Annotated in this window: 56 protein-coding genes (2 of these 56 cut by a window edge); 28 read left to right on the top strand and 28 right to left on the bottom strand. The window is 70.3% G+C overall.

Going from position 1 to position 56,367, the window contains the following annotated elements; translation table 11 throughout:
* Window positions 1-378 carry the 3' end of a class II fructose-bisphosphate aldolase gene (gene fbaA / locus V6V89_RS05675; protein ID WP_334617859.1) on the top strand. It extends 648 nt beyond the left edge of the window, so the window shows 378 of its 1,026 coding nt (coding positions 649-1,026); the start codon falls outside the window, past its left edge; it ends in the stop codon at window positions 376-378.
* A 115-nt stretch (window positions 379-493) separates the two neighbouring features.
* A complete protein-coding gene (locus V6V89_RS05670; protein ID WP_334617858.1) occupies window positions 494-1,012 on the top strand; it encodes a hypothetical protein in 519 nt (172 codons plus the stop codon).
* Between the two features lies 1 nt (window position 1,013).
* Here V6V89_RS05670 and V6V89_RS05665 read toward each other — a convergent pair whose 3' ends face one another.
* On the bottom strand, window positions 1,014-2,195 hold the full coding sequence (locus tag V6V89_RS05665; protein WP_334617857.1) for an LOG family protein: 1,182 nt from the start codon (window positions 2,193-2,195) through the stop codon (window positions 1,014-1,016).
* A 223-nt stretch (window positions 2,196-2,418) separates the two neighbouring features.
* Between V6V89_RS05665 and V6V89_RS05660 the strand changes: the two genes are divergently transcribed.
* A complete protein-coding gene (locus tag V6V89_RS05660) occupies window positions 2,419-2,847 on the top strand; it encodes a DUF3151 domain-containing protein (RefSeq protein WP_334617856.1) in 429 nt (142 codons plus the stop codon).
* 54 nt (window positions 2,848-2,901) lie between these two features.
* Here V6V89_RS05660 and V6V89_RS05655 read toward each other — a convergent pair whose 3' ends face one another.
* Both V6V89_RS05655 and V6V89_RS05645 read right to left on the bottom strand, forming a co-directional pair.
* Window positions 2,902-4,791 carry a chromosome partitioning protein gene (locus V6V89_RS05655; protein WP_442935075.1) on the bottom strand — a complete coding sequence of 630 codons (1,890 nt, stop codon included), beginning with the start codon at window positions 4,789-4,791 and terminating at the stop codon, window positions 2,902-2,904.
* Between the two features lie 489 nt (window positions 4,792-5,280).
* Complete coding sequence (locus tag V6V89_RS05645; protein WP_334617949.1) at window positions 5,281-6,114, bottom strand: hypothetical protein; 834 nt, start codon at window positions 6,112-6,114, stop codon at window positions 5,281-5,283.
* A gap of 126 nt (window positions 6,115-6,240) precedes the next feature.
* Between V6V89_RS05645 and V6V89_RS05640 the strand changes: the two genes are divergently transcribed.
* Entirely contained in the window at window positions 6,241-7,530 is a 1,290-nt protein-coding gene (locus tag V6V89_RS05640; RefSeq protein WP_334617855.1) for an adenylosuccinate synthase, read from the top strand.
* Here V6V89_RS05640 and V6V89_RS05635 read toward each other — a convergent pair.
* The gene (locus V6V89_RS05635; protein WP_334617854.1) at window positions 7,527-8,174 is read right to left on the bottom strand and encodes a hypothetical protein; all 648 of its coding nucleotides are present in this window, start codon (window positions 8,172-8,174) and stop codon (window positions 7,527-7,529) included. The genes V6V89_RS05640 and V6V89_RS05635 overlap by 4 nt on opposite strands.
* 24 nt (window positions 8,175-8,198) lie before the next feature.
* Complete coding sequence (locus V6V89_RS05630) at window positions 8,199-8,750, bottom strand: TetR/AcrR family transcriptional regulator (protein ID WP_334617853.1); 552 nt, start codon at window positions 8,748-8,750, stop codon at window positions 8,199-8,201.
* Window positions 8,751-8,814: 64 nt separating this feature from the next.
* Here V6V89_RS05630 and V6V89_RS05625 point away from each other — a divergent pair, with 64 nt between their 5' ends.
* Window positions 8,815-10,086 (top strand): YibE/F family protein, encoded by a 1,272-nt coding sequence (locus tag V6V89_RS05625; RefSeq protein ID WP_334617852.1) that lies wholly within the window; start codon window positions 8,815-8,817, stop codon window positions 10,084-10,086.
* Here V6V89_RS05625 and V6V89_RS05620 read toward each other — a convergent pair.
* Window positions 10,083-11,063, bottom strand: a complete 981-nt coding sequence (locus V6V89_RS05620) for a cellulose binding domain-containing protein (RefSeq protein WP_334617851.1) — start codon at window positions 11,061-11,063, stop codon at window positions 10,083-10,085. The genes V6V89_RS05625 and V6V89_RS05620 overlap by 4 nt on opposite strands.
* 42 nt (window positions 11,064-11,105) lie before the next feature.
* Here V6V89_RS05620 and V6V89_RS05615 point away from each other — a divergent pair, with 42 nt between their 5' ends.
* Window positions 11,106-11,435 (top strand): ArsR/SmtB family transcription factor, encoded by a 330-nt coding sequence (locus V6V89_RS05615; protein WP_334617850.1) that lies wholly within the window; start codon window positions 11,106-11,108, stop codon window positions 11,433-11,435.
* On the opposite strand, the gene ligD is transcribed toward V6V89_RS05615, so the two are convergent.
* A complete protein-coding gene (gene ligD / locus V6V89_RS05610; RefSeq protein WP_334617849.1) occupies window positions 11,408-12,607 on the bottom strand; it encodes a non-homologous end-joining DNA ligase in 1,200 nt (399 codons plus the stop codon). The genes V6V89_RS05615 and ligD overlap by 28 nt on opposite strands.
* A 92-nt stretch (window positions 12,608-12,699) precedes the next feature.
* Here ligD and V6V89_RS05605 point away from each other — a divergent pair, with 92 nt between their 5' ends.
* Window positions 12,700-13,281, top strand: a complete 582-nt coding sequence (locus V6V89_RS05605; RefSeq protein ID WP_334617848.1) for a hypothetical protein — start codon at window positions 12,700-12,702, stop codon at window positions 13,279-13,281.
* Here the strand turns inward: V6V89_RS05605 and V6V89_RS05600 are convergent.
* The gene (locus V6V89_RS05600) at window positions 13,278-13,922 is read right to left on the bottom strand and encodes a hypothetical protein (protein ID WP_334617847.1); all 645 of its coding nucleotides are present in this window, start codon (window positions 13,920-13,922) and stop codon (window positions 13,278-13,280) included. The two genes, V6V89_RS05605 and V6V89_RS05600, sit on opposite strands and share 4 nt — an antisense overlap.
* Before the next feature lie 17 nt (window positions 13,923-13,939).
* On the opposite strand from V6V89_RS05600, the gene V6V89_RS05595 reads away from it, so the two are divergent.
* A complete protein-coding gene (locus V6V89_RS05595) occupies window positions 13,940-14,095 on the top strand; it encodes a hypothetical protein (RefSeq protein WP_334617846.1) in 156 nt (51 codons plus the stop codon).
* Here the strand turns inward: V6V89_RS05595 and V6V89_RS05590 are convergent.
* Window positions 14,060-14,338, bottom strand: a complete 279-nt coding sequence (locus tag V6V89_RS05590; protein WP_334617845.1) for a hypothetical protein — start codon at window positions 14,336-14,338, stop codon at window positions 14,060-14,062. The two genes, V6V89_RS05595 and V6V89_RS05590, sit on opposite strands and share 36 nt — an antisense overlap.
* A 284-nt stretch (window positions 14,339-14,622) precedes the next feature.
* Between V6V89_RS05590 and V6V89_RS05585 the strand changes: the two genes are divergently transcribed.
* Window positions 14,623-17,355 (top strand): cellulose binding domain-containing protein, encoded by a 2,733-nt coding sequence (locus tag V6V89_RS05585; protein WP_334617844.1) that lies wholly within the window; start codon window positions 14,623-14,625, stop codon window positions 17,353-17,355.
* A gap of 50 nt (window positions 17,356-17,405) precedes the next feature.
* Here the strand turns inward: V6V89_RS05585 and V6V89_RS05580 are convergent, their stop codons facing one another.
* Window positions 17,406-18,203 carry an RNA polymerase sigma factor SigF gene (locus tag V6V89_RS05580; protein ID WP_334617843.1) on the bottom strand — a complete coding sequence of 266 codons (798 nt, stop codon included), beginning with the start codon at window positions 18,201-18,203 and terminating at the stop codon, window positions 17,406-17,408.
* Window positions 18,204-18,370: 167 nt separating this feature from the next.
* On the opposite strand from V6V89_RS05580, the gene V6V89_RS05575 reads away from it, so the two are divergent.
* Window positions 18,371-19,750 (top strand): hypothetical protein, encoded by a 1,380-nt coding sequence (locus tag V6V89_RS05575; RefSeq protein WP_334617842.1) that lies wholly within the window; start codon window positions 18,371-18,373, stop codon window positions 19,748-19,750.
* On the opposite strand, the gene V6V89_RS05570 is transcribed toward V6V89_RS05575, so the two are convergent.
* From V6V89_RS05570 to V6V89_RS05555, 4 genes are all read right to left on the bottom strand, one after another.
* Window positions 19,726-21,039, bottom strand: coding sequence for a hypothetical protein (locus tag V6V89_RS05570; protein ID WP_334617841.1), 1,314 nt, complete (start codon window positions 21,037-21,039; stop codon window positions 19,726-19,728). The two genes, V6V89_RS05575 and V6V89_RS05570, sit on opposite strands and share 25 nt — an antisense overlap.
* Window positions 21,036-21,698: a hypothetical protein gene (locus V6V89_RS05565; protein ID WP_334617840.1), complete on the bottom strand. Its 663-nt coding sequence runs from the start codon at window positions 21,696-21,698 to the stop codon at window positions 21,036-21,038. Before V6V89_RS05565 ends, V6V89_RS05570 begins: the two co-directional genes overlap by 4 nt.
* Before the next feature lie 25 nt (window positions 21,699-21,723).
* Complete coding sequence (locus V6V89_RS05560; protein WP_334617839.1) at window positions 21,724-22,236, bottom strand: hypothetical protein; 513 nt, start codon at window positions 22,234-22,236, stop codon at window positions 21,724-21,726.
* 805 nt (window positions 22,237-23,041) lie between these two features.
* Complete coding sequence (locus V6V89_RS05555) at window positions 23,042-23,761, bottom strand: DUF3152 domain-containing protein (RefSeq protein WP_334617838.1); 720 nt, start codon at window positions 23,759-23,761, stop codon at window positions 23,042-23,044.
* A 236-nt stretch (window positions 23,762-23,997) separates the two neighbouring features.
* On the opposite strand from V6V89_RS05555, the gene V6V89_RS05550 reads away from it, so the two are divergent.
* Together V6V89_RS05550 and V6V89_RS05545 are read left to right on the top strand one after the other, a co-directional pair.
* Window positions 23,998-24,684: a response regulator transcription factor gene (locus V6V89_RS05550; protein ID WP_334617837.1), complete on the top strand. Its 687-nt coding sequence runs from the start codon at window positions 23,998-24,000 to the stop codon at window positions 24,682-24,684.
* A complete protein-coding gene (locus tag V6V89_RS05545) occupies window positions 24,681-26,408 on the top strand; it encodes a sensor histidine kinase (protein WP_334617836.1) in 1,728 nt (575 codons plus the stop codon). The genes V6V89_RS05550 and V6V89_RS05545 overlap by 4 nt, the downstream gene beginning before the upstream one ends.
* Here V6V89_RS05545 and V6V89_RS05540 read toward each other — a convergent pair.
* The 6 genes from V6V89_RS05540 to V6V89_RS05515 are packed head-to-tail and all read right to left on the bottom strand — an operon-like array spanning window position 26,326 to window position 29,534.
* On the bottom strand, window positions 26,326-27,012 hold the full coding sequence (locus V6V89_RS05540; protein WP_334617835.1) for a hypothetical protein: 687 nt from the start codon (window positions 27,010-27,012) through the stop codon (window positions 26,326-26,328). The genes V6V89_RS05545 and V6V89_RS05540 overlap by 83 nt on opposite strands.
* A complete protein-coding gene (locus V6V89_RS05535) occupies window positions 27,009-27,839 on the bottom strand; it encodes an ATP-binding cassette domain-containing protein (RefSeq protein ID WP_334617834.1) in 831 nt (276 codons plus the stop codon). The genes V6V89_RS05540 and V6V89_RS05535 overlap by 4 nt, the downstream gene beginning before the upstream one ends.
* A 2-nt stretch (window positions 27,840-27,841) precedes the next feature.
* Window positions 27,842-28,168: a PadR family transcriptional regulator gene (locus V6V89_RS05530; RefSeq protein ID WP_334617833.1), complete on the bottom strand. Its 327-nt coding sequence runs from the start codon at window positions 28,166-28,168 to the stop codon at window positions 27,842-27,844.
* Between the two features lie 23 nt (window positions 28,169-28,191).
* The gene (locus tag V6V89_RS05525) at window positions 28,192-28,419 is read right to left on the bottom strand and encodes a hypothetical protein (protein ID WP_334617832.1); all 228 of its coding nucleotides are present in this window, start codon (window positions 28,417-28,419) and stop codon (window positions 28,192-28,194) included.
* Between the two features lie 28 nt (window positions 28,420-28,447).
* Entirely contained in the window at window positions 28,448-28,861 is a 414-nt protein-coding gene (gene mscL, locus V6V89_RS05520) for a large conductance mechanosensitive channel protein MscL (protein WP_334617831.1), read from the bottom strand.
* A gap of 25 nt (window positions 28,862-28,886) precedes the next feature.
* The gene (locus V6V89_RS05515) at window positions 28,887-29,534 is read right to left on the bottom strand and encodes a FadR/GntR family transcriptional regulator (protein ID WP_334617830.1); all 648 of its coding nucleotides are present in this window, start codon (window positions 29,532-29,534) and stop codon (window positions 28,887-28,889) included.
* A gap of 52 nt (window positions 29,535-29,586) precedes the next feature.
* On the opposite strand from V6V89_RS05515, the gene V6V89_RS05510 reads away from it, so the two are divergent.
* From V6V89_RS05510 to glpK, 7 genes are all read left to right on the top strand, one after another.
* Complete coding sequence (locus tag V6V89_RS05510) at window positions 29,587-30,789, top strand: CynX/NimT family MFS transporter (RefSeq protein ID WP_334617829.1); 1,203 nt, start codon at window positions 29,587-29,589, stop codon at window positions 30,787-30,789.
* Between the two features lie 255 nt (window positions 30,790-31,044).
* Window positions 31,045-31,761 carry a response regulator transcription factor gene (locus tag V6V89_RS05505; protein WP_334617828.1) on the top strand — a complete coding sequence of 239 codons (717 nt, stop codon included), beginning with the start codon at window positions 31,045-31,047 and terminating at the stop codon, window positions 31,759-31,761.
* Window positions 31,758-33,260 carry a sensor histidine kinase gene (locus V6V89_RS05500; protein ID WP_334617827.1) on the top strand — a complete coding sequence of 501 codons (1,503 nt, stop codon included), beginning with the start codon at window positions 31,758-31,760 and terminating at the stop codon, window positions 33,258-33,260. The genes V6V89_RS05505 and V6V89_RS05500 overlap by 4 nt, the downstream gene beginning before the upstream one ends.
* 8 nt (window positions 33,261-33,268) lie before the next feature.
* Window positions 33,269-33,565, top strand: coding sequence for a hypothetical protein (locus V6V89_RS05495; RefSeq protein WP_334617826.1), 297 nt, complete (start codon window positions 33,269-33,271; stop codon window positions 33,563-33,565).
* A gap of 127 nt (window positions 33,566-33,692) precedes the next feature.
* Entirely contained in the window at window positions 33,693-35,528 is a 1,836-nt protein-coding gene (locus V6V89_RS05490) for a hypothetical protein (RefSeq protein WP_334617825.1), read from the top strand.
* A complete protein-coding gene (locus V6V89_RS05485) occupies window positions 35,506-36,255 on the top strand; it encodes a hypothetical protein (RefSeq protein WP_334617824.1) in 750 nt (249 codons plus the stop codon). The genes V6V89_RS05490 and V6V89_RS05485 overlap by 23 nt, the downstream gene beginning before the upstream one ends.
* 144 nt (window positions 36,256-36,399) lie before the next feature.
* Window positions 36,400-37,917 (top strand): glycerol kinase GlpK, encoded by a 1,518-nt coding sequence (gene glpK, locus V6V89_RS05480; RefSeq protein WP_334617823.1) that lies wholly within the window; start codon window positions 36,400-36,402, stop codon window positions 37,915-37,917.
* A gap of 155 nt (window positions 37,918-38,072) precedes the next feature.
* Here glpK and V6V89_RS05475 read toward each other — a convergent pair whose 3' ends face one another.
* The gene (locus V6V89_RS05475) at window positions 38,073-38,423 is read right to left on the bottom strand and encodes an STAS domain-containing protein (protein WP_334617822.1); all 351 of its coding nucleotides are present in this window, start codon (window positions 38,421-38,423) and stop codon (window positions 38,073-38,075) included.
* A gap of 85 nt (window positions 38,424-38,508) precedes the next feature.
* Here V6V89_RS05475 and V6V89_RS05470 point away from each other — a divergent pair, with 85 nt between their 5' ends.
* From V6V89_RS05470 to V6V89_RS05455, 4 genes are read left to right on the top strand one after another with little or no spacing between them, the layout of a single operon-like run.
* Complete coding sequence (locus V6V89_RS05470) at window positions 38,509-40,038, top strand: fused response regulator/phosphatase (protein ID WP_334617821.1); 1,530 nt, start codon at window positions 38,509-38,511, stop codon at window positions 40,036-40,038.
* Window positions 40,039-40,084: 46 nt separating this feature from the next.
* A complete protein-coding gene (locus V6V89_RS05465) occupies window positions 40,085-40,624 on the top strand; it encodes a PadR family transcriptional regulator (RefSeq protein ID WP_334617820.1) in 540 nt (179 codons plus the stop codon).
* Window positions 40,621-41,310 (top strand): ABC transporter ATP-binding protein, encoded by a 690-nt coding sequence (locus V6V89_RS05460; protein ID WP_334617819.1) that lies wholly within the window; start codon window positions 40,621-40,623, stop codon window positions 41,308-41,310. Before V6V89_RS05465 ends, V6V89_RS05460 begins: the two co-directional genes overlap by 4 nt.
* Window positions 41,307-42,743, top strand: a complete 1,437-nt coding sequence (locus V6V89_RS05455; protein WP_334617818.1) for an FtsX-like permease family protein — start codon at window positions 41,307-41,309, stop codon at window positions 42,741-42,743. The genes V6V89_RS05460 and V6V89_RS05455 overlap by 4 nt, the downstream gene beginning before the upstream one ends.
* On the opposite strand, the gene V6V89_RS05450 is transcribed toward V6V89_RS05455, so the two are convergent.
* Window positions 42,733-43,269 (bottom strand): DUF4352 domain-containing protein, encoded by a 537-nt coding sequence (locus tag V6V89_RS05450; RefSeq protein WP_334617817.1) that lies wholly within the window; start codon window positions 43,267-43,269, stop codon window positions 42,733-42,735. The two genes, V6V89_RS05455 and V6V89_RS05450, sit on opposite strands and share 11 nt — an antisense overlap.
* Window positions 43,270-43,335: 66 nt before the next feature.
* Between V6V89_RS05450 and V6V89_RS05445 the strand changes: the two genes are divergently transcribed.
* Complete coding sequence (locus tag V6V89_RS05445) at window positions 43,336-44,274, top strand: threonine ammonia-lyase (protein WP_334617816.1); 939 nt, start codon at window positions 43,336-43,338, stop codon at window positions 44,272-44,274.
* A 4-nt stretch (window positions 44,275-44,278) separates the two neighbouring features.
* Here V6V89_RS05445 and V6V89_RS05440 read toward each other — a convergent pair whose 3' ends face one another.
* Window positions 44,279-46,366: a S9 family peptidase gene (locus tag V6V89_RS05440; protein WP_334617815.1), complete on the bottom strand. Its 2,088-nt coding sequence runs from the start codon at window positions 46,364-46,366 to the stop codon at window positions 44,279-44,281.
* 131 nt (window positions 46,367-46,497) lie between these two features.
* On the opposite strand from V6V89_RS05440, the gene V6V89_RS05435 reads away from it, so the two are divergent.
* Window positions 46,498-47,727, top strand: a complete 1,230-nt coding sequence (locus V6V89_RS05435; RefSeq protein ID WP_334617814.1) for an FAD-binding oxidoreductase — start codon at window positions 46,498-46,500, stop codon at window positions 47,725-47,727.
* A gap of 51 nt (window positions 47,728-47,778) precedes the next feature.
* On the opposite strand, the gene V6V89_RS05430 is transcribed toward V6V89_RS05435, so the two are convergent.
* Together V6V89_RS05430 and V6V89_RS05425 are read right to left on the bottom strand one after the other, a co-directional pair.
* Window positions 47,779-48,846, bottom strand: a complete 1,068-nt coding sequence (locus V6V89_RS05430) for a S1 family peptidase (protein ID WP_334617813.1) — start codon at window positions 48,844-48,846, stop codon at window positions 47,779-47,781.
* 131 nt (window positions 48,847-48,977) lie between these two features.
* Window positions 48,978-50,147: a winged helix DNA-binding domain-containing protein gene (locus V6V89_RS05425; RefSeq protein WP_334617812.1), complete on the bottom strand. Its 1,170-nt coding sequence runs from the start codon at window positions 50,145-50,147 to the stop codon at window positions 48,978-48,980.
* A 173-nt stretch (window positions 50,148-50,320) separates the two neighbouring features.
* On the opposite strand from V6V89_RS05425, the gene V6V89_RS05420 reads away from it, so the two are divergent.
* On the top strand, window positions 50,321-51,823 hold the full coding sequence (locus tag V6V89_RS05420; RefSeq protein WP_334617811.1) for a serine/threonine-protein kinase: 1,503 nt from the start codon (window positions 50,321-50,323) through the stop codon (window positions 51,821-51,823).
* A gap of 3 nt (window positions 51,824-51,826) precedes the next feature.
* Here the strand turns inward: V6V89_RS05420 and V6V89_RS05415 are convergent, their stop codons facing one another.
* The 3 genes from V6V89_RS05415 to V6V89_RS05405 are packed head-to-tail and all read right to left on the bottom strand — an operon-like array spanning window position 51,827 to window position 53,843.
* Complete coding sequence (locus V6V89_RS05415) at window positions 51,827-52,363, bottom strand: carboxymuconolactone decarboxylase family protein (protein ID WP_334617810.1); 537 nt, start codon at window positions 52,361-52,363, stop codon at window positions 51,827-51,829.
* Between the two features lie 10 nt (window positions 52,364-52,373).
* Window positions 52,374-53,180, bottom strand: coding sequence for an SAM-dependent methyltransferase (locus V6V89_RS05410; protein ID WP_334617809.1), 807 nt, complete (start codon window positions 53,178-53,180; stop codon window positions 52,374-52,376).
* Between the two features lie 21 nt (window positions 53,181-53,201).
* Window positions 53,202-53,843 (bottom strand): adenylate kinase family protein, encoded by a 642-nt coding sequence (locus tag V6V89_RS05405; protein ID WP_334617808.1) that lies wholly within the window; start codon window positions 53,841-53,843, stop codon window positions 53,202-53,204.
* Window positions 53,844-53,894: 51 nt separating this feature from the next.
* Between V6V89_RS05405 and V6V89_RS05400 the strand changes: the two genes are divergently transcribed.
* On the top strand, window positions 53,895-54,875 hold the full coding sequence (locus V6V89_RS05400) for a Kelch repeat-containing protein (protein ID WP_334617807.1): 981 nt from the start codon (window positions 53,895-53,897) through the stop codon (window positions 54,873-54,875).
* A gap of 40 nt (window positions 54,876-54,915) precedes the next feature.
* Window positions 54,916-56,367, top strand: the 5' portion of a protein-coding gene (locus tag V6V89_RS05395; protein WP_334617806.1) for an Nramp family divalent metal transporter. Its footprint extends 48 nt past the window's final position; the window shows 1,452 of its 1,500 coding nt (coding positions 1-1,452); it begins with the start codon at window positions 54,916-54,918; its stop codon lies off the right edge, out of view.

Raw genomic sequence — 56,367 nt, 5'->3', positions numbered from 1 at the left:
CCTGGCAACGTCAAGCTGCGCCCCGAGATCCTCAAGGAGATCCAGGACGCGGTTGGCGCCAAGTACGGCAAGGAGAAGCCGCTCGACCTGGTCTTCCACGGTGGTTCTGGGTCGCTGCTGGAGGAGATCCGGGCGGCGCTCGACTACGGCGTGGTCAAGATGAACATCGACACCGACACGCAGTACGCGTTCACCCGTCCGGTCGTGAGCCACATGTTCAGCCAGTACGACGGCGTGCTCAAGATCGACGGCGAGGTCGGCAACAAGAAGGCCTACGACCCGCGGGCCTGGGGCAAGGCCGCCGAAGAGGGCATGGCCAAGCGCGTCGTCGAGGCGTGCGAGCACCTGCGTTCGGTCGGCACCTCGCTGTCGAAGTAGATCAAGGCGGCATCCGCGGCCGGTCCCTCTTGCGAGGGGCCGGCCGCGTGCCGTACCGGGTAGGGGACGGCTTTTCGGTACGATCGTCCGATCTGATGCGCTCTGGAGGTCGGTCGTGCTCGGCATCGAGGGGTACGAGCCGCAGTGGTGCCACAGCGCCAAGACGCTCGCGGCCGCCCATCGCTCACGCTTCAGCCGGATCGTCGGGCGGCACCTGGACGGCGCCTGGCTCATGTGGGACCTGGATCGCCGCCGCTGGTTCGCCGACGGCCCGGTGATCCTCGGCTTCGGCGACGTAAACGTGGAGGTCACGCACCGCAAGTTCGACGAGTGCGCGATCACCTGGAACCACGTCGACATGTCCATGCCACTCGACTGGCCCGGGCTGGCGCTCGACTGGCGAGCCGACGCGCACGACGCGCTCCGGTCGGTTCAGGGGCGGCGGCTCCGCGAGGTCAACGTGATCGAGCGGATCATGCCCTCGCACTGGCGGCCCCGGGTCCTGCACGCGATCGAGTTCCTCTTCGACGGCGCCCGGCTGGCGATCTACAACGCGCTCGACGAGAACGGCCTCACCGACTCGGAGGAGATCGATCTCGCGGTGGGCTTCTGGTGCCGCGTGCCGATCGCCTGACCTACGAGGTCAGCACCCGGACAGCCTCGTCGACGTCGTCGGTCACGTGGATCGACGTGGACAGGTCGCCCTGCGGAGACAGGGCGAGCAACGGGCGCAACAGGGCCTCGATCGGCAGCGTCTCGGTCCAGAACGCGCTATCCAGGAACACGTACGCGCCGCTCGCGCCGTCGGTGCCGTAGAACGTCTTCGTCGCGGCCTGGAACACCTCCTGCACCGTGCCGGCCCGGCCGGCGGCGAACACGATGCCGCCCCGTGCCAGCCGCAGGATCGTGTCTTCCCGGATCGCGTTCGAGAAGTACTTCGCGATGCGGCCCGCGAAGAGGTTCGCCGGCTCGTGGCCGTACAGCCAGGTCGGGATCGCCAGGCCGCCACAGCGCGGCCACGGCAGCGACGCCTCGGGCCCGAACGCCGCCCGGACCCGCAGCGCGGCCGCCGTGTACCGATCGTGGTCGAGGTAGTCGGGCGCCGGCGCCAGCATGTCGATCGCGGCGGCCAGTTCCTCCTGTGTACGGGTCGACAGGTATGCGCCGAGGTTGGCGGCCTCCATGACGCCCGGGCCACCACCGGTCACCACAAGCCGCCCCGCACGTGCCAGCTGCCAACCGATGGTCGCGGCCAGCCGGTACGTGGACGTGCCGCGCGGCACCGCGTGACCGCCCATCACACCGACGACAGAGTTGGCGCCGTGCCGCGCCAGCCACGCCCGTGTGTCGTCGGCCAGCGCGTTGTCGATGCCGTGGTCGTGCAGCCGCTGGGCCAGCGCCTCTCGCACCTCGGGCAGCGCGCCGCCGTGCGCCCGGAAATGCTCGTACACCACCGTGTCGTACATGCCGGCGAAGCCCGCGGTGTCGAACCCGGCCGCCAGGTCTTCCGGCGTGTAGAGCACGCACGGGTGCGTCGGGTACGGCAGGTCGCGCATCGGCGGTACCACGTGCGCGCCGCGGCGGACGAGGTCGGCTTCGACATCGGCCGACGCAAAGGCACAACCGATGAAGAACGTGTCGCGCAGGTCGACGGCGGACAGGTCCGGTATCGGGTCGACGTCCAGCCTCAACCCCTGCACGGTTAAGCCGGCGAGGCTGCCATTGTGCAGATGAAGGTCGAGCTCCGTGCGGGACTCGATCTCGGTCGGTGTGGTGTCGTGGGGCTCGAGAACGTCGGCAGGCGGTGGGGATGACACACCACCATCTTCTCGCAACGCACCAAACTGCGTGATGGCACAGTCAACCGGACAAGAGAGAGCCCGGTGGCACAAGGCCACCGGGCTCCCGTTACCGGGTCCTGGGGAGGCTCCGGACTTTTATTGTTAGCCCAGTACGGGGTCTCGCGCACCGGCCGCTCGCGTGACGAATCCCTCAGCCTTTCAGGCACAGTACGGGGGTGGTTGCGGGTTGAATGTGCCCATGCAGAACCTGATGCCCGAACCGCCCGCCACCTTGCTGCCCGCGGACGACAAGGCGGTCGCCGCCCTGGCCGATGCGGAGCGGGTGGGCACAGCCGAGGCTTACGAGGCGGTCGCCGCCCGGTATCCGACCTACAGCGCCGCTTGGGCGGTTCTCGCCAGTCGGGCGCTCGCCGAGGGCAAGGCCGTCACCGCGTACGCGTACGCGCGCACCGGATACCACCGGGGCCTGGACCAGCTCCGCAAGAGCGGCTGGCGCGGGCACGGCCCGGTGCCGTGGTCACACGAGCCGAACCGCGGGTTCCTCCGGTCGCTGCACGCGCTCTCCCGGTCCGCCGACGAGATCGGTGAGGCAGAAGAGGCCGCCCGCTGCGCTCAGTTCCTGCGCGACTGCGACCCGGCGGCCGGCGACGCCATGTCCAACGTCTAGCTTCCCCGCTCCGGCCACGCGGGCGTGTGCGGCGGCGGGCCCTTCGGAGGTCGGCTAGAGGCCTTCGGAGACTGCTGCCGCCACTCTTAGCCAGGCGTCGAGGGTGGCGCTGGAGAGTTGGCCGTATCGGAGCGGCTCGCCGGTGTCGATCAGCCGGTCGTAGGGCGCGACTAGTACCGCCCGGGTGCGGGCGGCGAAGTGGCGCTGGATCGGCGGCAGGTCGATGTCGCGGGCGCGCGGCGGCATCGACACCACGGTCACAGCCTGCCGTACCAGTCGGGTGCGTCCAGTCTGCTCCAGGTGGTCGAGCATCCGGGCAGCGGTCTCGGCGGAGTCGTTACGGGCCGACATCGTCACCACGAGCTGGTCGGTGGCGTCGATGGCGGCCTGCCAGTTCTGCGCCCGCACGTTGTTTCCGGTGTCCACCACGATCAGCTTGTAGAACCGGCTGACGACCTCGCGGATCTCGCCGAACGCGTGCGCGGTCAGCATCTCACCGGCTGTGGCCGACTCATCCGACGCCAGTACGTCGAACATGCCCTCACCCTGCGCCCGCACGTACTGCGAAAGGTCTCCGACCCGGCCCCGGGCGCCCTGGAAGTTCGAGAGATCGCGCAGCATGTCGCGCACCGTGCGGCTGTGGAAGTCCTGCTGCGCCCGCATGCCGAGCGTGCCCTGGGTCTCGTTGTTGTCCCAGGCCAGCACGTAACCGCCGCGCTTCTGACCGAACGTCATCGCCAGCAACAGCACAGCGACCGTCTTGCCGGCGCCGCCCTTCGGGTTGACCACGGTGACCTGGCGAAGCCCACCGAAGTTGCGCCGCACCTTCTCGATGTCCTGCCGGAACTCCATCTCGTCCCGGCCGGGCGCCAGCTTCACCAGACCCAGCGTGCTCTTGTTGACGGCCGCCCGTACGCCGGTGCGCGCGACCGGGTCAGCAGGCTTCGCGGCGCGACGGCGGGCGAACTCTTCCGCCGTCGGCGCTCCAGCCTCCGGCGCCCAGGTGTGCTCGGTGTACGCCTGCGACGGAGGCGGTGTCGGGACCGGGGCGGGCGATGGTGCTTGCTGGGGTGGTGGCTGCTGGTGGGTGGTCGGTGGTGTGGCCCATGGCGAAGCTGGCGAGTGGCTGATCGGCGCCGTCGTCGCCCATGGGTCGGACGGCGGCTGCAACCCCTGCCCGTGCTCGACTGGCTGGGCGGCGTGGTGCGGTGCCAGCGGCCCCGGCGCGTGCGGGGTCGCGGGATGGTGCGACACCGGCGGGCTCTGGAGATGTGCCTGCGGAGGCGGGGGCGCCGAGTGCCCGGACGCGTGGGCCGGCTGCGCGGGCACGCCAAACGGGGGCGCCTGCAACGACGGCTGCCCAGCGGCCTCTGCGAAAGGCGGCCCAGACGCCGGTGGCGCCGACGAGGGCTGCACAGCCGGACCCGGGTAGGGCGGAGGAGCGGACGGCGGAGGGCCGTAGGCGGGTGGCACGGACGCTGGAGGCCCCGCATAGGGCGGGCCGGACGAAGGCGGCGCCGACGATGGCGCGGCAAGCGGCGGGCCTGCGTAGGGCGGGCCGGACGACGGCGACGCGGTAGACGGCGGGCCTGCGTAGGGCGGGGGTGCGGGTGGCGCCGACGACGGCGCGGTAGACGGCGAGCCATCGTGGGGAGGCGCGGAACCTGGCGCGGCGAACGGTCCGGCACCTGCCAGCGGGCCGGAGACCGGGATGCCGGCCGGCGGCGTGGTGACGATCGGCTGGCCCGCGTGGATGGGCGTCGGCGGCTCCAGATCGGTGCTGCCGGTCAGCGGCCACACCCCCGGCGGCAGCTTGTCGCCCGACCCGGCCCAGTCGGCGGGCGGCGGCAGCTGCGCAAACTCGCCCGCAGGCGGCGGACCCACGGCCGGCGAGCCGGCGGACTGCTCCGGCCACGTCCGGCCAACGGCCGCCGGCGGACCCATGGCGGGCGGCCCCATGACCGGCGGACCCATGGCCGGAGGGCCGGACGGCGGCGCGTGGACCGGCGATACGGCCGGCGGCGCGGGCGGCACCGCGTCGGAAGGCGAGGCGGCCGGAGGCCCGGGCGGCGACATGGGTGGCGGCGGGACGGCGGCTAGTGACCCGAACGGCGGGAGCTCGCGATCGGGCGGATACGAACCGGCGACCATGTGCTGCGGCTCGGCCGAGAAGGAAGCGGCGACCGTGCCTGACCCACCATGCGGGATCGGAGGTAGCTCGACCGCCGGCGGCAATACGGGTGAGAGGTCGGCCGGCGGGGCTGGGGGCGGGGCCGGTGCGGCGGGAGGCGCGGCTGGCACGTCCTCCGGGACGTAGTCATCGGTTGGCCAGAGCGGCTTCACACCTCGGTTCGGCCCGACTGGCACCTGGCGGGGCCCCCGGTTGTCCTCCACCGTTTCTACCTCCTCTCGCCCCGCAGCCTCGCACAGAGGTCAGCGGACGTACACCGCCCAAGCACCCGGCTCGACCCACCACGAACGTTTGTGGCTCAACGTGGCTTCGACACCGTCGTCGATGTACCCGATCTCCTCATCGCGCGGCGTGATGGCCACGGCGCGACCGCGCGCCCGGCGGACCTCCAGCCGCAGGCGCGGCTGGCGCAGCAGGCGGCGCGTGACCACCGGGACGGCGACCGCGACCTCGACGACGCCGTCGGCCGGGTCGGGCCCGGTGAGCAGGGGAAAGCCGTCAAACTGCGTATATCCGGTGGAGTTGCCGACCGCGCACGCGAGGATCGGGTCTTGTCCGTCGCTGAGCACAGCGTCGTCGACCTCCACCCGTCCGCGCCAAGAGGACGGCCCGGTGCCGCCCACCAGTGCGCCGTCCAGCGTCACCGAGCCACCATCGTTGCGGAGCAGGTCAAATCGGCGCACCTTTTCGCCGAGCACCGCGGCGGCGACGTCTGCGGGATCGCGGGGCAGGCCGAGCCGAGCCGCCAGGTCGTCGCCTACCGGGTCCATGGGCAGGACGCCGATGGCCGGCAGGTCGGGGATGGTGCGGTTCGGCGGCAGGTCGGCGGGGCGCTTGCTGGGCGCTGGCGCGTACCGCCGCACGAGTCGGCGCACGACGGCCCGCAGCTGGCCGTCGGCGGCGGTGGCGACGATCACGCGGCGCCCGTCGAGCACGGCGTCGATCTCGGCGTCGGAGTCGGCGGTGACGGTTTCGACCTTCGCGCCGCCGGCGCTCAGCGCGTCGGCGCAGGACAGCACGGGTACCCGTGGGGAGCCGCAGCCGGCACCGAGGGTGAGCAACACCACGTCGTACACCGCCGGTGACCCCCTGCTGATCTCCGTGGCCAGCTCTGACCTGGCCGTCACTTCTTGTTAGCCTGACACCTCGGGCTCGCCACGCGGTCGCCACCTGGCACCCGAGCCCCTGGAGGCGGGAAAAAGATGCCAGCGATCGTGCTCATCGGCGCGCAGTGGGGCGACGAGGGCAAAGGCAAGGTTACCGACCTGCTGGGCGAGCGGGTCCACTACGTGGTCCGTTACTCGGGCGGTAACAACGCCGGCCACACTGTGATCACTCCGGACGGTCAGAAGTACGCACTACACCTGATGCCGTCCGGCGCATTGTCACCCAACGCGATGATTGTGATCGGCAACGGGGTCGTGGTGGACCCGAAGGTGCTGATCGCGGAGATCGACGGCCTTGCGGAGCGTGGCGTCGACGTCTCGCGGCTCCGCATTTCGGGCGACGCCCACTTGATCATGCCGCATCACCGGGCACTCGACCGGGTGGTGGAGCGCTACCTGGGTTCGTCGCGGATCGGCACGACGGGGCGCGGGATCGGTCCGGCGTACGGCGACAAGGTGGCGCGGATCGGGATCCGCGTGCAGGACCTGCTGGACCCGGGCATCCTCCGCAAGAAGCTCGAGCTGGTGCTTCGCGAGAAGAACCAGATCATGTTCAAGGTGTACAACCGCAAGGCGCTGGATCCGGCGGCTGTCGTCGAGGAGTACCTGGCGTACGCGGAGCGGCTGCGGCCGTACATCGCGGAGACCCGCACGATCCTGTGGGACGCGCTGGACCGCGGCGACACGGTGCTGCTGGAGGGCGCTCAGGCCACCATGCTCGACATGGACCACGGCACGTACCCGTTCGTGACCTCGTCCAACCCGTCGGCGGGTGGGGCGTGCGTCGGTGCGGGCATCCCGCCGACCGCCATCTCCAAGGTCATCGGCGTTACCAAGGCGTACACGACCCGGGTGGGGTCGGGGCCGTTCCCGACGGAGTTGTTCGACGACAACGGCGCCCACCTTCGCAAGATCGGTGCCGAGTACGGCACGACTACCGGCCGGGAGCGCCGATGCGGCTGGTTCGACGCGGTGGTGGCGCGATACGCGACCCGCCTCAACGGCATCACCGACCTGGTGGTGACGAAGCTCGACGTGCTGACTGGCCTGGAAAGGGTGCCGATCTGCGTGGGCTACGAGATCGACGGCGAGCGGGTCGACACGATGCCGATGACGCAGACCGCGTTTCACCACGCCCGCCCGGTGTACGAGGAGCACCCGGGCTGGTGGGAGGACATCACCAAGGCTCGCGTCTTCAGCGATCTTCCCCCGGCCGCCCGCGCGTACGTGGAGCGCATCGAGGAGCTGGTCGACACCCGGGTCTCGATCGTGGGCGTCGGCCCCGGCCGCGAGGAGAACGTGGTCCGCCACGACCTCCTCGGCTAATTCTGTGGTGACGCCGCCTTCCGGATCTCCCACGCCAGCCAGGCACAGCCCGCGCCGACCAGCGCGCCGTGGGCGATCCGGACGGCGGCCGGCGCGTAGAACTGCGGGATGAACAGCGCGAATCCGACCGCGAAGGGGATGCCGCTGTAGCGGGCCAGCACACCCGAGCGCCAGACGGCCACGGCTGCCATGACCGCACCGGCACCCAGTGCCAGCAGGCCGATGGCGAACGTCGTGGTGGCGACCGGGTTCATGCGTACCGCCTCCGCCACGGCGAGCAGGTCGATGCGGTCGACGTCAGCCGAAGACGCGATCTCGTGCAGGCCGAAGTCTTCGGCGCCGTAGTACGGCAGGGTCAGGCCGGCGCCGATCCACGCGGTGATCGCCCCGGTTAAGGCGAGCCGCTCCGATCGGGTGGCGGCGAGCACGCCTCGCAGTGCCAGCAGCGCGAGCGGCACCAGGATGAAGCCGATCATCGCGAACAGGTGTGACGCGACCCAGGCTCCCGAGCTCATCGACGCGATGGCGCCGTCGACTGTGGACTCGTCGTGCCAGGGGCGGACGGCGGGGTACAGGATGAAAAGGGCCCCGGCGAGGGCGATTGCGAGCGCGCCGAGGCGCGTGCGGGTGAGGGATGGCGACACGGGAAGTCTCCTGGAAGAGCAGGGTCAGACGCTGGCGATGTACATCTGGATCAGCTGCTCGTAGGTCTCGTCGAGGTCTTCGGGCAGGCCGAAGCCGCCGCTCGCTTCGATCGACGCGAAGCCGTGCGTGATCGCGCGGGCGCACCTCGTGGCGTGTATCGCCTCGGGGCCTTCGATGCCGTGCCCGCGCAGCACGGCCAGGAATACGTTGAGCAGCTTGGTGCCGGCGGCGGCCAGTGCCGGGTCGTTCAGGGGGTCGGCGGGCATCGCGGCGTAGCGCGCGGGGTGTTCGACGACGAATGCCCTGTACTCCCGCATCAGGATGGCTAGGGCCTCGACGCCGCTGCGGCCGACGACCGCGGTCGTGAAGCGCTCCGTCATCTCCTCCAACAGGCGCAGGCCGACCAGCGTGCGTAGCTCGCCCAGGCTGCCGACGTGCTTGTAGAGGGACGGGGCGGCTACGCCGGTGCGGCTGGCGACGGCTGCGAGCGTGAGCGCGTCGAGGCCGTTCTCATCGATCACTTCGACGGCGGCGTCGACGACTGCGGTGGTGGAGAGACCGACCCTACGAGACATAGCTAGAAAGCTAATGCCGTTAGCTTGCGTTGTCAATTACCGGGCGGGGTAGCCTGGCCGGGTCATGGGCAGCGACCACGTGCACACCCCGGCCGACAGCCCCTCACCGGCGCCGCCGCGGGTCCGCAAGATCCTTGCCGCCACCGTGATCCCGCTCTTCGCGGTCACGGTGGTGGCCACGGCCATCCTGTGGCCGCGCGACACCCCGCCGGCCGCGCAGGCCGACGACGAGGTCGCGCGCCACCATGGCACGGTCACGCAGGTGGTCGAGCAGACCTGCCCGCCCGCGTCCGAGGTGCCGTCCAGCGTGCCCCAGGGGCCGTGCGGGACGGTGACGGTCAAGGTCGACGACGGGCCCGACAAGGGCAAAGAGGTCACGGCGCCCATCCCGGCCGGGCCCGGCGCGCCCGAGGTGGGCGTGGGCGACGATGTGGTCCTCGTCGTGCTAAGCGATCCTGACGATCCGACCATCAGCACGTACAACATCGCGGATCACCAGCGCGGCCAGCCGCTGGTCTGGCTGGTGGTGCTCTTCGCCGCCGCCATCGTCGGCTTCGGCCGCTGGCGCGGCCTTGCCGCGCTCGGCGGTTTGGCGGCCAGCTTCGCGATCCTGCTGATCTTCGTGCTGCCAGCGATCAGGGCCGGTGAGCCGCCGCTGCTGGTCGCGGTCGTCGGGGCCGCGTTGATCATGTTCGTGGTGCTCTACCTGACCCACGGCGTCAACGCCCAGACGTCCGTCGCGGTGCTCGGCACGCTCGCCAGCCTGGTGCTGACAGGTGTACTGGGTGCCGTCGCGACCTCGGTCACCCATCTGACCGGGTACGGGGACGAAAACGCCACCACCCTGTCGTTCATCCAGTCCGGGGTCGACCTGCACGGTCTGCTGCTGGCCGGCATCATCATCGGCTCGCTCGGCGTACTGGACGACGTCACCGTGACTCAATCGGCGACGGTGACCGAGCTCGCCCGGGCCAATCCGTCACTGGGCCGCCTGGAGCTCTACCGCGCCGCGACCCGCGTCGGCCGCGCGCACATCGCCTCGACCGTCAACACGATCGTGCTCGCGTACGCCGGTGCGTCCCTGCCGGTGCTGCTGCTGATCGTGGCGGCCGGCCGGGCGGTCACCGACACCTTGACCAGCGAGTTCCTCGCGCAGGAGATCGTGCGCAGCGTGGTGGCGACGATGGGGCTGATCGCGGCGGTGCCGATCACCACCGCCCTCGCCGCGGTGGTGACCGCGACGGGCAAGCGCCGCAGTCGCCACGCCTCCCGGCCGCGCACCGACTCCGACGCGCCGCTGGCCGCGCTCAGCCAGCGCCGCGACGACTGGGCCTAGCCACCTACCGTCGGAGTTGGGGTCGGCGGCGGCGGGTCGATCGCGATCCCGAACGCGAGCGGTGTGGAGTAGTTGCCCGACGGGTCGAACGCCCGCACCGTCACCCAGTACGTGCCGTAGCCCGTGTAGGGGACGTAGCTTGTAGTGCCGCCGACCGAGCGGATCACCCGGCCGTTCAGCGTGACCTCGTATCCGAGGACGAAGACGTTGTCGCGCGAGGCTTCCCACGCCACGCCGAGCTGGCCCTGCGCGGTGTGCAAGCTGCTGACGCGCCCGTTCGTCGGAGTGGTGGGCGGCGTGGTGTCGGTCAGCTGTCCGAAGTGGACCGGCGCGGTTACGGAGGCGTTGCCGGCCGCGTCGACCGCGCGGATGCCGTACGTCAGGATCGCTGGTGGCGGTATTGGCATCGAGTGGGTGGTGCTGGTCGAGGAGCTGACGCGCCCGGTCGAGCTCCAGAACTCGTACGCGACCACGCCGGTGTCGTCTGTGGACGGATCCCAGGAGATCGTGACGGTGCTCCCGTTGGTGGTGCTGCGTACGTTCGCGGGCGTGGTAGGCGGCTCGACGTCGAGCCGGCCCGGGTTGGGTGTGCCGGTGCACGGCCCCGAGTTGGCGGTGCAGTTCGTGGGCGTGCCGGTGCCGCTTGCCACCCAGCCGAAGTGGGTCGAGGCGTTGGCGGCGAGCGTGCCGTTCCAGGGCAGGTTGGTGAAGGCGTACCGGTTGCCGGTGCGCACGAGCGTGGCGCCCCAGTGGTTTGTGATGGTGGTGCTGGCGGGGAGGTCGAACTCCACCCGCCAGGATGTGATGGTGGACGTCGCGTCGTTGAGCACGGTCATCTTGCCGACGTACCCGGATGACCACTGGCTCTCTCTGGTGAACGTCGCCGTGGCCGCGTGGGCGGGCGTGGGGAGGACGGTGATGGCGGCGACGCAACCGACCAGCGCGGCGGCTGCCCGGGCGAATGTAGATCGGCGCATATCTATAGACGTTACTAGGCTTGACTAGAGGACTGGTCGAACTTGACCTGTGACTATTGGGTCACCTATTTTGAGATGGTGGTCGACGACGACCGGGTTTTCAAGGCGCTGGCCGATCCGACCCGGCGATACCTGCTCGACCTGCTGTTCGCTCGCGACGGCCGCACGCTCACCGAGCTTGAGTCCGAGCTTGCGATGACCCGCTTCGGAGTGATGAAGCACCTGCGCGTGCTCGAAGATGCGGGACTGGTCGCGACCCGCCGCTCTGGCCGGGAGAAGCTGCACTTCCTCGACCCGGTGCCGATCCAGCTGATCCACGACCGGTGGATCGGCAAGTACACGACCTACTCGTCGCGCACCCAGGGGTTGTAGTCGACCTCCAGCGGCTCCTGCTCGGGTCGCTCGGCCTCCGGCACGTGCTGCAGGTTGACCCGGATCCGATACCAGATCGAGCTGCGGCCGCGCATCCCGTCGACCAGGGTGTCGGCGGCCTCCAGGTGCCGCACGACCGACGGGTGCCGCTCCTTCCAGCGCGCAAGCCCCGCCATCGCCTCGTCCTTCGTCTTGGCGCGGGCGATCTCGATCAGCGGCATCGTCGACTGCCGGCGTCCGGTGCCCTTAGGCGGCTTCTCGGCCGGGCCGAGCCGCTTTGCCAGGTCGAGCAGGGCCTCCAGCGACCCGGCCGTGTCCTCGATGCCTTTCCACGGGTCGCCGCTCGCCGCGTGTCGCTCCAGCACGGCCGGCAGCGTGAACTCATCCGGCCGGCAGGCGGGCACCTCCGCCCAAGCCAGCGTGGTCGAGACTCGGGCGTCCGGGGTTGGCCTGACCGAGTACGCCGAGGCGACCGTGCGGTCCTTGGCGTTCTGGTTGAAGTCGACGAAGACGCCCTGCCGCTCCTCCTTCCACCACTTGCTGGTGGCGAGCTCGGGAGCACGGTTTTCCACCTCGCGCGCCACCGTCTCGGCGGCCAGCCGCACGTCCCGGTACGACCAGTGCGGGTGGATGCGCGTGTAGATGTGAAAGCCTCGCGACCCGGACGTCTTCGGCCACGCGGTCAGGCCGTGGTCCTCCAGTACCTCCTTTGCCACGACGGCGACGTCGAGGATCTGCCGCCAGTCCACGCCCGGCACTGGGTCGAGGTCGATGCGTAGCTCGTCGGGGTGATCGAGATCCTCCGCGCGCACCGGGTGCGGGTTGAGGTCGACACAGCCCAGGTTGATCACCCACGCCAGACCTGCTGCGTCTCGTACGACGATCTCGTCGGCCGAGCGCCCGGACGCGTAGTTCAGCTCCGCGACCTCCAGCCACTCCGGACGGTTCGACGGGGCGCGCTTCTGGAAGAACGCCTCCTCGCCGATGCCCTTCACGAACCGCTTGAGGATCATCGGGCGACCGGACACGCCGCGCAGCGCGCCGTCAGCCACCGCCAGGTAGTAGTTGACCAGATCCAGCTTGGTGTGGCCCTCGGACGGGAAGAGCAGCTTGTCCGGGTTGGTGATCGTCACCTCGCGACCGGCGGCCTCCACGACCTGCGACTTCGCCATGTCCTCACCATAGGTCGCGCACGGCTTGCCCGGGGGTTGTCGAGCTGTGGCAGACTGCGCCCCGATCAATTCAACAGGGGAGGAAACACCACATGGATCTGCAGCAGCTTCAAGCGCAGCAGCAGCTCGTCGTGCGGCAGCGCATCCGCATGATGGTCAACCAGTACGAGGTGCACGCCGCCGGGCCGGATGGTTCCGAGGCGGGGCTGCTCGCGTTCGCGCAGCAGAAGCGGCTGGCCTTCAAGGAGCAGGTCACGCTGTACACCGACGACACCAAGCAGTACCCGGTGCTCGCCTTCAAGGCCCGCCAGGTGATGGACCTAGGCGCCACCTACGACGTGACCGACTCGGCGGGTACGTCGGTGGGCCTGTTCCGCAAGGACTTCAAGCGGTCGCTGCTGCGCTCGACGTGGATCGTGGAGCAGCCCGGGCTGGCGCCGGCGACCGGTCAGGAGCGCAGCATGCCGGTGGCGATCCTGCGCCGGTTCGTCGACTCCCTGTCGTGGCTGCCCTACCACTTCGACTTCGTCTACGAGGGCGGCCAGCCGGCGTTCTCGGTGGTGAAGAAGTGGGGCCTGCGCGACAAGTACGTGGTCTCGATCGACGACCCGCGCCTCGACCGGCGCCTGGTCATCGCGATGGCGGTCGGCCTCGACGCGCTCCAGTCGCGCTAAGCCGGCGGTATGTCTACGGCGATCTCGGAGCCGAGCCGGTATCCGCCGGTGAGGCCCAGGTCGTCGCCGCTCCAGAACCGCCCGGGGTCGTACCAGTTGGAGTCGCGCCCCTCGGGGAGCAACCCCATCGACTCGTACGTGATCCCGACGACCTCCGCGCAGTACGCGCTCTCCAGAGCCGCGCTGCTGGCCTTTCGCGGGTGGGTGCCGACCGGTGCCCGCCCGCGCAGCCAGCGCCAGGCGAGCTGGGTGGTCGACGGAAACGGCGTGCCGTCGAGCCGCGCGATCGTACGCAGCACCGCGGTTTCCTCCTCGACGCTGGGCGGCGGCTCGAGCTGACGCAGCCAGGCGCGCTGGCCGTACCGCCGGGCCCACACCAGCACCGCCGAGCGCAGGTCGTGGAGCTGGACGCCGCGGTGGTGGTTGCCCGACCAGAGGTCGGGCAGCGCCCGGCCCAGCTCGGCGTGCCACATCATCGGCGGCAGGTCTTCGAGGACCACGGCCATCCCGACGTGGTTGACCGGGCTGTTGGTGGTGAACTGGATGGCCCGATCGGGACCCGAGCGGCCACGAAACAGCCACAGGTCGCCCATACGGGTCAGATTGACGGCCTCGTCCAGGCTGATCGCGGTGCCGGCCATCCGACTACCCTATGTGGATGCGCTGGTGGAAGGTACTTGGGTTGGCGGCCTTCGTCGGAGTGGCCGCCACCGGAGCGGTCATCGTCCGGGCGGAGCGCCGCCGCCGCGCGTACACCCCTGAGGAGATCCGCACCCGCCTACAGCAGCGGTTGCAGGCAGCCGGCGAGGAGTAGCCCGGCGACGAACGCGTCGCCGAGGCCGATCGTGGCGGCCGGCCGGGCAAGGTACGGCGTGGGCGCGCACTCGACGTGCCAGCCGTCGCTCAACGGCCCGCTCGGCGGTAGGTCGTCCGTGAAGGTCGCGTCCGGACTGACGGCCAGGTCCGCCGCGGGCGAGCCGCGCCGCGCCCGCGCGGCCGCGAGCAGGTTGCCGATGCGGATCGCCGCGGCGGCGGTCTCCGGATAGCCGCGGTGCACCTGGTCGACACAGGCGTTGAAGCCGGCGTACAGCGGCCGAGCGCCGGGCGCGCCGGCCGTGATCCGCTCGGCGAGGGCCGTATCCGCTCACCACCGTCGGTAGTTAGTTGGCATGCCCAACGATTGACACGACTTAGCTACATGTGTGAATCTCTGCCACGGAGCCGGAGTGGAAGCATTGGGCAGCTTCCGACAGTCAGACCCGCGCAGGCGATCCCTCATTGATCCTCGCTGTGCGCTGCGGTCGCCGTCTAGGTAAGCGCTTGCTCACTCTAGGAGCCATAATGCGAAGAACTCTTGTCGGCGCGCTCGCGGCGGTCGTGGCCGCCGGCGTGACGGCTGTCGCGGCGCAGGTAGTCCTCAGCCCGTCGTCGCCAGCGTCGGCCGCCGCCTCCGACCCGTACAACTGGAAGAACGTCCGGATCGACGGCGGCGGGTTCGTACCCGGGATCATCTTCAACCCGACCGAACGCAACCTGATCTACGCGCGCACCGACATCGGCGGCGCCTACCGGTGGGACCAGGCGGGCCAGTCCTGGACACCACTGCTCGACTGGGTGGGCTGGGACCGGTGGGGCTACAACGGCGTGGTCAGCATGGCCACCGACCCGGTGCAGACCAACCGGGTGTACGTCGCCGCGGGCATGTACACCAACGACTGGGACCCCAACAACGGCGCCATCCTGCGCTCGACCGACAAGGGCAAGACCTGGCAGACCACCGCGCTGCCGTTCAAGCTCGGCGGCAACATGCCGGGCCGCGGCATGGGCGAGCGGCTGGCGGTCGACCCCAACCGCAACAGCGTCCTGTACCTGGGCGCACCCAGCGGAAACGGCCTGTGGCGCAGCACCGACTACGGCGCGACCTGGGCGAAGGTCACCAACTTCCCCAACGCGGGCAACTACGTGGCGGTGCCCGGCGACGTGTACCAGGGCGACAACCAGGGCATCGTCTGGGTGACCTTCGACAAGCGCAGCGGTACCTCCGGAAACGCCACGCAGACCATCTACGTGGGCGTAGCGGATAAGGAGAACACCGTCTACCGCACCACGAACGGCGGCACCACCTGGGAGCGGGTAGCCGGCCAGCCGACCGGGTACATCGCCCACAAGGGAGTGTTGGACACCGCCGGCGGCTTCCTCTACATCGCCACCAGCGACACCGGCGGCCCGTACGACGGTGCCAAGGGCGACGTGTGGAAGTACAACACCGCAACCGGCGCGTGGACGCAGATCAGCCCGATCCCGTCGAGCAGCGCTGACGACTACTTCGGCTACAGCGGCCTGACGATCGACCGCACCGCGCCCAACACCATCATGGTCGCCACCCAGATCTCGTGGTGGCCGGACGCGATCTTCTTCCGCAGCACCGACGGCGGCGCGACGTGGACCCGCATCTGGGACTGGGCCGGATACCCCAGCCGCACCAAGCGCTACACGATGGACATCTCGTCGGTGCCATGGCTGTCACTCGGAGCCAACCCCCAACCGCCCGAGGAGGCGCCGAAGCTCGGCTGGATGAACGAATCCCTCGAGATCGACCCGTTCGACGGCAACCGCTTCATGTACGGCACGGGCGCCACGATCTACGGCGCCACCAACCTCAAGAACTGGGACACCGGCGGCACCGTCACCATCCGGCCCATGGTCAAGGGGCTGGAGGAAACGGCCGTACTCGACCTGATCAGCCCGCCGTCCGGCGCCTCGCTGATCAGCGGCCTCGGTGACATCGGCGGTTTCCGGCACACCAACCTCGACGCCGTACCGTCGATGATGTTCCAGCAGCCGTACTTCACCAGCACCACCAGTCTCGACTACGCCGAACTGAACCCGAGCGTGATGGTGCGATCCGGCAACTTCGCCGACGCCGACCGGCCGAACGACAGCCACGCCGCGTTCTCCACCGACGGCGGGGCCAACTGGTTCCAGGGCAGCGAACCCGGTGGCATCAACTCCGGCGGCACCATCGCCGCGGCGGCCGACGGCAGCCGGTTCGTGTGGGCGCCGGGCGACTCCGGCATCCAGGTGCACTACTCGGTGGGCTTCGGCAACAGCTGGCAGCAATCGCAGGGCGTACCGGCCAACGCGGTCATCGAGTCTGACCGGGTCAACCCGCAGAAGTTCTACGGCGTCAGCAACGGCACCTTCTACGTCAGCACCAACGGCGGCCAGACGTTCACAGCTGCGGCCGCCGGGCTGCCGACCACCGGCGTGAAGTTCAAGGCCGTGCCGGGACGCGAAGGCGACATCTGGCTGGCCGGCAGCAGCGGGCTGTTCCACTCCACCAACTCCGGTGCGAGCTTCACCAAATTGTCGAACGTCACCGAGGCCGTCAACGTCGCATTTGGACGCGCGGCGCCCGGCCAGTCGTACCAGGCGATCTTCCTGGTCGGCACGGTCGACGGCGTCAAGGGCGTGTACCGCTCGGACAACAGCGGTACGACGTGGCTGCGCATCAACGACGACGCTCACCAGTACGGCAACATGGGTGAGGCGCTCGCCGGCGATCCCCGCATCTACGGCCGGGTCTACCTCGGCACCAACGGGCGGGGTGTGCTGTACGCGGACCGGACCGGCGGCACTCCGACGACGCCGCCGACGACACCGCCCACCACGCCACCGACGACGCCACCCACCACCCCTCCGACCACCCCGCCCACGACGCCACCCACCACACCGCCGACCTCGAACCCGACGGGCGGGTGTGCGGTGACGTACTCGGTGGCCGGCCAGTGGACCGGCGGCTTCCAGGGTGAGGTGCGCGTCCAGAACACCAGCGGCTCGGCCGTCAATGGCTGGACGCTGGTGTGGTCGTTCGCGAACGGGCAGCAGATCTCGCAGATCTGGGGCGCCACGCAGACTCAGAGCGGTGCCACCGTCACCGCCCGGAACGTCAGCTACACCAGCACGATCTCCCCGAACGGATCGGTGACGTTCGGGTTCCTCGGCAGTTGGACTGGGACGAACGCCAAGCCGACCGCGTTCACGTTGAACGGGTCGGCCTGCTCGGTCGCCTAGCCTGACGCGCCAGTGGTGGTGGGGGCGGCGTCGCCGCCCCCACCACACTCTCAGAAGTCAGTGAGCTCGCCGCGGAGCTTGTTGAGAGCGCGTGCAAGCAGCCGCGACACGTGCATCTGCGACACGCCGATCTGCTCGGCGATCTGGGTCTGCGTCATGTTGCCGTAGAAGCGCAGCGTAAGAATGCGCTGCTCACGCTCGTCGAGGGCGGCGAGCGCGGGTCCAAGAGCCACGCGCAGCTCGGCAAGCTCGAACTCGGGGTCCTCCCCGCCGAGCAGATCTCCGAGCGGCACCGCGCTCTCGCCGTCGCCAGCGGGGATCGAGAGCGACACCGCGTTGTACGCGCGAGCGCCCTCCAGGCCCTCCAGCACGTCCTCCTCGGAGACCTTCAGGTGTGCCGCGATGTCGGCCACCGTCGGCGAACGGCCCAGCGACTGGTTGAGCACGCTGCTCGCCTCGGCGATGCTCATCCGCAACTCCTGGAGGCGCCGCGGCACCCGCACGTCCCAGGTCCGGTCGCGGAAGTGGCGCTTGAGCTCGCCGACGATGGTGGGGATCGCGTACCCGGTGAAGTCGACGCCGCGATCGGGATCGAACTTGTCGACGGCCTTGATGAGGCCGACGGTGGCGGTCTGCACCAGGTCGTCCATCGGCTCGGCACGGCCGGCGAAGCGCTGCGCGAGGTGGCGCGCCAGCGGCAGCCACGCCTCGATGGCCCGGTCGCGAAGCGCCATGCGAGTGGGGTGCCCGGCCGGCAGCGCGGCCATAGCGGCGAGCACGTCGCTGGCGCTCTCGGAGAGCGTTCGATCGTCGACGTCGGCCCACGCGGGGGCGTATGTGGCGGTCATGGTGGTCCTCCCTGCACCTGCACCTTGTCCGCGCCTTATACCCAACAGGTGGACTCACTGTAACCCGAACAGCCGGAAAAAAGTCAACCGAAAGTATGAGGTTGCCCAGCTAACTGGCCGTGAACAGGGGGTTTGCCGAGCAGTGCGACTGCGTTAGCCTGTGCCGCGTGACTGCCACGGGGGGAGTGACGGCGCCACCACGGCCACCGCGTGCGCGCCGGCGTAGGACGCTAGCCAGCGCGCTCGCCGACACCGGTGCCGTGCTCGGTACCTCGGCCAAGCTCCTCTGGCGGCACTGGCCGGTGCTCTTCGCGCTCTACTTCGCCGGCGCCGCGGTACGCGAGTTCGCCTTCATCAGCGCCGTACAGGCCAGCAAGCTGAACGACGTACTCGGCATGCTGATCCTGATCATCGGACCGGTCGCCACCCTCGCCGCCCTGGTGCTGATGTTGCGGACGGTGCTGCCGTCCCTGCCGTGGCTGGCCGCCGTGACCCGGACGCCCTCGTCGGAGCCCGCCGAGGGACAGCGCCGGCCGAAGACGCTGCTCGACTACCTGGCGAGCGCGATGGTGCCCTTCCTCGCCGTGTACGCCTCATGGGGCTACCTACAGGCGGACGTCTCGAACTACTTCTACGAGGTCTTCGAAGACGCCGCCTTCAACGACGCGGCGATCTTCAGCAACCCCGGCGAGCTCAGCAAGAACCTGGAGGACCGCCTGCCCTTCGACGTCACCCTGACCCTCGCCATCGTCGTCGGGTTCGCGATCCTGCTGCGCTGGCTGCTCAACTGGTGGCAGGGCGGCCGCCGCTGGCCGGCACTGGCCATCCTCGGCGCCTACGTCGAGGTCATCTGGATCCTCATCACGGTCGTCGCGCTCAACTCCGCGCGCGACCCGGTCACCGAATGGGTACGCGGCCGCAAGGTCGTCCAGTGGCTGCTCGACGCCTGGGAAGGCTTTGTGTCGTCGCTCGGCCCGCTCACCAACGTGACGCGCAGCGCCGGCGAGTGGCTGGTGAGCGCGATCTCATCCGCCGACGCCGTTCTCGTCGTGCCGCTCGCGTGGCTGGCCGTGGGCGCGGTTGTGTACGGCCACAAGCTGGTCGAACCCGGTCCGCCCGCCTCCGAGTTGCTCCAGCGGGCAAACTCGTGGTGGCAGGGGCTGCCGAAGCCGGTACGCGTCGTCGGCACCAACCTCACCACCGACGTACGCGACCGCTTCGCGCCCCTCGTGCAGAGCCTGCGGCTGATGTTGCGTGCCGGTCTGGCGCCGATGCTGCTGTTCTGCCTGTCCTTCCTGATCGCGCAGACCGCGCAGCAGTGGATGTGGGAGCTGGAACGGCTCCTCATCGGACCCCGCGAGCTGGGCAGCGTCTGGTGGCCGCTGTCCGGGCCGCTCTCCGTGGTCAACGACGCGGTCGGCGTCGTACTGCTCGCCTGCCTACTCGGTGCGGCGGTCGACCGGGTGCTGCGCCTCCAGCCGCCGGCCGAGCCGGAGCCCGCCGAGACGACGAGCGAGGAGCCTCAGCCGACCGGGAACCTGGCGTAGCGCGGCGTCTCGCTCGACCGCGTGATGTGCACCGCCGCCGGGGCGGCGGACTCGGGCATGACGAAGTAGTTCACCACCTGGAACGGCGGCGGTGCCTTGTCGTCTTCCGGCATACAGCCTGGGTACGGCAGGCGGGCGCCGTCCACCTCGCTGGGGTCGCTGCCGAAGAGCCGGCCTGCCTTGTCTTCGAGCTTGACGGCGCAGCCGGCGAGCGCGTTGGTGCTGGGCGCCTCGATCGTGATCGTGACCCGCCACAGGGTGAGACCGTCGGGTAGCACGAACGGGTCGCCGCCAAAGGTCTTGGCATCGGTGGTCGGTGACACCTCCACCAGCTTGATCCGCACGCCGGAGAAGTCCACCCAGCCGTCCGCGCCGGTTGTGATCGGTCGGTAGTGCTCGATCCTGTTGAAGCGGTCGAATCCATCCTTGGCAGACGGGCCGATGGCGAGGGCGAATAGCGGCACCACCGCGAGCAGGCCCCACAGGTTGCGCCGCCACCACCCACGCGGTGCGAGCGCCTCCGGCACCTCTCCCGGAGGCGGCGCCTGCCCAGGCGGCGCTTGCTCGGATGCCTGCCCCGGCTGAGGTGCCTGCCCGAGCGATGCGTGCGAAGGCTGCATGCCCGGCGGCGCGGCGGCGCCCGAAGGGGCAGCGCCCATGGCCGGCTGGGCCCACCCGGGCGGCGGCGTCGCGTGTGGCGGCGCGGTGAATGGCGGCGCGGTGAATGGCGGCGCGGTGAATGGCGATGCGTGTGGCGGCGCGGTGAGTGGCGGCGCGCCGGGCGGCGAGGCCCAGCCGGGCGGTGGTGCGGCCGGTATGGGGCCGGGGGGCGTCGGCGTGGGCGGTGGTGGCGCGGCCGGCACGGACGCGGCGAAGGGTGCGGGTTGCGCCACCAGGGGCGGCGCGGCGGGCGGCGCCCACATGGATGGCCCACCGGGAACGGGCGGCGATGCGACGGGCGCTGCGGCCGGTGGAGGTGAGTAAGGGTGTGGGGCTGGCCACGCCGGCGGCATCACGTGCGGCGCCCCGGGTGGCGGCGGTGCCTGTTGTGCCACGCCAGGAGGCGGTGGCGCGGTGGGCCGGGGCGGTGGCGGAGCCACCTGCGGCAGCGCGGCGGTGTCTGGATCCAGCCGCTGGAAGACGGCCGTGTCCGCCTCGTCGGACAGCGTCTTGGGCTCAGCTGGCGGCGCGGTGCCATCTGGACTGGGCAGCACGACGGTGGCGTCGGAAGGCGGCGTCCACGCCTGCTCCGCCGGTGGCGGCGGCGCCCACGGCGATGGCTGGCTCATGGGACGGCCTCAGGCTCGACGATCGTGACGGGATCTGGCGTGGCGGCCCACTTGTCGATCGTCGGGCTGTCGTACGCGGACAGCTCGATCTCGGCCATCGCGTCCATCCGGTGGTCAATCGACTGCCTGGCGAGCAGCAGGGTGAGGTTGGTCGCCGCGTCACGCGGTACTTCGAACACAAACTCGCCCTCGACCGGGATGCCGGGCTGGAAAGAGCGACCGCCGGTCATCTCCTGCTGGATCCGGGTGGACGCGAGGAAAACCCGGTCGCGGGCGTCCCGGAGTGCGGCGTACCCCACCGTGGTCTCCTCGTCGGTGGCCGTGATCCGGGTACGGACCAGGATCCACACGCCGCCAGTATCGATCGCCCCGCCTCTGAGCCTGACCTTCCCCGCACCGCGGACGCTGACCACCTTCGCGTCGAAGACGCGGACCGACACCGTTTCTCCCACCTGTCCCGCCCGGACGAACGGCCGCTCACGTTCGTCGGTGCTGCCACCGCCCAGCGGACGCCAGCTCGCGATGAGCCCGCCGATGGCCAGTGCGGCGATGAGCAGGGTGCCCACGCTCGCCTTGGTGCTGGCGCGCTGCACGGGACCGGGTGGCGCCCGGTGGCTGCGTATCTCTTCCGGCACGGGCTGCTGCGGCGGCGTGGTCATGCGCCGCCGCCCGCAGCTAGCTTCGTCATGACGCCCGCTTGTCTTCGACGGGCACTTCCAGCTGGGCTCGAGGCTCATGGTCGAGCCATTCCATGTGGTCGGTGAGCGTGCTGGCCCGGTAGGTCTTCTCGTAGATCGTGATGGTCACCTTGGTCGGTAACGGTGCGTTGCCCGACTGCTCCCAGACAAAGCCGATTCTTTCCGGCATGTTCGGATTGAGGTACTGCACCCGGCTGGCGTCGCGGACCGCCACGATGTGCTGGGGCGCCTCGTCGAGCAGCCCCTCCACCCCGGAGATGCTGAGGACGTCGCCGACATCGTTGCGGCTCTCGGGGGCCGTCACCTCGACCTCAGCCACGATCGCGAACCAGCGGTCGCCTTCTTTTTGCAGCCTGAGGTCGCCCAGCTCGTTCAACAGGCGGGCGCGGACCACGGTCACGTTCCACGGCTGGCCATGGTTGACCTCGTTTATCACCGCCGGTGGCACCGCCGGCTTTTCGACGACGTCCAGCCCACCGAAAAGCCCGGAAGCACCCAACGCAACAGCTCCGGTGCTGACCCCCAGCCACCGGAGCGGTATCGCAACCAACCGAGCGCCCAGCCCTCGTGGGCCAGCGCCCGACCCCCCGCCGTCGCTCGACACGTTTCAGGAGCATAGAGCCCCACAGCTACCCCGGCTAGTCGCTCTCGCACCCTCCCGCTCCGCCCACCACGACCCCCCTACCCCGCCGATCAAGGGCAAATGCACGTGCTTTGACCTCAAATCCACGTGCATTTGCCCTTGATCGACGCGAATGCCCTTGATCGTTGCGAGGCCGATCGCAGCCCGCCGGCAGATTGCGGGCGATCGAAGTGAGTGCCGAGATGCGCACGGCTGGGAGCGACGCGCAAACCCCGGCCTCCGGGACCGTCGCCCTGTGACGGCGCTCTGTGACGGCGCTCTGTGACGGCGCTCTGTGACGGCGCTCTGTGACGGCGCTCTGGCGGCGGCGCTCTGGCGGCGGCGCTCTGGCGACGCTCTCGCGGCGGCGGCGATCCAAGGTCCGCCTGCGTCGCGGCCCCGCGACGGCTTGGTCGGGGGAGTCGACGTCGGGCTATGTCGGATAGATCCGCACACAAGTACGCTCCACCAAGCTGTGCGTGCACCCCGACGCCGGCCCGTTGACACGGCCGCGAACGGCGCAGCGTCTGCCGCGCCACAGGCCGCGCCCTGCGTATCCCGCCGCGCGGGACCCGCGCTCGGCCCCGCGATCAAGGGCAATCGCACGGATCAAGGGCAAATGCACGCGGATTTGAGATCAAAGCACGTGCATTTGCCCTTGATCGACGGCGCGTCGTGCGGGCTAGTGGAGGTCGGGGTAGGGCCAGCCGTTAGGGACGCAGCCGTTCATGCCGTATATCTGGGTCTGCATGACGGGGGCGGGTTTGCCCTTTCCCGGGCAGTCCACGTGCTTGTGACCTAAAAAATGGCCTACCTCGTGGTTGACGACCAAGTGGCGGTACGTATCGGTATCGCCGTTGTAGGACGGGATAGCCAACTGCCATCGCTTCAGGTTGATCATCACGTTGGGGCCGCCCCGGCAGGACACTTCGCCGCCCGTGTCCAAGCCGTAACTGCCGCACACCTTGTCGACGGTGTCCGGGGTGGCGAGCCGCACCACGAAGTCGACCGATCCGGCGCGGGGGCGTTGGAACGCCCATCGGTTGCGCGCCGTCCAGCCACCAGGGTCGGCCAGGATCTTGTCGACCCACTCGGCGAACTTCGCCGGGTCCTCGTCGATCCCCCGTTCGACCTCTACCTGGTACCGCAGGACCTTGCCGGTGCCGACGCGCGGCGCGCTGCCGCCCGCTCGCTGGTACGTGCCCTCGCCGCTCTGCGGGATCCGGGGCGGCGTCGAAGGCCCGGAAGGTGCCGGCGATCCTGAGCGGGCCGCGGAGGGCGTGACTGACTGCGTGGGCGGCAAGGCTGCCTGCGTACCCGAATTGTCGCGAATCGCGAAGCCGGCGGCTCCGAACAGCAGTCCGCCCACGACGGCGGCTGTGGCAGCCAGTGCGCTACGCACTGGCCTCCCCCGCCGGAGCCGACGCGTCCCGGAAGGCGCGTCGCATGGCCAGCGTTTCGCGGATGCGGCGCCGTGCCGCGCGGCGCCAGCGCTCCTGCTGATCCCGTCTCATGCCCGGAAGGTAAGTACGGGGCTATGAAGAATCTATGAAGTTGCTGTCAGCCGGCCGACCCGATAGCTACCGAACGATTTCTTCATAGGATCTTCATCATGGCGCCGGGCACTATAGGAGTCCTATGAGCGCGCGCATCCTGGTCGCTGAAGACGACCCTAAGCAGGCAAACCTTGTCCGGGTGTACTTGGAGCGCGACGGGCACAGCGTGTTACTGGTCGGCGACGGCCGGGCGGCACTGGAGCAGGCCCGGTCGCGCCGCCCCGACCTGGTGGTGCTCGACGTGATGATGCCCGTCGTCGACGGCATGGACGTTTGCCGCATCCTGCGGTCGGAGTCCAAGGTCCCGATCCTGCTGCTGACCGCCCGTTCGACGGAAGACGACCTGCTGCTCGGCCTCGACGTCGGCGCCGACGACTACATCACCAAGCCCTACAGCCCGCGTGAGCTGACCGCGCGCGTCCGGGCGCTGCTGCGCCGAGCGGGCACCGTCACCGCGGGCACCCAGGCGGTCCTGCGCGTCGGCGAGCTGGAGATCGACACCGGTCGGTTCGAGGTACGGGTGGCGGGGCGGCCGATCGTGCTGACGGCGAAGGAGTTCGGGATCCTGGAGGTCCTGGCGGCGGAGCCGGGGCGGGTGTTCACCCGGGCACAGATCATCGACCGTGCGTTCGGGTTCGACCACTATGTGCTTGAGCGCACGGTGGACGCGCACGTCATGAATCTCCGGCGCAAGATCGAGGCGGACGCCGCCGAGCCGCGCTACGTGCAGACGGTCTACGGCCGCGGATACCGGCTGGCGGAGTCTTGAGCTTTCGCCTGCGCGTACTCGGGCTCGTCATGCTGGTGGCGCTCACCGCGATCGGGGCGACCGCATGGCTGACCCTGCGCCAGGCGTCCGAGCAGATCACCGAGTCGGCCACCGCCGACCAGGAGGTCACCGACCGGGTGCACGAAGAGTTGCTCAACTACGCGCGGACGCACGGCACCTGGGAGGCCGTGCCGTCGCTGCTGTCGAAGCTTGGCCAGCAGACCGGCCAGCGCCTGCACCTGGCGACCGAGTTCGGCGAGGTGGTGGCCGACACCGACCAGCTCAATGGCCGTACTCCCCGCGTGCTCGGTACCACTGTCACCCTCGTCGACCCGCGTCCGGTGCTGACGTTTCCGGAGGGTGAGGACCCGAAGAGCGCGATGATCGTCACGATCAAGCTGATCAGCAATTACCGCTTCGGGGTGCGGCTCGCGGCCTGCCAGACCCGCAACAACGCACCGATCGACATGAACCTCGACGTGTACGGAGTGCCGTACTACCGAAGCAGCGAGATGCTTCCGCAGTGCAGCGACTTCGCCACGGAGTCCCGGCGAGACACGGAACAGGATGAGCAGCGGGTCAACCGTTGCCTGCAGTCAGCGGACGGCGCACCGCCGGCGGTCTCGGCGAATCCCACGCCGGTCGTGACGCCGGGCGAGGAGGCGTTCACCTCGTGCCTGGCCAGGGTTTTCACCGAGCAGGTCAGCGACGTGTCAGCGGTGCCGTTGCGGGTCACGCTCGGGGTGGGCGGCGAGCCGTCCCGCCCACTCTCGGCCGGGCCGATGCTCTTCGCCGCGGCGGGCGTGGCCATTCTCGCGATCGCTGGCACCGCGCTGCTGAGCCGGCGGGTGCTGCGACCGATCGCGCGGCTCACCGAGGCTGCCGGCCGGCTCGGCCGCGGTGACCTGGCGAGCCGGGTTTCCGTGTCCGGCGGCGACGAGGTGGCCGAGCTGGGCCGATCGTTCAACCGGATGGCCGACTCGCTCCAGCGGGCCGAGGAGCGGCAGCGCCGGCTGGTCGCTGACGTGGCGCACGAACTGCGAACGCCGCTGGCCAACCTGCGTGGCTACCTGGAGGCGCTCAAGGACGGCGTGATAGCGCCCGATCCCGAGCTCTTCGCGTCGCTGCACGAGGAGGCGGTGCTCCAGCAGCGCATCGTCAACGACTTGCAGGACCTGGCGCTCGCCGAGGCGGGCACGCTGGCGTACCACCGGGTGGTCATCGACCTCGCCGAGCTGCTGGAGACGGCCCGGATGGCGCACCTCGCGGTCGCGGAGACGGCTGGGGTGCGGCTGGCGGTGGCGGTGCACGAGTCGGTGCTGGTCAACGTCGACCCGGACCGTATGCGGCAGGTCTTCGGCAACCTCATCTCCAACGCCGTCCGGGCCACCGCGGAGGGCGGCAGCGTGACGCTGACCGCTGGCTACATGGGTGGTTCGGTGGTGGTACGCGTGGCGGACACCGGCTCCGGCATCCCCGCCGAGGCGCTGCCGTATGTGTTCGACCGGTTCTGGCGGGGTGACCAGGCACGTGGCCGGCGCACCGGTGGCAGCGGGCTGGGGCTGGCGATCGTCCGCCAGATCGTGACCGACCACCACGGCACGATCGTCGTCGCCAGCCAGGTGGGCGTCGGCACCACGTTTACGCTGACGTTGCCGCCCGCAACCGCACCCGCAGACGCGCAGTGGAGAGCAGCGCCACCAGAGCCGTCGCGAGGATGGTGAAGACCAGGCCGTGCACCAGACCCCTGGTGAGGTACTCGCCGCCGGTGTGGTCGACGGCGTAGGTGCCGATCTCGCGGCTGGACCAGAACGGCGTGACCCGAGTGATCGAGTCGGCTGGGTCGATCATCATCTGGAGGCCCACCACCACCAGCAGGACCAGCGTGCCTTCCAGCTCACGCGGCACGAGGGCCCCGATGAGCAGCCCGAAGGGCGCGGCCACCGTTACCGAGAAGACCATGGCCAGCGCCACCGCGCCGATTCGCACCTGGTCGCCATGGTCGATCGCGACGAGCGCGAAGAACGGCGCCGCGACGACGAGGCCAAGCAGCCACATCGCGGCGAGCCGGCCGAGGTACAGGTGGTGGCTCGCGTATCCGGACAGCCGCAACCGCGGCTCGACCGGCCGGCTGGAGCCGCTGGCGAACAGCGACGCCGTGCTGACCGCCCAGGCGATGCCCAGGAGCAGGAACCGGATCGACTGGCCCACGTGGTCGCCGCGGCGCACCAGGTAGAACGCCAGCGGCATGGCGAGAAGCAGGGCGAGCACCGCCCGGCGGCGTAGCATCTCGCGCACCGCCATCTCGGCCACGGTCAGGATCTTCATGCCGCCGCTCCTTCGGTCGCGGGGGTCAGGTCGAGCACCTGGTCGACCTGGTCGAGCTGGCTCAGCAGGTGGGTCACCACGACGACAGCCCGGCCCTCGTCGCGCCAACGCCACACGTGCTGCCAGAAGTCGAGGTATGTGCCGCGGTCGAAGCCCTGGTACGGCTCGTCGAGCAGCAGCACGTCGGGCTCGCCCATGGACGCCATGACGAGGTTGAGCTTCTGCCGGGTGCCCCCGGACAGGTGGCGCGTCTGGACTCCGGCGGCCGGCCGCCACTGGAGCGCGGCGGCGCCGGCCCGGCCGATCTGCTTGGAGCGCTCGCGGTCGAGCCCGCGACCCGCCCCGATCAGCACGAACTGCTCGTCGGGCAGGAGGAAGTCGTAGGTGCCGGCGTCCTGTGGGCAGTATCCGAGGCGGCCGTCGAGCGTGACCTCACCGGCGTCCGGCGCGAGCAGCCCGGCGCAGATGCGCAGAAACGTGCTCTTGCCCGCGCCGTTCGCGCCGACCACGGCGGCCACCTCGCCGGCCCGTACGGTCAGGTCCACCGAGCGCAGGATGGTGCGCCGGCGGTACCGCTTGGTGATGCCGCGGGCCGACAGGCGTACCCGGCCGGGCGCTGGACGGGCCGGCCGCCCGTACCGTGCCGCGAGGCTCTCCGCGACCGCGGCCGCGTACCCCTCCGGCGTCCCGAACGCCCGCAGTGCCGGCTGCCCGCTGTCGCGCAGGTGTGCCGCCGCCTCGGCGACGACGTGCCGGACCGCGTCCGGCGTCAGCTGGTGCCGGGCCATTTCCTGCCCGAGCGCCCACAACCATCTGTCGTTGTCCATGGTCACCTCCGGATTACCGCGTCGACGTGGCCAGCGAACACGGACCAGTCGGCGGACAGCCGCTGAAGGGCCTCCACGCCGGCCTCCGTGAGCCGGTAGTACTTGCGAGCGGGGCCCGAGGCGCCCTCACGCCACTCGGCCGTAATCAGGCCGGTGCGCTGGAGGCGCAGCAGTACGGGGTAGAGGGTGCCGCCCTGAATCTGGCCGAACCCGGCCTCGTCGAGCGCCTGCGCCAGCTCGTATCCGTAGGACTCCCGCCGACCCAGCAGGGCCAGCACGCAGACGTCGAGGACGCCGCGCAGCCACTGACCCCGCCGTTCTTGATCCACGCGGAAGAAGGTAGCACAGCTATCTAGGTAGCGCTGCCATCTAGTTGTCGCCAGTTGTCCGGGCCGTCCAGCATCGACCGGACGGCCTCGTACGCTTCGTCTTCGCTGTCGAACTCGTAGAAGCGGGACACGCCCTCGGCCCCGCCGGCACGTTGCTCGACGAACCACTGGTCGGCGTCCGCGCGCAGGTACACATCCCGGCGCGCGAGCCGCCCCCATTTGCCGTTCCACCAGTGCTTTCGCTGCTCCATGGCAGCACTGTATAGAACAGATGTTCGACTATCTGCGGGGGTCCGCCTGCTCGGGGACGCCCCGGCGCGCCACGAGCGCGTCGCGGATCTCGGTCAACAGCTTGACCTCCTCGCTCGGCGCGGCCGGCGGGGGCTCCTCGCCGCGGCGGCGCCGCTCGGCGAGCTTGTTCATCGGGAGCACGACGAGGAAGTAGAGGGCGGCGGCGGTGAGGAGGAAGGCGATGACGGCGTTGATGAACGCGGGTACGTCGAAGTAGACCTTGCGAATGTGGAATCCGCCGGCTTTGACGCCCTCTCCGCCTGAAATGACCCGGATCAGCGGCTCCAGGAACGACTTGGTCAAATTAGTGACGACCGTGGTGAACGCCGCGCCGATGACGATGCCGACCGCGAGGTCGACCACGTTGCCGCGCATGATGAAGTCTTTGAAACCCTTGAGCATGCCCAGCACCGTATGCCCTATTCGGCTAGACCTCTAGGAACGCACCCGCCTCAGTAGCCGCAAGCTCCGCGTCGCCGGCCCGGATCGCCGCCACCAGCCGGCCGTGGTCCACGTATCTGTCGTGGTGCAACTCGCCGCCGACCCCTTCGGCGATCGTCGCGCGCGTCGCGGCGCCGAACGACGCGTACAGCTCCGCCAGCATTTCGTTGTGCGCGGCGGCCACGATCGCGGCGTGGAGCACCGCGTCGGCCTCGACGAAGTCGGCGACGCGGCCCGATCGCCACGCGGCCTCGCGGTCGGCGAGCGCGCCGTCGAGCGCCGCCATGTCTTGCTGTGTACGCCGTTGCGCGGCGAGCCGTGCCGCCTCAACTTCGAACGCCCGGCGCACCTCGACCGCCTCGGCCACCCGCGCGCTGGCGAGCCGGCGCGAGACCGCCCCGGATAGCTCGTCGGTGGAGACGACGTAGGTGCCGGAGCCCTGCCGGCACTCCAGCACCCCGGCGTGCACCAGCGCCCGCACCGCCTCGCGGACGGTGTTGCGCCCCACGCCGAGCGCCTCGACGAGCTGCGGCTCGGTCGGGATGCGGCCGCCCACCGGCCAGGCACCGGTGGTGACCTGCTCGCGGAGCTCGTCGATCACCTGGCGCACGAGCGTCGGCCCGCCCCGTGGCATTGGTTACATCACCCGACCATAAATCATCCCATGATTCTAGACTCGAAGAACCATGTCTGCCCCCGCCGCCACCCGCACTCAGGGCACCGCACTCGTCCTCGCTGGCATCCTGCTCGTCGCGGTCAACCTGCGCACCGCCATCACCAGCCTCGGCGCGCTGCTCGACGAGGTGCGCACCGGCCTACAGCTTTCCGGCGCGATGGCGGGCGTGGTCACGACGATGCCGACGATCGCGTTCGCGGCGTTCGGTGCGCTGACCCCGGTGCTGGTCCGCCGGTTCGCGCCGAGCCGAGTGCTCTTCGTCGCCATGATCGCGTTGGCGGCGGGCGAGGCGATCCGGGTCGTCACCGGCTCCACGGTCGTCTTCGTGGTGACCAGCGGGCTGGCCCTCGCCGGCATCGCGGTCGCCAACGTGCTGCTTCCCCTGCTGGTCAAGCAGCACTTTCCGGACCGAGTAGGGCTCGTCACCGGCGCATACACGGTCGCGCTGACCGCCGGCGCCACCGTGGCCGCCGCGTCGGCGGTACCGATCGCGGACGCGTTCGGCTCGTGGCGGGCTGGGCTCGGCGCGTGGACCGTGCTCGCGGCGGTCGCCGTGCTCCCCTGGCTGCCGATCGTGCGCCGCACGGCCGGTGCGCGGGCCGCCCTGCCCGCGCCGGCCAGCCGGATACAGCCGGGGCGCACCCGGGTCGGCTGGGCGATGGCGCTCTACTTCGGCACCCAGTCACTGAGCGGGTACGCGACGATGGGCTGGCTGGCGCAGCTTTTCCGGGACTCCGGGTACTCGCCGAGCACGGCTGGGCTGCTGCTGGCCGGGGTCACCGCGGTTGGAGTGCCGGTGGCGCTCGCCATGCCGACCCTGGCGACGAAGCTGCGGAGCCTGCGCCCGCTCGTGCTTACCCTCTCGGTCGCGATGATCGCGTCGTACGTGGGTCTGGCCCTGGCACCGCACGGTGGCGCGCTGTTCTGGGTGGTGTTGCTGGCGATCGGGCAGGGCGCGTTTCCGCTGGCGCTGGTCGCGATCGGGCTGCGCGCCCGCACCGCGGAGGGCACCGTTGCGCTGTCCGCGTTCACGCAGAGCACCGGTTACCTGATCGCCGCGCTGGGTCCGCTGCTGGTCGGCGCCCTGTACGAGGCGACCGCCGGCTGGACGGTACCGATCGCGCTGCTGATCGCGGCGGCGGTGGTCCAGACGGCGGCCGGCCTCGCGGTGGCGCGCCCCCGCTACGTGGAGGACCCGGCCGTTACGCCGTAGGGCTCGGAGTCGGCCGGAGCACCTCGCAGGCCTTGACCGCTTCGGCGATCTCGGTGTCTGCGGTGTTGTCCACCTGGGACAATTCGACACCCGCGGTCGGAGAGGCAGATGCGGTAGGCGGCCTCCGCCAGGCCGTCACCGCCGCCCGGGCCACCCTGGCCGCCAGTCGGGACTCATCGAAGGTGACGAAATTGTCATAGCCGGTTCCTACGCCGTTCCCAGGTAATTCCGAGCTAGCGACCGTAGAGATACTCCGTGACGTCCCGCCTGACCAAGGTCCTCGTCGTCGACGACGAGCCGAACATCTGCGCCCTCCTTTCCGCGACGCTGCGGCTCATCGAGTTCGAGGTACGGGTTGCCAACTGCGGCCAGGAGGCCCTGGTGGCCGCCGAGGAGTTTGAGCCGGACCTCGTCGTGCTCGACGTGATGCTGCCCGACCTCGACGGGTTCCAGGTCGCGCAGAAGCTGCGGTCCACCGGTGGTCCGGGCGTGCCGGTGCTCTTCCTCACCGCGCGGGACGCCGTCGAAGACCGGATCTCCGGCCTCACCGTCGGCGCCGACGACTACGTGACCAAGCCCTTCAGCCTCGAAGAGGTGGTGCTGCGCATCCGGGCCATCCTGCGCCGCAGCCGCATCGAGCCGGACGGCGAGCTGGACACGGGCGTGCTGCGCTACGCCGACCTGGAGCTCGACGAGGACGCGCACGAGGTACGCCGGGGCAACAAGCTGGTCGAACTGTCGCCGACCGAGTTCAACCTGCTGCGCTACCTGCTGGTGAACGCCGGCCGGGTGGTCAGCAAGGCACAGATCCTCGACCGGGTGTGGAGCTACGACTTCGGCGGCGACGGTCGGATCGTGGAGTCGTACGTCTACTACCTGCGCAAGAAGATCGACTGCTGGGAGCCGCCGTTGATCCACACCGTGCGTGGGGTCGGGTACGCCCTGCGCCTTCCCAAGTCGCAGGACGAATGAGGCTTCCCCGGTGGCGGCACTGGACGCTACGGTCGCGACTGGTTCTCGCGGTCGCGGTGCTGGCCGCGGTGGCGCTGGTCGTCGCGAACGCGGGCGGCGTGATCGTGCTGCGCCGGTACCTGACCGACTCGATCGACCAGCAGCTCAGGGTGATGGGCCGAGGCCCCGCGAAAGATGGGCGCTTCACCCCGCCGCCGCCGTTGCCCGGTTCCGAGTACTTCCCCCGCGGGCGGTTCGACCAGTACAAGACGCTGATCGTGTTCGACGGGACCGGCGTCCAGGTGCCGAAGCCCGAAAGCCCCGACATATCGCCACCGGCCCTCGAACCGTACGAGGAACTGGTGAAGCGCGCCGGAGGCAAGCCCTACACCGTCAGCTCGGCCGACGGCGAAAACTCCTGGCGGGTCCAGGTCGTGTTCCGCGGCGATGAACTGGTGGTCGCAGCGATATCGCTGCGGCAGGTCGACGCGACCGTCGACCTGCTGCTCACCATCGAGCTGGCCGTCATGGCGGCCGTGCTTCTGCTGCTGGGCCTCGTCGCCGCGTACGTCGTCCGAATAGGACTACGGCCGCTGACCCGCATGGAACGCACCTCCGCGCAGATCACGGCGGGTGACCTGTCCCGGCGGGTCGACGCCGACCCGCACACCGAGACCGGCCGGCTGGGCATCGCGCTCAACTCCATGCTCGACCGCATCGAGACCGAGGTGGCGGCGCGGACGACCTCCGAGCAGCGGCTGCGGCAGTTCGTCGCGGACGCGTCGCACGAACTGCGCACGCCGCTCACGTCGATCCGTGGCTTCGCCGAGCTGTACCGCCGGGGCGGCACACCGGCCGGGCCGGTGCTGGACGAGACCATGGCTCGAATCGAGTCCGAGGCGGCCCGGATGGGGCTGCTCGTCGAAGACCTACTGCTGCTCGCCAAGCTCGACAAGCAGCGGCAGGCGCAACGGCGCCCCGTCGACCTGCTGGCCATCGCCGCCGACACGATCCGCGACGCGTACGCCCGCCGGCCCGACCGGCCGGTGCGGCTCGCCGCGCTCGGTGCCGACGACGGGGCCTTCGAACCGGTCACCGTGCTCGGCGACGAGCACCGGCTCCGGCAGGTCGCCACCAACCTCGTGTCCAACGCGCTACAGCACACGCCGTCGCAGGCCGACATCACGGTGCGGGTGGGCAGGCTGGCGCGGCTCCAGCCCTGGTACAACCCGGCGGCGGCGGTCGGCGCGGAGTTGCCCTCCGCCGGTCCGGTCGCCGTGCTGGAGGTGGTCGACACCGGTCCGGGCGTACCCAGCACGCACGCCGAGCGGATCTTCGAACGGCTGTACCGGGCCGACCCCAGCCGCAACCGGCGCAACGGCGGCTCAGGGCTGGGACTGTCCATCGTGGCCGCGATCGTCAGCAACCACGGCGGCCGGGTCGAGCTTGACACGGCTCCCGGGCGCGGCTCGGCGTTCCGGGTGCTGCTGCCGACGGGTTCTCAGTCGCCCTCGAGCTAGCGCGGGGGTTGTTCCGAGCCGTCGCCATCAAGCTGCCGCCTATACGTCTACCGCGCGCTGTCTTCGTCGACACCGGGCTCGCCGTGGTATTAGCCGGCGGTGCGGTGTGGGCGCACACGTCGTTCAGCAGCGCCGAAGCGGCCGAATCCACCACCGACGAGAAAAGCTCGTCCAGCGGCTTCCAGGACGCCAACGATGTCGCAATTGCGCCACTCATCGCCGTGCAGCAGGCCCTGGTGGTCGTCCAGGGCCAGGCCGACAGCGCGGGTACTGTCACCGCCACCACTGTCACCGGGTCCAAATAGGACACCTTACGGTGGCCGCTTGCGGGCTGCGATCGACGAGGTACGCGTAGTAGCGTGACCCGTCATGCGTCCGCGCCGTCTGCTCGTCGTCGGACTGGTGTGCGCCGGGCTGACACTGGTCCTCATGGTGACCGTCGCGGTCTTCGCCTGGCGCGCCCTGACCGGCCCTGACATCGGGGCGGCCGCCGAAGGCCTGCGCGCCGCGCCGGCGGTCAAGCTCGCCGTCGTGTACGAGGCCCCCGACGGTCGCCGCATAACGGGCGACTTCGTGGTGACCGCCGACCGCTACGCCAGCGGCACCATCACCGACCCGACCGCCGGCCGCGCCGAACTGGTCGCCGGCCCCGGTGGGGTCGCCGTTCGCGGCGACGCCTCCTTCTGGTCCCGGCGGGCGCCACGACCACTCAAGCGCGCGGTGGGTCGCTGGATCAGGCCCGAGCCCGACATGGCGTACCCCCTCGACGTGGCGTCGGCGCTGAACCCGGACGCGCTGGCGGACCTCGTCGAATCGATCGGCCGGCGCGGCTCCGCCGACGACGCTGTGGACACGGTTGCCGGCCAGCGCGTCGTCACGGTCACCGCCGGCGACTGGACCGCCCTGGTCACCGCCGACAAGCCGCGCCGCCTCGTGTGGCTGGGCGGCCCTATCCGCGACCGCGCTCTCTCCAAACCCGTCGCCCTCGGCGCTTTTCAGCCCGCCGCGCTGCGTGCGCCGGCGCCTGCCGATCCGATCGCTCGGCCGCCGTACGCGGCGATCCTGCCCGAGCCCGCCACCGCGACGGCGGCCCAAGGGGTGCGCGAGGCCGTCGTCAAAGTCCTGCCCGACACGGCCTCGTCAGGGCCACCCGCGATCGCCGATCTCCCCGCCGCCCTGCCTGTCTTTCAGACTAAAATCAACTCAAGTGACTGCACGTCCCCGGTCTGCACCTGGTCGGTGACCGTGACCAATGTCGGCACCGCACCCGGCGACGCCACCGTCCACGCGTTCGCCACCCCAGGCATGAAAGCCCCGCAGTCGTTCCCGCTCGGCACGCTCGCTCCCGGCGCCGAGCTGACCACAGCGGTGATGCCCTTCGATAACCCGGCGCCACCCGCCCAGCGCGGCCAGCGAACCCAGGTCTTCGTCGACTACCTGGCATGGGTGCACAGCCCGACCCTGCACGGCGACGACACCGACGTGCTGCGCAGGCTGGGAACGCGCGGCATCGACCCCAACAAGGACCTGCCTCAGATCGATCCGGCGTTCCAGTCCACAGTGCTCCGCGCCGCCGACCTGATGACGAGGGACTTGAAACGCGGCCAAGACGAGAAGCTCCAGAAGGCCGTCGACGCAGTCCACGACGGGGTCAAGTTCGGCCTGCTCCCCGAGCTGAAAGTCATCGTCGACTCCGGCCGCCTCCTCAACCCCGAGGGCCTGACAAGGCGCCTTCCGCAGGCCGACATCAACACTCATCCAATCGCGGCTCAGCAGCCGGCTACCGACAAGATTGGCGTGCGGCGCGAGATCGAACAGACAGCCGAGATCCTTCGCCAAGACCGCCGTGCGAAGGTCATTCTTGATGGCTATCTTGAGGTGGACGGCACAAAGTACGGCGCCGACGTCCTCGATACAACGAATAAACGTGCTTATCAACTCAAGTCGGTGAGCAACAACAAGATTGCCCAGGCCATACGTGCTGCTGTTGGGCAGCTGAACGGATCTCGGGGTGTGGACGACCAGAGCGGCGTTCGCCAGATTGCTCCTCCCGGGTATGAGAAGATAGCGCTGATCTATGTCGAGCCCCGTAGTGGTCATTTTACTCAGAGCGAAACAATGCTTATCGCTCAATACCTGCGTAGTAGCCGCGATATCAGACTGTGCGAGGATGGCGTCGCAATGATCGACCAGTTGGTCATTGTGAACGCGCGCGGAATCCACAGGTGGTCGAAGGAGTCGTTCGGTGGCCTTGGCTTCCCCTGCTAACAACTGGAACAGCATCGATAGCAACGAGGTCTTCTGGTGGGAGGCCGTCTTCCCGTGGGCAGAGGCAGATCCCGAGTCGTTGCTGCAATGGCAGGAGGCTGTCCTGGCTGTCGGCGACCGCACCGGTATCTATCGCGTCGAATCGATCGATCGGATGGGATACAGGAGGCAGCGCGACGGCTATATCGGTGATTTTATCCGAGAGCATTCCGATCTGATCCCGAGAGAAGACCTCCATCTACCGCGTGGGTTCGTTTGCGACGTTCTGGACCCCAATATGCGAAACCCCGCAGTCGCGTGCACCATGTTGAGCTATGCGGATGAGAAGGGTGACGTAGCGGAAACGTGGGTGAGAGACATGGGCCAGTTGGCACACATGGTCGGCCACGAGTTCGGATATCCCTACCAGCCGCTGGAGATCGCTGCTGAGGGCGGCTCGGAGAGCCTACCCGGCCTGCAAAGGGTGTCGGTCATACTCGCTACGTCGACGGATATTTGGTTTCCTTGGAATTCGCCTATGGGGCGCGGCGGAGTGCCGCGGGACGAGCCGCTCGACAACCGGGTGTTGTCACGGCTCAACGGGGCGCGGCTGAACGCGTTTCTCGGCGAGGTGCGGGAGGCGACGCTCGCCGCGGGCGGCGCGTGGACGTGTGCGCCGTGGCGGGAGGAGCGGCAGGTGAACGAGTTCGGGGTGGTGTTGGACGCGCCCAAGCCTGCCCGGGTCTGACGCCGATCAAGGAAGTTTGCCACGATCAAGGGCAAACGCACGTGGAGAGAGATCAAAGCACGTGCGGTTGCCCTTGATCGACGGAAGCGGCGGGGCAGGGCGCGGGCGCAGCGGGCAGCGACGGACGTGGGAGTGGAGGACGGCGTGGGGCAGGTTGTCGGAGCGGTTGATCAAGGGACCACCAGTACGCGGTTCATGGTCTTTGATCACTCGGGGAACGTGGTCGGGCGGCACCAGCTCGAACACGAGCAGATTCTGCCCCGGGCCGGCTGGGTGGAGCACAATCCGCTGGAGATCTGGGAGCGTACGTCGGCCGTCATCGGTACCGTCATGAACGCCCACGGCCTGAGCGCGTCCGACCTGGTCGCGCTCGGCGTCACCAACCAGCGTGAGACGGCCGTGGTGTGGAACAGGCGCACCGGCCGGCCGTACTACAACGCGATCGTCTGGCAGGACACCCGTACCGATCAGATTGCCGCCGCTCTCGACCGCGACGGGCGCGGTGATGTCATCCGCGAGAAGGCCGGCCTGCCGCCGGCGACGTACTTCTCCGCCGGCAAGGTGCAGTGGATCCTGGAGAACGTCGACGGGGTCCGGGCGGCGGCCGAGCGCGGCGACGCGATCTTCGGCACCACGGACACCTGGCTGTTGTGGCACCTCACCGGTGGGGTCGACGGTGGCGTGCACGCCACAGATGTGACGAACGCCAGCCGCACCATGCTCATGAACCTGGAGACCCTGGATTGGGACGACGAGCTGCTGTCGTTCTTCGGCATTCCGCGGGCGATGCTGCCCGAGATCCGGCCCTCGTCCGATCCGAACCGTTTCGGGGTGACCCGGGCAGGCGGTCCGCTGGGTGGGGAGGTGCCGTTGACGGCAGACCTCGGCGACCAGCACGCCGCCACTGTCGGCCAGGTCTGCTTCGCCGAGGGCGAGGCGAAGAATACCTACGGCACGGGCAACTTCATGCTGCTGAACACTGGTACATCGATCGTGCGCTCGCGGTCCGGGCTGCTGACGACGGTCTGCTACAAGTTTGGCGACGAGCCACCGGTGTACGCGCTGGAGGGCTCTATCGCGGTGACCGGCTCGGCCGTGCAGTGGCTGCGCGACCAGCTCGGCATCATCAGCGGCGCGGCGCAGAGCGAGGCGCTGGCGGCGCAGGTCGAAGACAGCGGGGGCGTGTACTTCGTGCCGGCGTTCTCGGGGCTGTTCGCGCCCTACTGGCGCTCCGACGCGCGCGGGGTGATCGTGGGGCTGTCGCGGTACAACACGAACGCGCACCTGGCCCGGGCCACGCTGGAGGCGATCTGCTACCAGAGCCGCGATGTCACCGAGGCGATGGCCAAGGACTCCGGGGTGCGGCTCGACGTGCTCAAGGTGGACGGCGGGGTGACCGCCAACCGGCTGTGCATGCAGTTGCAGGCCGACATCCTCGGTGTGCCGGTGAGCCGGCCGGTGGTCGCGGAGACCACCGCGCTGGGCGCGGCGTACGCGGCCGGCCTGGCGGTGGGCTTCTGGAAGAACACCGACGAGCTGCGGCAGAACTGGAACGAGAGCGAGCGCTGGCAGCCGACCTGGTCGGAGGAGCGGCGGGCCGAGGGGTACACCAGGTGGAAGAAGGCCGTGGAGCGGACCCTGAACTGGATCGAGGTCGACTAGCCAAGCGACGTCGATCAAGGAGAAATGCATCGATCAAGGGCGAATGCACGTGGTTTGGAGATCAAAACACGTGCGTTTGCCCTTGATCGACGGCAAGAAGCGGGACCGGCGGGGCGGGTGGGACGGGCCGGGCGGGCCGGGGCGGGGCGGGGGGATTAGTCGGTTGCGGGCTCGGGGGCTATGGCCTCGGCGACCGTGGGGTAGGTCTGGAGGACCTCCACCAGGCCGCTCACCTCGAGGATGCGCAGCACGCCGCGCTGGGGAGCGGCGATGCGGACCTGGCCACCGGCCTCGTCGCAGCTGTTCTTCGCGCGGACGAAGACGGACAGTCCCGTCGAGTCACAGAACGACAGCTCGGACAGGTCGAAGACGAGCCGACTGCGGCCCTTGTCGAGCAGATCGCTGATCTGGTTCTGAAGCTGTGGCGCAGTAGCCATGTCGAGCTCTCCGCCGACCGCGACGACAACAACGTCACCGCGCTGCTCGGTACTTACCGTCAACGACATTCGCGACCTCCCGTACGGGATGAAAGGTACTCCACCCGTCCGGTACGCGCAGTAGAGGGGCGCAAAAGCGCCGTACATTGAGCTGGTGAGCGAGTCAGCGACCATCTTGGTGGCGGACGGGAGCGCCGCCAAGCGAGAGCTACTCGCCAACGTGCTCAGCCGGTCCGGATACGCGGTGATTGAGGCCCGAACCGGCGCGGAGGCGTTGGCCTGCCTCGATGCTGAGCACGTCGACCTGGTGGTGGTCGACGTCAAGCTGCCCGATAAGAGCGGGTTCGAGGTCTGCGAACGGATCAAGGAGGACCCGCGGCACGCCGCGCTGCCGGTGGTCCACGTGTCGGAGTACGCGGTCGACATGGCCGACCGGGCCAGCGGCGCCGACGCCTACCTCACGGAGCCGATCGACCCGGATGCGCTGATCGTCACCGTCCAGTCCGTCCTGCGGTACTGCCGGGCTCGGCAGCAGGCCGAAGGGCTCGCGGAGCGCCTTGGCCGGCTCGCCGACACCGCCCTCGCGATCAACCTGGCGCCGTCCGTCGCGCGGCTCGTCGAGGCCGCGGCCGCAGGCGCCGCGAAGATCTTCGACGGGCCGGTCGTGGCGACCGCCGAGACCGCCGACGGCGAATTGCTGGCGGCCGCGACCAATGGCCGAGACGCGTCCACCACCGTGCACCTGCGGAAGGCCGACCGCCGTCCGGCGCCGGTCGGCACGACCATCCGCGTGGACGAGCCGGCCGAGTGGCCGCTCGTTGCGTGGCCGGCCGGTGACACGGTGACGGTCGCGGTGGCGAGGCTGCGAGAAGACCGGCCGCCGGTCAGCGTCGCGGTGCCGACCAAGACCCAGATGCCCGGATACCCCGTGCTGCGGCAACTTTCGCAGGCGGTGGCCGTCGCGGCGGAGGCGCAGCGCTCGTACGACGAGGAACACCGGATAGCCCTGACCCTCCAGCGCAGCCTGCTGCAGCGGCGCCTGCCCGATGTGCCTGGTTGGGACTTCGCCGTGCGATACGAACCGGCAACCGCTGATACCGAGGTTGGCGGAGACTTCTACGAGCTCACGGTGATCGACGATCGGCTGCTGGTGGCGATCGGTGACGTGACCGGCCATTCGCTGCACGCCGCCACCGTGATGGCCGAGGTGCGGCACGCGGTCCGGGCGTACGCGGTGGACGGTCACGAGCCGGCCGCCGTGGTGGCACGGGTCGACACGCTGCTGCGCCGCCTGCTGCCGGGTGAGCTGGCCACGCTGTGCCTGTTGCTCATCGACCCGCGCAACGGCAGGGTCCGGATGGCAAGCGCCGGTCATCCGCCGCCGCTGGTCGCGGCTGGTCGCAGGATCGCGTACCGGGAACATCGCGCGCCGTTGCTGGGTGTGGCTGTCGACCGCCCCGACGACCTGCGATTCACGCTGCCGCGCGGCGGCACGCTGATCCTGTACACGGACGGCCTGATCGAGCGGCGCGACGCCGACATCGACGTCGGCCTGGCAGAGCTGGCCGGGGCGGCGACCCGGGTCGACGCCGACCTGGACCGCTTCTGCGAGCGGCTGGTCCGCGAACTGGCCGCGCCGGAGGTCCGCGACGACATCGCGGTTGTCGCCATCCGGCGTAACTGAGGGTCAGGGTTGACAGCGGCTATTCACTGGATGAATAGTTGCCGGCGTGTCCACGCCCCACGTCCTTCTCGGGCTGCTCGCTGACGGACCCAAACACGGGTACGACTTGAAGCGGGCGCACGACCTCAAGCTGCCGCGAGCCAAGCCGGTGGCGTTTGGGCAGGTCTACGCGACGCTCGGCCGGTTGGCGCGCGACGGGCTCGTCGTGCCGGCGGGCCAGGATCGGGACGCGGGGCCGGATCGCACGTCGTACGAGCTGACGGAGGACGGCCGCAAGGCGCTGATGGAGTGGATCGCGGCCGTGGAGGCACCGATGCCGCACCTCACCAGCGTGCTGCTCGCCAAGGTCGTCGTCACCCTGCTGGTCGGCGACGCGGACCAGGCCCGTGAGTACCTGGCCGCACAACGCGCGGCACACACCGCCCGCCTGCGGGAGCTGACCGGCGTGAAGACGGATCCGGACGCCACCCTCGGCGACGTGATCGCGGCCGACTTCGGCATCGCCCACCTCGACGCGGACCTGCGCTGGCTGCGAACCACGCTGGACCGGGTCGCCGACCTGCACGAAGAGGTGATCACCCGATGAGCTACCTGAGTGCCCGCGGCCTCGTCCGGTCGTACGGGCGGACGCCCGCCCTTCGCGGCGTCAACCTGGATGTCGAGGAGGGCGAGATCGTCGCCGTCACCGGCCCGTCCGGCTGCGGCAAGTCGACCCTGCTGCACTGCATGGCCGGCATCCTCCGGCCGGACGCCGGCGAGGTGACCTACCGGGAGCACCGCATCGACACCTGGTCGGAGGGAGCACGAGCGGCGCTTCGGCGCACCGAGTTCGGCGTGCTGTTCCAGTTCGGGCAGCTCGTGGCGGAGTTGACCGCCGCGGAGAACGTCGCGCTGCCGCTGCTTCTCGCCGGCACGGGGCGGCGAGAGGCGCGGACCGCGGCACTGTCCTGGCTGGACCGGCTCGGTGTCGCCGACCTCGCCGACCAGCGGCCGGGCGAGATGTCGGGCGGCCAGCAGCAGCGCTGCGCGGTCGCGCGGGCGCTCGTCACCGAGCCGCGGGTGCTCTTTTGCGACGAGCCGACGGGTGCGCTGGACTCGCTGGCCGGTGAGCAGGTGCTCGGCCACATCGTGCGGCTGGCCCGCGAGCAGCGCACCACGGTCGTGCTGGTCACGCACGACGTGCAGGTGGCGGCCTACGGGGACCGCGAGGTCATGCTCCGCGACGGCGTGGCCGATCCGACCGGCCTTGGCACCGTGGCGGCTCAGCCGTGAAGCCCTGGGCGCTGGTGCGGCTGGCACTCGCCGGCACCCGCAGCGACACGGCGCGGGTGGCGCTGACCGGCCTGTCCGCCGGTCTCGCCACGCTGGCGTACCTCGCCGCGCTGACCGTCGTCGCGATACCGACCGTGGAGGACAACGGCTCCAGGGTGAGTCCGCAGTACCGCCATGCTCTGATCGCGGAAGCCGGCCTCCGCCCGGGCGTCGTGGTGGTACTGGTGCTGCTCACCATCCCGGTGCTGGCCCTCGCGGGTCAGTGCGCGCTGCTCGGGGCGCCGTCGCGGGACCGCCGCCTGGCCGCGATCCGGCTCGCCGGCGGCAGCCCGGGCCAGGCGATCGCGATCGCCGCGACCGAGACCGGTCTGGCCAGCGTGCTGGGCACGGCGGCCGGGGTGGGCGCGTACTTCGGCGGCCGTGAGCTGCTGCACAGGCCGGGTGCCGACGGCAAGCTGCCGCTGCCCACCGACGTGGTGCCGCCAGCCTGGTGGATCGCCGCGGTGTGCCTGGGCATCCCGGCGGTCGCCATGCTCTTCGCGGTCCTACAGCTCCGGCGGGTCGTGGTCACGCCGTTCGGGGTGGTCCGGCGCGTGCGAGACCGGCCCCCGATGCCGTGGCCAGGCGTGCTGATCATCGTGGGCCTCGTCATCACGGCGTCGATCGTGCCGTTGTCGCGGCAGCTCGAAGGCGATACACCCGCGTTGCTCCTGGTACTGCTTTTCCTGGGACTGGCGTGCGCCACGGTCGGTGTCGTGGCGGGCACCGGCTGGATCTCATACAGGACGGGCTGGCTCATGCACCGCTTCGGTCGGCGGCCGGCGACCCTGCTGGCGGCACGGCGCCTGATGGCCGACCCGTGGAACGGCAGCCGCACGCTCGCCGGACTGCTCGCGTGCCTGGTCTTCGGCGGCGGGGCGGCGGGGGTGCGCTCGTCGTTCGCCACCGATTTCCAGGTGGAGCGGGAGGCGGCCGAGCGGTCCGCCCCCAGCGGCGTGACCATCGAACCGCGCGACACCGACTTCTACTTCGGAGCGTTCAACCTCATCAACATCGCGATCGCGGTCGGCCTGGTCATCGCCGCGGGCGGCTTGGTCGTCGCGCTCGCCGAGTCGATCGTGTCCCGCCGGCGGTCGTACGCCGCGCTCGTGGCGACCGGCGTGCCCCGATCCACGCTGGCGAAGGCTGTGATGTGGCAGTCGCTGACTCCGGCGGTACTGGGGATCGCGACCGCGCTAGCGGTTGGGGTGGGGCTGTCCCGGGGCCTGTTCGGCGACGCTTCCAGACAGGACAGCGTCGTGCGCGAGGTACCAGTACCCCTTGACGACCTGGCGCTGCTCGGCGCTGGCGCCGTGGTGGCGGTGCTCGCGGTCGTCGGAGCCGGCCTGCTCTTTCTGCGCGCGAGCACAGCGATCGAGGAGCTCAGAGTGTGACCCGGAGGCCGGCGGAGTTCTCGGTCTCGTGCAGTTCGAGCTCGGCGATCCGGCTGTCCGGCGGGATGTCGTAGACGACCACGCCGGCCACGCGGTTGCCCGGGTTGATCTCGTTGAGGAAGAGCTGCTGTTCCGGGTTGGCGAGGATGCCGGCGCCGCTGTCGGCGGCGAAGCGGGCCCCGTCCGGCCCGTACGCGCGCTGTAGCGTGTCGGCGAACGTGGCCGGCCGGCTCCCGACGTTGCTCACGGTGAGCTGGATCAGGCAGAACTGCCCCACGGCGGTCTGGTTGATGTACGGGTCGCCGACCTGGACGATGCCGCACTGCACGTCGTTGACGCGGAACTCCAGGCTGCCGTCCCGTCCTGCCTCGCCCAGCCCGACGGTGTCCACCCGCACGCGCACGACCCGTTCGTAGACGTCGTCGCCCCAGAGCAGCACCCCGGTGACCACGCCGGTGCCCGCGCCGCAGCACAGCACGGCCGCGGCCACGGCGGCGCCAGCGATGATGGCCAGCCGACCGCGCATCCGCCCGACCCCCCTTTGGGCGATTCTAGGCTTTTGTCGTGCGGGATAGCGGGCAATCTTGGCGGCATGGATCTGATCTCGATCGACGACGTGGAGGCGGCGGCCGTGAGCGTCGCCGGCGTCGCTGTCCGCACCCCGCTGCTGCCGTGCCGGTGGGACGACCAGCTTCTGCTCAAGCCCGAAAGCCTCCAGCCGGTCGGTTCCTTCAAGATCCGTGGTGCCACCCATGCGGTGGCGTCGGTGCCGGCGGAGCGCCGCTCGCGGGGCGTCGTCACGCACTCGTCGGGAAACCATGGCCAGGCGCTGGCCTACGCGGCCCGCGCGGCCGGCGCGCCGTGCATGGTCGTGATCCCGGAAATCGCACCCGCGGTCAAGATCGATCAGGTACGCGCGCTGGGCGCGACGGTCGTCCTGGTACCGCCCGCGCGGCGGCTGGCCGAGGCGGAACGGCTGGCCGCGGAGGGTGGAATGACCCTGATCCCGCCCTTCGACCACCGGGACGTGATCGCTGGGCAGGGCACGATCGGGCTGGAGATCGTCGCGGACCTGCCCGACGTCGATGTCGTGCTGGTACCCGTCGGCGGCGGTGGGCTCGCGTCAGGCATCGCCACAGCGGTCAAGGCGCTGCGACCTGAAGCCGCCGTGATCGGCGTCGAGCCGGAGTACGCGGCCGACGCGCGCGACTCGCTCGCGGCGGGTGAGCTGGTCACGTGGCCGGTCGAGCAGGCCTACCGGACAATCGCCGACGGGGTGCGGACCGGCCTGTCCGAGCTGACTCTCGCCCACCTGCGCGAGCGCCTCGACGGGATCGTGACCGTGAGCGAGGAGGAGATCCGGGCCGCGATGAGCCGCCTGGTGCGGGAGAGCCGGCTGGTCGTGGAGCCGAGCGGGGCGGTCGCCACAGCCGCGCACCTCTTCCGGCGGGCAGAGCTGCCGCCGGGTCGTACGGTCGCCGTCATCAGCGGCGGCAACGTCGACCCGGCCCTGCTCGTCAGCGTGATCTAGCCCCCTAGGCGGCGTTGAGGCGGTCGAGGATCCAGGCCGCGACGAACGCCTCCTCCTTCCATGCGTCGTACCGGCCGCTCGGCCCGCCGTGGCCCGCGCCCATCTCCGTCTTCAGCAGGTAGTTTCCGGCCGGGACGGTGGCGCGCAGCTTGGCGATCCACTTCGCCGGCTCGTGATAGAGCACGCGGGTGTCGTTGAGGCTGGTCACGGCCAGGATCGCCGGGTAGTCGACCGCCGTCACGTTCTCGTACGGCGTGTACGACTTCATGTACGCGTACACCTCGGGGTCGTGGAGCGGGTCGCCCCACTCCTCCCACTCGGTGACAGTGAGCGGCAGCGACGGGTCGAGGATCGAGTTGAGCGCGTCGACGAACGGCACCTGCGCCACCACGCCCGTGAAGGCGTCGGGTGCGAGGTTGGCCACCGCGCCCATCAGCAGACCGCCCGCCGAGCCGCCCCGGGCGACCAGCCGGTCGGTCGACGTCCAGCCCGCCTTGACCAGGTGCCGCGCGCAGGCCACGAAGTCCGTGAAGGTGTTCTTCTTGGCGAGCATCTTGCCGTCTTCGTACCAGCGGCGGCCCAGCTCACCACCGCCCCGGATGTGCGCGACCGCGAAGATGACACCACGGTCGAGTAGCGAGAGCCGGGGGATCGAGAACCAGGGGTCCATGCTCGCCTCGTACGAGCCGTACCCGTAGATGACGCACGGCGCCGAGCCGTCCTTGGGCGTACCGGCCTTGCAGACCAGCGAGACCGGCACCCGGGTGCCGTCGTCGGCGACCGCCCAGTCGCGGTGCTGCTCGTATCCCGCCGGGTCGAAGCCGCCGAGCACCGGCTTCTGCTTGCGCAGCACCATCTCGCGAGTGACCAGGTCGTAGTCGTACACCGAGTCGGGCGTCACGAACGACACGTAGTGCAGCCGCACGCTCGTCGTGGCGTACTCGGGGTTGCCCTCCAGGCCGACGCTGTAGAGCGGCTCCGGGAAGGCGATGTCGTACGAGTCGGTCGAACCGTCGGGGATCACCCGCAGGCCCGTCAGGCCGTCCTTGCGCAGCGACACCACCACGTGGTTAGAGAACGCGTCGACCGACTCCAGCCTGGTGCCCGGCGTGTGCGGGATCAGGGTGGTCCACTCGCCCGGCGCGTCCGCCGACGTGTAGGCGAGCGCGAAGTCTTCCGCGCCGTCGTTGTGGAGAACCAGGAACCGGTGACCGTGGTGCTCGATCGAGTACTCAAGGCCCTGCCGGCGCGGCGCGATCACCGCTGGCTCGCCGGTCGGGTTGCTGGCCGGGATCACCCGCGCCTCGCTCGTGACCTTGCTGTGGGCCTCGATCACGATGAACTTCTCGGAGCGGGTCAGCTCGACGCCAACCCAGAACCGCTCGTCGTCCTCCTGGTAGACCACAACGTCGTCGGCGGGCGGGGTGCCGATCGCGTGCCGCCACACCCGGTACGGCCGCCAGGCCTCGTCGACAGTCAGATAGAACAGCGTCGAGCCGTCCGCCGACCAGGCGCTGCCGTAGAACGCGTCGGGCACCTCGTCGGGCAGCACCTCGCCGGTGCTCAGGTCTTTGACGCGCAGCGTGAAGCGCTCGTCGCCGGCGTAGTCCGTCGAGTACGCCAGCCAGCGCCCGTCTGGGCTCACGTCGAACGTGCCCAGCGCGAAGAAGTCATGCCCCTCGGCCAGCGCGTTGCCGTCGAGCAGAACCTCTTCGCCGTCCAGCGGCGCACCGTCCGCTGTGGATGGAGGCGCGCTCTCGTCGGCGCGTACGGCGCGGCGGCAGTGGATGCCGTACTGCTGCCCCTCGACAGTGCGCGTGTAGTACCAGTAGCCGCCCTTCCGGGCCGGCACCGACAGGTCGGTCTCCTTCGTGCGCCGCTTCGTCTCTTCGAACAGCGACTCGCGCAGGCTGGCCAGGTGCGCGGTGGCGGCCTCCGTGTAGGCGTTCTCCGCCTTCAGGTAGTCGATCGTCTCCGGGTCGTCCTTGGCCGCGAGCCAGGCGTACTCGTCGACGACCGTGTCGCCGTGGTGGGTGCGTTCGCTGGGGACGCGCTTGGCGACCGGTGGGGTCGAGGCGGTGTCGGTGCTCACGCCGCACCACGTTACCGGGCCGCTACAGGTGAGCGCGCGTCGCCCGCAGACCGCACAAAGCGGCGGGAGCGAAGCGGCCCAGGGCATCTGACACAGTAGCGGCGAGATGCGTCCAGTCGTACACTTGTTCGATGGCAACGGGCGGTCGGGTCTTCCGCGAGCTGGTCGGCATCTGCGGCGTCCGGTCCGCCCGGCGGGGAGCCGCGGCCGATGCGGTGGCCGGCGTGACGCCCACCTGGGTCGCCGTTCCCGCCTCGGTCGACGGTGCCTCGGCGGTGCTGCGGGTTGCCGCCGAGCACGGCCTCGCGGTGGTCGCCCGGGGCGCCGGCACCAAGCTCCACTGGGGCTCCCGCCCGGGCCGCCTCGACCTGCTCGTCGACACCGGCCGCCTCGCGGGCATCTGGCACCACCCGCTGGAGGAGTCGTACGCCGAGATCGGGGCCGGCACGCCCGTGCGGGCGGCTCAGGCCGCGCTCGGTCGCGTCGGCCAGCGGCTGGCGCTCGATCCGGCGTCCGACGGCGCGACCATCGGCGGCGTCATCGCCACCGACGAGTCCGGACCGCTGGCCCACCGCCACGGCACACCCGGCGACCAGCTGCTGGGCGTCAGCTACGTCGGTCCCAATGGGCTGCTCAGCCACTCCGCCGGTCGAGGTGTGGGGCGGCTGCTGTGCGGCTCGTTTGGCGGCCTCGGCGTGCTGGTCGCCGCGACGCTCAAGGTGCTGGCCGCCCCCGCCTCCAGGGCCTGGGTGCACCGTTCCGTGTGGACGCCGCTCGAGGTGCACGACCTCGTCGACGTGGTGGTCGCCGACCCGGTGCAGGTGGCCGCGATCGAGGTCGACCTGCCCCTACGCGGTCCGCGTGGCCTGGGCGCTCTGGCTGTACTGGTCGAGGGCGCACCGGCGGTGGTGGCCGAGCAGGCGCGGCGGGTGGCGACGCTGCTCGGCGGCGACGCCGAGATCTACGGCGAACCGCCCGAGTGGTGGGGCCGATACCCGGCCCGGCCGCGTGACATCGCGCTGCGGATCACCGTGCCGACGTCCGACCTGCACGCCGCCGTCTACGCGCTGCGCGACGCCGCCGGCCATCCGGTGCCGGTACGCGGGTCCGCCGGTGTCGGCGTGGTCCATGCCGCGCTGCCCGGCGACACCCGGCCCGAACGGGCGGTCGCGATCCTCGACGCGGTCCGCGGGGTCCTGCTGGCAAGGGCCGGCTCGTGCGTGGTGGTCTCCGCCCCCGGCCCGGTGCGAGAGGCCGTCGACATGTGGGGCCCGGTGGCGACCCAGGACGTGTTACGGCGGGTCAAGGCCCGCTTCGACCCGGATGGTCGCCTGGCCCCAGGCCGCTTCTTCGGCATCTGAGACGCGATCGAGCCGCCGGACCCGGTCCGGCGGCTCTGGATCGCGGGGAGATCAGGCGAGAGACAGGTTGGTGTACGTCGAGAACACCTCGTTCAGCGGCTGGAAGAACGTCGTGCCGCCACTGGAGCAGTTGCCGCTGCCGCCAGAGGTCATGCCGAGCGCGGTCGTGCCGGCGAAGAGGGAGCCGCCGCTGTCGCCGGGCTCCGCGCACACGTTGGTGCGGATGAGGCCGCCGACGGTGCCCTGCGGGTAGGTGACGGACGCGTTGACGGCGGTCACCGTGCCGCTGCGGACCTGGGTGGTGCTGCCGCTGCGCCGGACGGACTGGCCGACGAACGCGTTGCCGACCGAGGTGATGGTCTGGCTGCCCGCGCCGTACAGGTAGACCTGGCTGGGGTGCGGGACGCTCGTGTTGTCGTACCGGACGATGCCGTAGTCGTCGCCGGGGAACCTGGACACCACGGCCGCACCGATCACCGTCGAGCGGCTGGAGTTCGCGTACCAGGTGGCGCCGACCCGGCCGCAGTGCCCGGCGGTGACGAAGTAGTAGGCGTTGGGGGTACGCACGTTGAAGCCCAGCGAGCAGCGGGAGCTGCTGCTGTAGATGGCCTGGCCGCCGGCGATCCGGAGGCTGAACTGGCCAGCGGTGTGCTCCAGCCGGGCGGCGTCTCCGGCTGCCGCGACCGCGGCCTTCACGGTGTCGAGCTTGGCCCCGGTGACGGTGCTGTCGACGGTTACCACGACCTGGTTGGTGGCCAGGTCGGTGGCGCGGGCGGTGCCGGGAATCGCGGCCGCCTTTTCGATTTTCGCGGTGACCGCGTCGAGTTGCGCGGCGCTGTACTTGACGGTCTTGGCGACGGCACCGGCGGCCCGTACCTGGTCGGCGGCGGCCGAGTCGGTGACGGTGACGACCATGCGGCCGGACGCGGCGTCGAGGTAGGCGCCGGCCGACTTGGCGCCGAGTGTGCTGGCGAGCGTCGTGGCTGCTGCGGCGCCGTCGGCGCGCAGTGGCGAGGGAGCCGCCTGCGCGGCGGACGGCCAGAGAACGGAACCGAGGAGTAGGACGGGCGCCGCGAGGATGACCGCGGCGCGGCGAACGGAGAAGCTCGTGGATCTCACTTGATCCTCCTGGGATGTGTCGGGGGTGCCGGACATCGCAGAGATCAACAAATCTGAATGCCCAGACGCGATGAGGCTCTCACTGCGTCCGGTAATTCACAAGAACTAATATTCAGAGTAGGTACGGAGCGCTATGACCCAGCAAGGTCACGTTCGAGAGGCGTGCGGAAGCGTGGGGTGACTCGTACCGGTCCGATCCACTGGCTCAGATCGCCGGCCATGGTCGCCACCGCGGCAACCTTTTCGGCCCCGACGTCTTCGAGCAGCCGGTACACGATCTCCCCGTCTGGCCGCTGTGCCCAGCCGCCGACGATCCGGCCGTCGCTCCACACTGTCGGGCCGATGTTGCCGGATCGGTCGAAGAGCGACGCCGTGTGCGGGCCCAGGTACCAGGAGCGTTCTGACCAGCCCATCGGCGTGGGGTCGAGCGCGGGCAGCAGCGCCACCCACGGCTCGGTCTCGGGCGTCGGCTCGTCGTCGCCTGGCAGCACGAGGCCGGTGGCGCCATCGAGGTCGACCTCGACCGCGCCCACGTCGGCCAGCGCCCGCTTGACGTGGCTCGCGGTCCAGCCGGTCCACCAGCGCAGGTCGGCGACGGTGCCAGGGCCGAACGCGGCCAGCCAGGCGCGCACCAGCTCGGCCCGCGCCGCCTCGGCGGGCAGGTCGGGCAGGCCGTCCGGGAACCAGGTCTCCACCGGGGACCAGGTCCACTGGCTGCTCGCCCAGGTGCCGCGGGGGCGCCCGCGCACGATCCGGCCATCGGCCGCCAGCATGAAGAGCACCCACGTTGTGATGTTCTGCTTGCCGCCGTACGACTTGCCGGGCGCCATCTCGACCTGCGTGCGCAGGCGCGGTTCGGCGGCGGACAGCTGCGCGCCGGTCGCCTCGCCGAGACCGGCGAGCAGGACCGCGGTCGCGTCTTCGACCTCCTTAAGGAAGGCGCCGTCGCCCACGCCGGCCGCTTCCAGGATCTGGCTGTACCGCTTTCGTTGCGCGACCGCGATCGCCTGGGTGCACGCGGCCTGGATGACCGGGGCCAGCTCCACGGGTACGACGAACATGGTGCGTCGCATGCCGAGCATCCGCACCAGTGACCGGTCGGCGTAGAGCGCCCGCTCGACCGCGTCGGGCGTGACTCCGGCGGCCCGGGCCCGCACCGACAGGTAGACCGACGCCGGATCGGTGGAGTGCAGCGCGGCCACGCCGCGCACCGCGTCGACCGGGTCGGCGGCGGCTGCCGCGCCGAGGTGATGCCGCACCGCCAGCCGTGCGCGCCGTTCCATGATCCCGATCCGCTTCACGCCACGTTCCTACCAGCCCTTGACATCAGGACGCAGGGGCTGGGCGGCGCGATGGTGTGGTCGCTGGACGGTAATGACGACAATGCCACCCTTAACAGGACTATATCCTTCGGACTCCGATAATAAGGGACGTGTCGGTTGCAATCGGGCGCTGGGCCTAGTACGAAGGTCGGATGCGGCGCATCGGCGGGTCATACGTGCTGGAGGAACAGATCGGCGGCGGCGCCACAGGCACGGTATGGCGGGCCATCGACGACACCACCGGCGAGCGGGTAGCCATCAAGCTCCTGCGCGACGAACTCGCGAGCGATCCCAAGATCGTGATGCGGTTCGTCCAGGAGCGGGCGATCCTCACCTCCCTGAGCCATCCCAACATCGTCCGGGTGCGCGACCTGCTCACCATCGGGTCGTCGCTCGGGCTGGTCATGGACCTGGTGTCCGGGGGAAGCCTTCGGGACCGGTTACGCGAGCGGCGGACCCTGCCGCCCAGCGAAGCGGCCGCCATCCTCACCGGGGTGGCGGCCGCGCTGGCCGAGGCGCACCGGCAGGGCATCGTGCACCGCGATCTCAAGCCCGACAACGTGCTGCTCGGCGAGGCAGAGGGCACCGATCCGAAGGTGCGGCTGACCGACTTCGGCGTGGCCCGCATCATCGACTCACCGGGTCTGACCACCACCGGCGCGCTCGTCGGCACCCCCAACTACCTCGCGCCAGAGGTCATCGACGGCGGGGAGCCCACACCGGCCACCGACGTCTACGCGTTCGGCGTTCTGCTCTACGAATTGCTGGTGGGGCGTCCGCCGTACGCGGGCGGGCCGTCCGCCGCCGTGCTCGGCCGCCACCTCGAACACGTGCCGCGCCGGTACGACGGGATCGCCGACGCGATGTGGCAGGTGATCGAGGCGTGCACCGGAAAGGCGCCGGATCGCCGGCCCACCGCCGCTGACCTGGTCGACCGGATGGGTGCCCTGGTCGTGGCGACCGCCGGACTGCCCGCTCTCACCCCGTTGCCGGCCGAGGCGCCCGCCGTCAGCTCTCGCCCACCGGGCCCACGGCACGCCCGCCGCAGTACCGGCACGGCCCGACGCGCGGCGCCTGCCGCGCTCATCGCCGCCTGCCTGGCCGTGGCCGGCGGCGTGCTTGTCTTCCAGTGGGGCGGCGATCGCGCTCAGGTCGCCCACCGGATGGCGGCCCGCCCCGAATCCGCGCACGCCAGCGTCGCGACGCCGACCCCCACAGCCACCGCCGCTGCCGCGCGCCGGCCAGCCGCGCTCGCCCAGGCCGCCGACCGCAACCACCGTCCGGAGGCCACGAGCGGCGGCTACGGCCCGCAGCTGTGCGCGCGGTTCGCGTGGAGCTTCGGCCAGCCGGCGATGGCACAGCCCTGCCACGCGATCGGCCCCGCCGTGCGCCTGTCCGGGAAAGTGCGCGCCCTCGCCGGCGCCCGGATCGACGTCACGCTCAAGCTCGTCGACGCCGTGACCGGCCGCACGGTCGCGGGACCGTTCCGGTGCCGCGCCCTCACGTTTACGGAACGGACGCGCGAGCGCACCTGCGGTGGGTTCGAGGCCAACCCCGCTCGCGGGCGGCGGTACACAGTGGTGCTGACCTGGCAGGTGCCCGATCAGACCCGGGTGCCGCCCGGCACCGCACGCGGCGGGCCGTTCGGCTGGTAGGCCTCAGAGCGCGCGGCGGTACCCGTCGCGGGCCAGTCGCACGCCCATCTGGTCGTACGCCGCGTCTTCGGTGGGCGTGACGGCGCCCAGCCCGTCGACGTACCGGTTGACCATGCAGAACGCCGCCGCGATGAGCACCGTGTCGTGCAGTTCCTCGTCGGTGGCGCCCACCGCCCTCGCGGCCTCGACGTGGTCGTCGGTGACCCGTTGCCCGCCCTCGGCGACGGCGCCCGCCACGGTGAGCAGGGCGCGCAGCTTCGGCGATATCCCCTCGGCGTCCGGCCCGGCGAGCGCCGCCTCGCGCAGCTCCGCACCGGCGTCGAGGTGCGGGATCGTGGCGCCGTGCGACCGGGCGCAGAACTCGCACTCGTTGCGGCGGGAGACGTATGCCCCGATGACCTCGCGCTCGGCGGGGGTGAGCGAGCTGTTGCCGCGCAGCAGCTCGTGCATCAGGTCGGCGACCCGCACGCCGGTCGCGGGCTTGTACGCCAGCAGACCGGCGATGCCCGGAAGCCCGTCGGACACAGGGATGTAAGGCACTGACCCTCCACTAACGACGGAGCGCGACGGCGGCGTACCCGGGGAAGTTGCCGGGGTCGGCTGGCAGATCTTCCCCATCGTCCGGACGCCACAGTGTCATATGGACCAACCCCGGCGGCACCGGCTCGAAACCCTTCAACAGCGCGTCGATCTGCTCCCGGGAGCGCATGGTCATCGGCGTGGGCGTACGCGAGTACAGGGCACGATGCTTCTCGGCCCGGTCGCCCTGCCCGTCCGCGGAGGCGTGACAGATGGCCAGGTAGCTGCCGGCCGCCATCGCCTCGCGATAGCCGGCGATGATGCCACCCGGGTCATCGCCGTCCGGCACGAAGTGCAGCACGGCTACCAGCAGCACCGCGACCGGCTGCGACAGGTCGAGCAAGCCCTCGCGGCGTACGAGGTCGAGCACCGCGGCAGGGTCGCGCAGGTCGGCCTGCGCCGCCACCACGCACGGGTCGTCACCGAGGATCGCACGGCTGTGCGCGACGGCCACCGGGTCGATGTCGACGTAGACGACGCGGGAGTCCGGGGTGGCGGCACGGGCCAGCTCGTGCACGTTGCCGGCCGTCGGGATGCCGGAGCCGAGGTCGAGGAACTGCCGGACGCCGGCGTCGACCAGGAATCGAACAGCCCGGCGCAGGAACGCCCTGTTGGCCCGCATGATGAGCGGCAGCTCGGGCCAGTCGGCGAGGGCCTGGTCGGCCATCGCGCGGTCGACGGCGAAGTTGTGCGCACCGCCGAGGTAGTAGTCATAGACGCGTGCCGCGTTGGGCCGATCGAGGTCGACTCCGTATGGCGCCCACTCGGGTCTGCTCACCCGGGGAAGGGTAGCGGGCTTTCAGCCGGAGGTCAGTCCCAGTTGCTTGCGGATCTCGCGCTGAACGGTGTCGGGGTCGGGTCGCGCGTCGACGTTCACCACGTACTCCTTGCGGCGAAAGATGTCGAGCACCGGCCGGGTCTTGCTGCGGTACTCGCGGAGCCGGGCGGCCAGCGCCTCCGGGGTGTCGTCAGCCCGGGTGACCAGGTCTCCGCCGCACACGTCACAGCGCCCTTCCACCTCGGGGCGGTCGGCGATGAGGTTGTAGTCCATGCCGCAGCGGGTGCACAGCCGCCGGTTGAGGACCCGCCGCCGCACCTCCTCGTCGGGCAGGTCGAGGTGGATCACGCCGTCGATGTCGTAGCTCTCCAGGAAGAACTCCGCCTGTCGGCCGTTGCGCGGAAAGCCGTCGATCACGAAGCCGTAGTTCCAGTCGTGCATCCGCAACCGGTCGCCGACCACCGCCTCGACGAGGTCGTCGCCGACCAGTTCACCGGCCGCCATGATGCGCCGCACCTGGGCGCCGAGCTTGGTGTGGTGCTGGACGTGCCACCGGAAGATGTCGCCGACGCTGATGTGGACCAGGTCGAACGCCTTGGACAACAGGCCGCTCTGCGTGCCCTTCCCGCTGCCCTGGACGCCCATGACCACGTACTTGCGCATGCTCCGCACGATCGCATACCCGACCGGGCAGGCGCGTGGCAGACTGCCCGGATGCGACGCGTATCGCTCGCGCTCCTCGTCCTTCTCGCCGCTGCCTGCACCGACAGGAGCGCGCCACCGGCACCCGACAACGGCACGCCCGCGCCCAGGGTCACGTCCGCGCTCACCTGGAGCACGCTCGCCCCGGCGCTGTCCGAGCGCACCGAGGTCGCGGCCGCCGCCGTCGGCACCCGGATCTACGTGATCGGCGGCTACCGCGAAGACGGCGGCACGGTCTCCACGGTGGAGATCCTGGACACGGCGACCGGTCGCTGGGAGCGCGGGCCGGACCTGCCCGTAGCCGTCAACCACGCCATGGCCGCGGCGGTCGGCGGCACGGTGTACCTCTTCGGCGGCTTCCAGGAGGGCGGCGACGCGAGCGCCGCGGCGTACCGGCTGGATGGTGGGGTCTGGCGGCCGGTGGCCGCCATGCCGCAGCCCCGCGGCGCCGGCACCGCCATTTCGGTGGAGGGCCAGATCTACGTCGCGGGCGGCGTCAACGCCGGCGGCCTATCGCGGCAGATGCTCGTGTACGACGTGGCGGCCGACCGCTGGTCGGCCGCGCCCGGCCCGCCCACGCCGCGCGAGCACCTGGGCGGCGCGGGCTTCGGCGGGCTGGTCTACACGGTCGGTGGCCGGGCCGGTGGCCAGGGCAACTTCACCGCCTTCGAGGTCTACGACCCCGGTACCGGCCAGTGGCGCAAGCTGCCCGACCTGCCGACGCGGCGTGGCGGGCTCGCAGCCGCGGCGACCTGCTCGGGCCGGATCGTCGCGGTCGGTGGCGAGGCCGACGCCACCTTCGAGGAGGCTGAGGTGTACGACGTCCGGGCCGGCACGTGGCAGGCCCTGCCGCCGCTGCCGACGCCGCGCCACGGGCTGGGTGTCGTCGCCATCGGCACGTCGATCTACACGCTTTCCGGTGGCCCGCGCCCGGGCCTGCACGTCGCTAATACCACTGAGGCCATCGATCTCGCTGACCTCGGCGCCTGTTGATGTAGTGACAAACATCACGTTATAGACGATCCTTGATCGTATGGCTGATGTGACAGAACCCCGTTCGTACCAGCTCGGGGTCAGCCGTCCGCCGCTCGACCTCGCCGACCTCCCCGAACCGGAGGAAGTCTTCGGGGTTCGCCGCATAGGGCCGAAGGAGCTCGTCAAGTTCGCCATCGGCCCCAGCCTCATCGCGCTTGGCATCTCCGTTGGCAGCGGCGAGTGGCTGCTGGGGCCGCAGGCGGTCGGGCAGTACGGCTTCGTGGGCGTCGGCTGGGTGATCCTGATCTCCGCGCTGCTGCAGACCTTCTACAACGTCGAGTGCTCCCGGTACGTGCTGGCGACCGGCGAGGTGCCGGTCGTCGGTTGGGGGCGCGTACCACCCGGGTTCCTACTGTGGGTACCCGTCTCGGTGGGACTCGTGATCTTCGCGTTCATCGCCGGCGGCTGGGCCGCGGGTGCCGGACAGGGCATGTACGCGCTGGTGCACGGCGAGCTGCCGAGGTCCGGCGCAGAGGAGCCGCGACTGTGGGCCATCGCGCTGCTCCTGCTCGTGTTCGCGATCACCGCGTCCGCCCGCCGCATCAGCCGGGCGCTGGAACTAGCGAACTGGCTGATGGTCGTGTCGATCCTCGTCGGCCTGCTGCTGATCGACCTGTTCATCGTGCCGTTCGAGCTGTGGTGGGAGGGCATCCGCGGCTTCTTCACCCCGGCCTCGCCGCCGGAGGGCATCACCGCGACCCAGCTCGGCGCGCTGGCCGGCTTCACCGCGCTGGCGTCCGGCCTCAACTGGTACGTGATGGGCCACTACCGCGACAAGGGCTACGGCATGGGGTACCGCACCGGGTACATCTCCGGCCTGCGCGGCGAGCGGCGCGAGATCCTGCCGGTCGGGGTCACGTTCCCGGACGACGCCGCCAACACCGCGCGCTGGCGCCGCTGGTACCGGCTGCTGCTCACCGACATGTGGGGCGTGTTCTTCGTCGGGGCGATGCTGGGCATGCTGCTGCCGACGATCCTCATGGCCCGCGCGGTGGAGCTGTCCGGTGAGACGCCGACTCAGGCCAACGTGCCCACGTTCGTGGCCGGTGTGCTCGACGCCGAGTACGGGCGGGTCCTGTTCTACATCGCGCTGGTCCTGGGCGTGGTGATCCTGTTCAGCACCCAGCTCGGCATCTTCGAGGCGATGGTGCGGGTGACCACCGACGCGGCACACGCCACCAGCCCAGCGCTGCGCAAGCTGATCGAGGGCGACCCGCGGCGGTTCTACTACCCGTTCATGCTGCTGCTGATCGTCGTGATCTCGGTGATCCTGCACCTGGCGCTGCCGGTGAGCCTGGTGCAGTGGTCGGCGAACATGTCGAACCTGGGCGCACTGATCTTCCCGTTCATGCTGATGTACCTGAACAGCAAGCTGCCGCGACCGGCCCGTCCGCGCCCGTGGCACTACGTGCTGCTGGGTGCGAACGTGCTCTTCTTCGGCTTCTTCTTC

It is taken from the genome of Micromonospora sp. CPCC 206061 (genome assembly GCF_036906915.1).
Taxonomy (GTDB): Bacteria; Actinomycetota; Actinomycetes; order Mycobacteriales; family Micromonosporaceae; genus Phytohabitans.
This window is presented reverse-complemented; position numbering and strand designations above follow the sequence as displayed.

Excerpts from the sequence above, each read along its gene's own strand:
- V6V89_RS05535 (WP_334617834.1), bottom strand. The coding sequence starts at position 27,839 with ATGGACAACGACAGATGGTTGTGGGCGCTCGGGCAGGAAATGGCCCGG.
- V6V89_RS05570 (WP_334617841.1), bottom strand. The coding sequence starts at position 21,039 with ATGAGCCAGCCATCGCCGTGGGCGCCGCCGCCACCGGCGGAGCAGGCG.
- V6V89_RS05450 (WP_334617817.1), bottom strand. The coding sequence starts at position 43,269 with ATGCGCGGTCGGCTGGCCATCATCGCTGGCGCCGCCGTGGCCGCGGCC.
- V6V89_RS05540 (WP_334617835.1), bottom strand. The coding sequence starts at position 27,012 with ATGAAGATCCTGACCGTGGCCGAGATGGCGGTGCGCGAGATGCTACGC.
- V6V89_RS05600 (WP_334617847.1), bottom strand. The coding sequence starts at position 13,922 with ATGGCCGGCACCGCGATCAGCCTGGACGAGGCCGTCAATCTGACCCGT.
- V6V89_RS05400 (WP_334617807.1), top strand. The coding sequence starts at position 53,895 with ATGCGACGCGTATCGCTCGCGCTCCTCGTCCTTCTCGCCGCTGCCTGC.
- V6V89_RS05565 (WP_334617840.1), bottom strand. The coding sequence starts at position 21,698 with ATGACCACGCCGCCGCAGCAGCCCGTGCCGGAAGAGATACGCAGCCAC.
- V6V89_RS05550 (WP_334617837.1), top strand. The coding sequence starts at position 23,998 with ATGAGCGCGCGCATCCTGGTCGCTGAAGACGACCCTAAGCAGGCAAAC.
- V6V89_RS05500 (WP_334617827.1), top strand. The coding sequence starts at position 31,758 with ATGAGGCTTCCCCGGTGGCGGCACTGGACGCTACGGTCGCGACTGGTT.
- ligD (WP_334617849.1), bottom strand. The coding sequence starts at position 12,607 with ATGGCGAAGTCGCAGGTCGTGGAGGCCGCCGGTCGCGAGGTGACGATC.
- V6V89_RS05445 (WP_334617816.1), top strand. The coding sequence starts at position 43,336 with ATGGATCTGATCTCGATCGACGACGTGGAGGCGGCGGCCGTGAGCGTC.
- V6V89_RS05655 (WP_442935075.1), bottom strand. The coding sequence starts at position 4,791 with ATGGGTCCGCCGGCGGCCGTTGGCCGGACGTGGCCGGAGCAGTCCGCC.
- V6V89_RS05510 (WP_334617829.1), top strand. The coding sequence starts at position 29,587 with ATGTCTGCCCCCGCCGCCACCCGCACTCAGGGCACCGCACTCGTCCTC.
- V6V89_RS05585 (WP_334617844.1), top strand. The coding sequence starts at position 14,623 with ATGCGAAGAACTCTTGTCGGCGCGCTCGCGGCGGTCGTGGCCGCCGGC.
- V6V89_RS05605 (WP_334617848.1), top strand. The coding sequence starts at position 12,700 with ATGGATCTGCAGCAGCTTCAAGCGCAGCAGCAGCTCGTCGTGCGGCAG.
- V6V89_RS05515 (WP_334617830.1), bottom strand. The coding sequence starts at position 29,534 with ATGCCACGGGGCGGGCCGACGCTCGTGCGCCAGGTGATCGACGAGCTC.
- V6V89_RS05580 (WP_334617843.1), bottom strand. The coding sequence starts at position 18,203 with ATGACCGCCACATACGCCCCCGCGTGGGCCGACGTCGACGATCGAACG.
- V6V89_RS05620 (WP_334617851.1), bottom strand. The coding sequence starts at position 11,063 with ATGCGCCGATCTACATTCGCCCGGGCAGCCGCCGCGCTGGTCGGTTGC.
- V6V89_RS05660 (WP_334617856.1), top strand. The coding sequence starts at position 2,419 with ATGCAGAACCTGATGCCCGAACCGCCCGCCACCTTGCTGCCCGCGGAC.
- V6V89_RS05435 (WP_334617814.1), top strand. The coding sequence starts at position 46,498 with ATGGCAACGGGCGGTCGGGTCTTCCGCGAGCTGGTCGGCATCTGCGGC.
- V6V89_RS05630 (WP_334617853.1), bottom strand. The coding sequence starts at position 8,750 with ATGTCTCGTAGGGTCGGTCTCTCCACCACCGCAGTCGTCGACGCCGCC.
- V6V89_RS05460 (WP_334617819.1), top strand. The coding sequence starts at position 40,621 with ATGAGCTACCTGAGTGCCCGCGGCCTCGTCCGGTCGTACGGGCGGACG.
- V6V89_RS05475 (WP_334617822.1), bottom strand. The coding sequence starts at position 38,423 with ATGTCGTTGACGGTAAGTACCGAGCAGCGCGGTGACGTTGTTGTCGTC.
- mscL (WP_334617831.1), bottom strand. The coding sequence starts at position 28,861 with ATGCTCAAGGGTTTCAAAGACTTCATCATGCGCGGCAACGTGGTCGAC.
- V6V89_RS05405 (WP_334617808.1), bottom strand. The coding sequence starts at position 53,843 with ATGCGCAAGTACGTGGTCATGGGCGTCCAGGGCAGCGGGAAGGGCACG.
- V6V89_RS05640 (WP_334617855.1), top strand. The coding sequence starts at position 6,241 with ATGCCAGCGATCGTGCTCATCGGCGCGCAGTGGGGCGACGAGGGCAAA.
- V6V89_RS05525 (WP_334617832.1), bottom strand. The coding sequence starts at position 28,419 with ATGGAGCAGCGAAAGCACTGGTGGAACGGCAAATGGGGGCGGCTCGCG.
- V6V89_RS05625 (WP_334617852.1), top strand. The coding sequence starts at position 8,815 with ATGGGCAGCGACCACGTGCACACCCCGGCCGACAGCCCCTCACCGGCG.
- V6V89_RS05595 (WP_334617846.1), top strand. The coding sequence starts at position 13,940 with ATGCGCTGGTGGAAGGTACTTGGGTTGGCGGCCTTCGTCGGAGTGGCC.
- V6V89_RS05420 (WP_334617811.1), top strand. The coding sequence starts at position 50,321 with ATGCGGCGCATCGGCGGGTCATACGTGCTGGAGGAACAGATCGGCGGC.